Annotated in this window: 51 protein-coding genes and 1 pseudogene (2 of these 52 only partly in view); 25 read left to right on the plus strand and 27 right to left on the minus strand. The window is 60.6% G+C overall.

What is annotated here, in order from left to right; translation table 11 throughout:
* Nucleotides 1–484 carry the 3' portion of an NAD(P)-dependent oxidoreductase gene (locus tag ACEN9A_RS05255; RefSeq protein ID WP_258672549.1) on the plus strand. 131 nt of this gene lie to the left of the window's left edge, so 484 of the gene's 615 nt are visible here — the last part of the coding sequence; the start codon falls outside the window, past its left edge; its stop codon occupies nucleotides 482–484.
* A gap of 166 nt (nucleotides 485–650) precedes the next feature.
* On the opposite strand, the gene ACEN9A_RS05260 is transcribed toward ACEN9A_RS05255, so the two are convergent.
* Nucleotides 651–1,532, minus strand: coding sequence for a LysR substrate-binding domain-containing protein (locus ACEN9A_RS05260; protein WP_258672550.1), 882 nt, complete (start codon nucleotides 1,530–1,532; stop codon nucleotides 651–653).
* A 159-nt stretch (nucleotides 1,533–1,691) separates the two neighbouring features.
* Between ACEN9A_RS05260 and ACEN9A_RS05265 the strand changes: the two genes are divergently transcribed.
* The 6 genes from ACEN9A_RS05265 to ACEN9A_RS05290 all read left to right on the plus strand — a co-directional run bounded on the left by ACEN9A_RS05265 (nucleotide 1,692) and on the right by ACEN9A_RS05290 (nucleotide 9,202).
* A complete protein-coding gene (locus ACEN9A_RS05265; protein WP_413387254.1) occupies nucleotides 1,692–3,329 on the plus strand; it encodes a 5-guanidino-2-oxopentanoate decarboxylase in 1,638 nt (545 codons plus the stop codon).
* An 8-nt stretch (nucleotides 3,330–3,337) separates the two neighbouring features.
* On the plus strand, nucleotides 3,338–4,786 hold the full coding sequence (locus ACEN9A_RS05270) for an aldehyde dehydrogenase family protein (RefSeq protein ID WP_258672552.1): 1,449 nt from the start codon (nucleotides 3,338–3,340) through the stop codon (nucleotides 4,784–4,786).
* 218 nt (nucleotides 4,787–5,004) lie between these two features.
* On the plus strand, nucleotides 5,005–6,108 hold the full coding sequence (locus ACEN9A_RS05275; protein WP_258672554.1) for an extracellular solute-binding protein: 1,104 nt from the start codon (nucleotides 5,005–5,007) through the stop codon (nucleotides 6,106–6,108).
* Nucleotides 6,109–6,374: 266 nt separating this feature from the next.
* On the plus strand, nucleotides 6,375–7,283 hold the full coding sequence (locus tag ACEN9A_RS05280; RefSeq protein WP_258672556.1) for an ABC transporter permease: 909 nt from the start codon (nucleotides 6,375–6,377) through the stop codon (nucleotides 7,281–7,283).
* Nucleotides 7,280–8,128 carry an ABC transporter permease gene (locus ACEN9A_RS05285; protein ID WP_019581521.1) on the plus strand — a complete coding sequence of 283 codons (849 nt, stop codon included), beginning with the start codon at nucleotides 7,280–7,282 and terminating at the stop codon, nucleotides 8,126–8,128. The genes ACEN9A_RS05280 and ACEN9A_RS05285 overlap by 4 nt, the downstream gene beginning before the upstream one ends.
* 18 nt (nucleotides 8,129–8,146) lie before the next feature.
* Nucleotides 8,147–9,202, plus strand: a complete 1,056-nt coding sequence (locus tag ACEN9A_RS05290; RefSeq protein ID WP_019651396.1) for an ABC transporter ATP-binding protein — start codon at nucleotides 8,147–8,149, stop codon at nucleotides 9,200–9,202.
* 62 nt (nucleotides 9,203–9,264) lie between these two features.
* Here the strand turns inward: ACEN9A_RS05290 and ACEN9A_RS05295 are convergent, their stop codons facing one another.
* Entirely contained in the window at nucleotides 9,265–10,194 is a 930-nt protein-coding gene (locus tag ACEN9A_RS05295) for an AraC family transcriptional regulator (protein WP_019651397.1), read from the minus strand.
* A gap of 428 nt (nucleotides 10,195–10,622) precedes the next feature.
* Between ACEN9A_RS05295 and ACEN9A_RS05300 the strand changes: the two genes are divergently transcribed.
* Both ACEN9A_RS05300 and ACEN9A_RS05305 read left to right on the plus strand, forming a co-directional pair.
* Nucleotides 10,623–10,976, plus strand: coding sequence for a putative quinol monooxygenase (locus tag ACEN9A_RS05300; protein WP_230174931.1), 354 nt, complete (start codon nucleotides 10,623–10,625; stop codon nucleotides 10,974–10,976).
* Nucleotides 10,977–11,017: 41 nt separating this feature from the next.
* Nucleotides 11,018–11,248 (plus strand): hypothetical protein, encoded by a 231-nt coding sequence (locus tag ACEN9A_RS05305; protein ID WP_007938844.1) that lies wholly within the window; start codon nucleotides 11,018–11,020, stop codon nucleotides 11,246–11,248.
* Here ACEN9A_RS05305 and ACEN9A_RS05310 read toward each other — a convergent pair whose 3' ends face one another.
* On the minus strand, nucleotides 11,249–11,878 hold the full coding sequence (locus ACEN9A_RS05310) for a flavin reductase family protein (protein ID WP_018926552.1): 630 nt from the start codon (nucleotides 11,876–11,878) through the stop codon (nucleotides 11,249–11,251).
* 349 nt (nucleotides 11,879–12,227) lie between these two features.
* Entirely contained in the window at nucleotides 12,228–12,419 is a 192-nt protein-coding gene (locus tag ACEN9A_RS05315; protein WP_258672557.1) for a hypothetical protein, read from the minus strand.
* A 208-nt stretch (nucleotides 12,420–12,627) separates the two neighbouring features.
* Between ACEN9A_RS05315 and ACEN9A_RS05320 the strand changes: the two genes are divergently transcribed.
* The gene (locus tag ACEN9A_RS05320; protein WP_258672558.1) at nucleotides 12,628–13,383 is read left to right on the plus strand and encodes a COG4705 family protein; all 756 of its coding nucleotides are present in this window, start codon (nucleotides 12,628–12,630) and stop codon (nucleotides 13,381–13,383) included.
* A gap of 66 nt (nucleotides 13,384–13,449) precedes the next feature.
* On the opposite strand, the gene ACEN9A_RS05325 is transcribed toward ACEN9A_RS05320, so the two are convergent.
* The 4 genes from ACEN9A_RS05325 to ACEN9A_RS05340 form a co-directional block, all read right to left on the minus strand.
* Nucleotides 13,450–14,769, minus strand: coding sequence for an MFS transporter (locus ACEN9A_RS05325; protein ID WP_018926549.1), 1,320 nt, complete (start codon nucleotides 14,767–14,769; stop codon nucleotides 13,450–13,452).
* Nucleotides 14,770–15,025: 256 nt separating this feature from the next.
* A complete protein-coding gene (locus ACEN9A_RS05330) occupies nucleotides 15,026–16,357 on the minus strand; it encodes a sigma-54-dependent transcriptional regulator (RefSeq protein WP_019651400.1) in 1,332 nt (443 codons plus the stop codon).
* A complete protein-coding gene (locus ACEN9A_RS05335) occupies nucleotides 16,357–18,117 on the minus strand; it encodes a sensor histidine kinase (protein WP_019651401.1) in 1,761 nt (586 codons plus the stop codon). Before ACEN9A_RS05335 ends, ACEN9A_RS05330 begins: the two co-directional genes overlap by 1 nt.
* A 216-nt stretch (nucleotides 18,118–18,333) precedes the next feature.
* Entirely contained in the window at nucleotides 18,334–19,857 is a 1,524-nt protein-coding gene (locus tag ACEN9A_RS05340) for a fumarate hydratase (RefSeq protein WP_007938826.1), read from the minus strand.
* A 491-nt stretch (nucleotides 19,858–20,348) separates the two neighbouring features.
* On the opposite strand from ACEN9A_RS05340, the gene ACEN9A_RS05345 reads away from it, so the two are divergent.
* The 3 genes from ACEN9A_RS05345 (at nucleotide 20,349) to ACEN9A_RS05355 (ending at nucleotide 23,341) form a co-directional block, all read left to right on the plus strand.
* Entirely contained in the window at nucleotides 20,349–21,455 is a 1,107-nt protein-coding gene (locus ACEN9A_RS05345; RefSeq protein ID WP_258672559.1) for a GGDEF domain-containing protein, read from the plus strand.
* Nucleotides 21,448–22,383: an iron-sulfur-binding ferredoxin reductase gene (locus ACEN9A_RS05350; protein ID WP_258672560.1), complete on the plus strand. Its 936-nt coding sequence runs from the start codon at nucleotides 21,448–21,450 to the stop codon at nucleotides 22,381–22,383. The genes ACEN9A_RS05345 and ACEN9A_RS05350 overlap by 8 nt, the downstream gene beginning before the upstream one ends.
* A 208-nt stretch (nucleotides 22,384–22,591) precedes the next feature.
* A complete protein-coding gene (locus ACEN9A_RS05355; RefSeq protein WP_258672561.1) occupies nucleotides 22,592–23,341 on the plus strand; it encodes an enoyl-CoA hydratase-related protein in 750 nt (249 codons plus the stop codon).
* 74 nt (nucleotides 23,342–23,415) lie between these two features.
* Here the strand turns inward: ACEN9A_RS05355 and pyk are convergent, their stop codons facing one another.
* Entirely contained in the window at nucleotides 23,416–24,867 is a 1,452-nt protein-coding gene (gene pyk, locus ACEN9A_RS05360; protein WP_019651405.1) for a pyruvate kinase, read from the minus strand.
* A gap of 170 nt (nucleotides 24,868–25,037) precedes the next feature.
* Here pyk and ACEN9A_RS05365 point away from each other — a divergent pair, with 170 nt between their 5' ends.
* Nucleotides 25,038–25,421, plus strand: a complete 384-nt coding sequence (locus tag ACEN9A_RS05365) for a tetratricopeptide repeat protein (protein WP_019651406.1) — start codon at nucleotides 25,038–25,040, stop codon at nucleotides 25,419–25,421.
* Between the two features lie 240 nt (nucleotides 25,422–25,661).
* Nucleotides 25,662–26,021 carry a PilZ domain-containing protein gene (locus tag ACEN9A_RS05370; protein WP_019651407.1) on the plus strand — a complete coding sequence of 120 codons (360 nt, stop codon included), beginning with the start codon at nucleotides 25,662–25,664 and terminating at the stop codon, nucleotides 26,019–26,021.
* A 118-nt stretch (nucleotides 26,022–26,139) separates the two neighbouring features.
* Here ACEN9A_RS05370 and ACEN9A_RS05375 read toward each other — a convergent pair whose 3' ends face one another.
* From ACEN9A_RS05375 to ACEN9A_RS05410, 8 genes are all read right to left on the minus strand, one after another.
* Nucleotides 26,140–26,520, minus strand: a complete 381-nt coding sequence (locus tag ACEN9A_RS05375) for a DUF6124 family protein (protein WP_081628277.1) — start codon at nucleotides 26,518–26,520, stop codon at nucleotides 26,140–26,142.
* 280 nt (nucleotides 26,521–26,800) lie between these two features.
* On the minus strand, nucleotides 26,801–27,049 hold the full coding sequence (locus ACEN9A_RS05380) for a hypothetical protein (RefSeq protein WP_019651409.1): 249 nt from the start codon (nucleotides 27,047–27,049) through the stop codon (nucleotides 26,801–26,803).
* A gap of 132 nt (nucleotides 27,050–27,181) precedes the next feature.
* On the minus strand, nucleotides 27,182–28,513 hold the full coding sequence (locus tag ACEN9A_RS05385; protein WP_258672562.1) for a DUF58 domain-containing protein: 1,332 nt from the start codon (nucleotides 28,511–28,513) through the stop codon (nucleotides 27,182–27,184).
* Nucleotides 28,514–28,661: 148 nt separating this feature from the next.
* Complete coding sequence (locus ACEN9A_RS05390; protein ID WP_258672563.1) at nucleotides 28,662–29,663, minus strand: AAA family ATPase; 1,002 nt, start codon at nucleotides 29,661–29,663, stop codon at nucleotides 28,662–28,664.
* Complete coding sequence (locus tag ACEN9A_RS05395) at nucleotides 29,660–30,826, minus strand: DUF4350 domain-containing protein (protein ID WP_019651412.1); 1,167 nt, start codon at nucleotides 30,824–30,826, stop codon at nucleotides 29,660–29,662. The genes ACEN9A_RS05390 and ACEN9A_RS05395 overlap by 4 nt, the downstream gene beginning before the upstream one ends.
* Nucleotides 30,823–32,367, minus strand: coding sequence for a DUF4129 domain-containing protein (locus tag ACEN9A_RS05400; protein ID WP_019651413.1), 1,545 nt, complete (start codon nucleotides 32,365–32,367; stop codon nucleotides 30,823–30,825). Before ACEN9A_RS05400 ends, ACEN9A_RS05395 begins: the two co-directional genes overlap by 4 nt.
* Complete coding sequence (locus tag ACEN9A_RS05405) at nucleotides 32,354–33,331, minus strand: stage II sporulation protein M (RefSeq protein ID WP_258672566.1); 978 nt, start codon at nucleotides 33,329–33,331, stop codon at nucleotides 32,354–32,356. The genes ACEN9A_RS05400 and ACEN9A_RS05405 overlap by 14 nt, the downstream gene beginning before the upstream one ends.
* The gene (locus tag ACEN9A_RS05410; protein ID WP_019651415.1) at nucleotides 33,328–34,053 is read right to left on the minus strand and encodes an RDD family protein; all 726 of its coding nucleotides are present in this window, start codon (nucleotides 34,051–34,053) and stop codon (nucleotides 33,328–33,330) included. Before ACEN9A_RS05410 ends, ACEN9A_RS05405 begins: the two co-directional genes overlap by 4 nt.
* A gap of 169 nt (nucleotides 34,054–34,222) precedes the next feature.
* Between ACEN9A_RS05410 and sbcB the strand changes: the two genes are divergently transcribed.
* Nucleotides 34,223–35,653: an exodeoxyribonuclease I gene (gene sbcB, locus ACEN9A_RS05415; protein ID WP_019651416.1), complete on the plus strand. Its 1,431-nt coding sequence runs from the start codon at nucleotides 34,223–34,225 to the stop codon at nucleotides 35,651–35,653.
* A 98-nt stretch (nucleotides 35,654–35,751) separates the two neighbouring features.
* Here sbcB and mvaT read toward each other — a convergent pair whose 3' ends face one another.
* The gene (mvaT, locus tag ACEN9A_RS05420) at nucleotides 35,752–36,129 is read right to left on the minus strand and encodes a histone-like nucleoid-structuring protein MvaT (RefSeq protein WP_007933316.1); all 378 of its coding nucleotides are present in this window, start codon (nucleotides 36,127–36,129) and stop codon (nucleotides 35,752–35,754) included.
* Nucleotides 36,130–36,456: 327 nt separating this feature from the next.
* Between mvaT and purU the strand changes: the two genes are divergently transcribed.
* Together purU and ACEN9A_RS05430 are read left to right on the plus strand one after the other, a co-directional pair.
* Nucleotides 36,457–37,305: a formyltetrahydrofolate deformylase gene (gene purU, locus ACEN9A_RS05425; protein WP_007933315.1), complete on the plus strand. Its 849-nt coding sequence runs from the start codon at nucleotides 36,457–36,459 to the stop codon at nucleotides 37,303–37,305.
* 81 nt (nucleotides 37,306–37,386) lie between these two features.
* The gene (locus ACEN9A_RS05430) at nucleotides 37,387–37,563 is read left to right on the plus strand and encodes a hypothetical protein (RefSeq protein WP_173861182.1); all 177 of its coding nucleotides are present in this window, start codon (nucleotides 37,387–37,389) and stop codon (nucleotides 37,561–37,563) included.
* 9 nt (nucleotides 37,564–37,572) lie between these two features.
* Here ACEN9A_RS05430 and gpgF read toward each other — a convergent pair whose 3' ends face one another.
* The 5 genes and pseudogenes from gpgF to ACEN9A_RS05455 form a co-directional block, all read right to left on the minus strand.
* Complete coding sequence (gene gpgF, locus ACEN9A_RS05435; RefSeq protein WP_258672570.1) at nucleotides 37,573–38,568, minus strand: glucosaminyl phosphatidylglycerol flippase; 996 nt, start codon at nucleotides 38,566–38,568, stop codon at nucleotides 37,573–37,575.
* Complete coding sequence (gene gpgD, locus ACEN9A_RS05440) at nucleotides 38,565–39,341, minus strand: N-acetylglucosaminyl phosphatidylglycerol deacetylase (RefSeq protein ID WP_258672571.1); 777 nt, start codon at nucleotides 39,339–39,341, stop codon at nucleotides 38,565–38,567. Before gpgD ends, gpgF begins: the two co-directional genes overlap by 4 nt.
* Nucleotides 39,334–40,455 (minus strand): N-acetylglucosaminyl phosphatidylglycerol synthase, encoded by a 1,122-nt coding sequence (gpgS, locus tag ACEN9A_RS05445; RefSeq protein WP_258672572.1) that lies wholly within the window; start codon nucleotides 40,453–40,455, stop codon nucleotides 39,334–39,336. Before gpgS ends, gpgD begins: the two co-directional genes overlap by 8 nt.
* A gap of 258 nt (nucleotides 40,456–40,713) precedes the next feature.
* Nucleotides 40,714–41,478 (minus strand): methyl-accepting chemotaxis protein, encoded by a 765-nt coding sequence (locus ACEN9A_RS05450; RefSeq protein WP_425439644.1) that lies wholly within the window; start codon nucleotides 41,476–41,478, stop codon nucleotides 40,714–40,716.
* Between the two features lie 93 nt (nucleotides 41,479–41,571).
* A pseudogene (locus tag ACEN9A_RS05455) lies at nucleotides 41,572–42,603 on the minus strand (HAMP domain-containing protein); the annotation flags it as partial.
* A gap of 184 nt (nucleotides 42,604–42,787) precedes the next feature.
* Between ACEN9A_RS05455 and ACEN9A_RS05460 the strand changes: the two are divergent.
* Nucleotides 42,788–44,275 carry a helicase HerA-like domain-containing protein gene (locus ACEN9A_RS05460; protein WP_258672575.1) on the plus strand — a complete coding sequence of 496 codons (1,488 nt, stop codon included), beginning with the start codon at nucleotides 42,788–42,790 and terminating at the stop codon, nucleotides 44,273–44,275.
* 79 nt (nucleotides 44,276–44,354) lie between these two features.
* On the opposite strand, the gene ACEN9A_RS05465 is transcribed toward ACEN9A_RS05460, so the two are convergent.
* Entirely contained in the window at nucleotides 44,355–44,810 is a 456-nt protein-coding gene (locus ACEN9A_RS05465) for a DUF721 domain-containing protein (RefSeq protein WP_258672576.1), read from the minus strand.
* 307 nt (nucleotides 44,811–45,117) lie between these two features.
* Here ACEN9A_RS05465 and secA point away from each other — a divergent pair, with 307 nt between their 5' ends.
* The 4 genes from secA to ACEN9A_RS05485 all read left to right on the plus strand — a co-directional run bounded on the left by secA (nucleotide 45,118) and on the right by ACEN9A_RS05485 (nucleotide 50,864).
* Complete coding sequence (secA, locus tag ACEN9A_RS05470; RefSeq protein ID WP_019651425.1) at nucleotides 45,118–47,853, plus strand: preprotein translocase subunit SecA; 2,736 nt, start codon at nucleotides 45,118–45,120, stop codon at nucleotides 47,851–47,853.
* 122 nt (nucleotides 47,854–47,975) lie between these two features.
* A complete protein-coding gene (gene argJ / locus ACEN9A_RS05475) occupies nucleotides 47,976–49,193 on the plus strand; it encodes a bifunctional glutamate N-acetyltransferase/amino-acid acetyltransferase ArgJ (RefSeq protein ID WP_019651426.1) in 1,218 nt (405 codons plus the stop codon).
* A gap of 97 nt (nucleotides 49,194–49,290) precedes the next feature.
* Complete coding sequence (locus ACEN9A_RS05480) at nucleotides 49,291–49,923, plus strand: glutathione S-transferase family protein (protein WP_258672579.1); 633 nt, start codon at nucleotides 49,291–49,293, stop codon at nucleotides 49,921–49,923.
* Nucleotides 49,920–50,864: a Nudix family hydrolase gene (locus ACEN9A_RS05485; protein ID WP_258672580.1), complete on the plus strand. Its 945-nt coding sequence runs from the start codon at nucleotides 49,920–49,922 to the stop codon at nucleotides 50,862–50,864. Before ACEN9A_RS05480 ends, ACEN9A_RS05485 begins: the two co-directional genes overlap by 4 nt.
* A 114-nt stretch (nucleotides 50,865–50,978) precedes the next feature.
* Here ACEN9A_RS05485 and ACEN9A_RS05490 read toward each other — a convergent pair whose 3' ends face one another.
* The 3 genes from ACEN9A_RS05490 to ACEN9A_RS05500 are packed head-to-tail and all read right to left on the minus strand — an operon-like array spanning nucleotide 50,979 to nucleotide 54,562.
* Nucleotides 50,979–51,560, minus strand: coding sequence for a cob(I)yrinic acid a,c-diamide adenosyltransferase (locus tag ACEN9A_RS05490; protein WP_019581489.1), 582 nt, complete (start codon nucleotides 51,558–51,560; stop codon nucleotides 50,979–50,981).
* Between the two features lie 2 nt (nucleotides 51,561–51,562).
* Nucleotides 51,563–53,599: a sensor histidine kinase gene (locus ACEN9A_RS05495; RefSeq protein WP_026346057.1), complete on the minus strand. Its 2,037-nt coding sequence runs from the start codon at nucleotides 53,597–53,599 to the stop codon at nucleotides 51,563–51,565.
* Between the two features lie 45 nt (nucleotides 53,600–53,644).
* Nucleotides 53,645–54,562, minus strand: coding sequence for a putative 2-dehydropantoate 2-reductase (locus tag ACEN9A_RS05500; protein ID WP_258672583.1), 918 nt, complete (start codon nucleotides 54,560–54,562; stop codon nucleotides 53,645–53,647).
* Between the two features lie 140 nt (nucleotides 54,563–54,702).
* On the opposite strand from ACEN9A_RS05500, the gene ACEN9A_RS05505 reads away from it, so the two are divergent.
* Nucleotides 54,703–55,188: a YajQ family cyclic di-GMP-binding protein gene (locus ACEN9A_RS05505; RefSeq protein ID WP_018926510.1), complete on the plus strand. Its 486-nt coding sequence runs from the start codon at nucleotides 54,703–54,705 to the stop codon at nucleotides 55,186–55,188.
* A gap of 136 nt (nucleotides 55,189–55,324) precedes the next feature.
* Nucleotides 55,325–56,038 carry the 5' portion of a mechanosensitive ion channel family protein gene (locus ACEN9A_RS05510; protein WP_258672584.1) on the plus strand. The gene runs 129 nt beyond the window's last position, so the window shows 714 of its 843 coding nt (coding positions 1–714); the start codon lies at nucleotides 55,325–55,327; its stop codon lies off the right edge, out of view.

Consider the following 56,038-nt stretch of genomic DNA (forward strand, 5'->3'; position numbering starts at 1 on the left):
CGTCAGCAAAAACGTCGACGTGCTCGATGCTGCCGCTTTGCAAGCCGCCGTCGCTGGCCATGATGCTGTAATCAGTGCTGCACATTTCTCCACCATCCCCGCCAGCGCCGTCATCGAGCCGGTGAAGCAGGCCGGGGTCAAGCGTCTGCTGGTGGTGGGCGGTGCCGGTTCGTTGTTGTTGCCGGGCGGCAGCCGGGTGATCGACAGCGAAGGTTTTCCGCCGGAGTACAAGGCCGAGGCCAGCGCCGGTGCCGAGTTCTTGAATACCTTGCGTCAGGAAAAGGACCTGGACTGGACCTTCCTGTCGCCGTCGGCGGAGTTTGTCGAAGGTGAGCGTACGGGCACGTTTCGAGTCGGCAAGGATGACTTGCTGGTGAGTGCGCAGGGTCGCAGCTGGATTACCTTTGCCGATTACGCGATCGCGTTGCTGGATGAAGTGGAAACACCAAAGCATTCCCGCCAGCGGTTTACGGTCGGGTATTAACTTCGCAACACCACATCCCTTGTAGCAGCTGGCGCAGCCTGCGTTCGGCTGCGCAGCAGTCGCAAAACCATACACTGCGGTGTGTCAGAATAACCGTGGATACAGGGTTTACGACTGCTGCGCAGCCGAACGCAGGCTGCGCCAGCTGCTACAGGGCGATTGCGGTTCAGCGTGCCTGCGCCTGCTCCACCAACCACCCCATCAATTCGCGCAACTTCGGCGAAGGCGCAGGTTTCTCGGGGAACACCAGGTAATACGCCAACCCGGTTTTCACCTTCAAATCAAAGGGCATGACCAGCCGCCCGGCGCTCAGGTCATCGCCGATCAACGACCAATCGCCAATCGCCACGCCCGTCCCCTGGGACGCCATCGACATCGCCAGGTCCAGGGTTTCGAAGTGCTGGCCCTTGCCGACATTGCTCAGATGAATATCCGCCGCTTTCAACCAGGCTTTCCAGTCCCGCTCATCCCGGGTTGGATGCAGCAACAAGTGCTGTTGCAGGTCTGCCGGTGTCTGCAAGGCCTGTGGCCCTTCAAGCATCGGTCGGGAACACACAGGCGTCAGTTGCTCATCGAACAAATGATGGGAGGCCAGTGAGCTCTCCGGCGGCGCGCCATACATCACCGCCGCATCGAATTGCTCGCGATGAAAATCCACGCCGTGTTTCACCGTGGTGGTCAATTCCACCGGCACATCCGGGCGTTCCTTTTGCCACTGCAACAGGCGCGGCAACAGCCAGCGCATCACACAGGTCGGCGCCTTGAGTTGCAAGGTTTCGCGCTTCTCGCCGATCTGCTCCACCGCCTCGTCGATCAGGCCGAAAATCTGCTGCACCCGTGGCAACCACTCACGTCCTTCGGCGGTCAGGCTCAAGCCCCGCGCCTGGCGAATGAACAGTTCATAACCCAGATGATCTTCCAGCCCGGCGATCTGCCGGCTCACCGCGCCTTGGGTGATGTGCAGCTGTTCGGCGGCCCGGGTGAAGTTGCAGCACTGCGCGGTGATCAGAAAAGTGTGCAGCGCCGGCAGGGGAGGCAGTCGTTTCATTGGGATCCAAGGTATGACGTGAGGACATGGCTAGTATGACTTTTTATCCATTGTTGCGGCTATGTGTCGCCCGTTCCAATGAGGCCATTCCCGGGCCTGCCAATCCATCATAAACACTGCGCAGGCCCGGCGTCTCAAACGAACAAAAAGGGCAAACACATGGCGACGTGCGGCGAAGTATTGGTCAAGTTACTCGAAGATTACGGGGTCGAGCAGGTGTTCGGCATTCCCGGGGTGCATACCGTGGAGCTGTATCGCGGACTGGCCCGTTCGAGCATCAACCACGTCACTCCACGTCACGAACAGGGCGCCGGTTTCATGGCCGACGGTTATGCCCGCACCAGCGGCAAACCGGGTGTGTGCTTCATCATCACCGGCCCCGGCATGACCAACATCACCACCGCCATGGGCCAGGCTTACGCCGACTCGATCCCGATGCTGGTGATCTCCAGCGTGCAATCGCGCAGCCAATTGGGCGGCGGGCGCGGCAAGCTGCATGAGCTGCCGAACCAGAGCGCACTGGTCGGCGGCGTGGCGGCGTTCTCCCATACCTTGATGTCGGCGGCGGAACTGCCAGGCGTATTGGCGCGGGCCTTCGCGCTGTTCCAAGCCGGTCGCCCGCGTCCGGTGCACATCGAAATCCCGTTGGACGTGCTGGTCGAAGAGGCCGATGACTTGCTCGCCAGCGAGCCGGTGAACATCGATCGTGCCGGTGCCTCGCCCAGCGCGATCAGCCGCATGACCGACCTGCTGGCCGGTGCCAAACGCCCATTGATTCTCGCGGGTGGCGGCGCCATCGATGCGGCGGCCGAGCTGACTGAACTGGCCGAGCTGCTGGATGCGCCAGTGGCCTTGACCATCAATGCCAAAGGCATGCTCGAATCCAGCCATCCGCTGCTGATCGGTTCGACCCAAAGCCTGGTGGCCACCCGTGCGCTGGTGGCCGAGGCCGACGTGGTGCTGGCCATCGGCACCGAACTGGCCGAAACCGATTACGACATCACCTTCGCCGGCGGCTTCGAAATCCCGGGCGTGCTGCTGCGCGTGGACATCGACCCAGACCAGACCGTGCGTAATTACCCGCCGAAGGTGGCGTTGGTGGCCGACTCGCGCAATGCCGCCCAGGCCCTGCTGAGTGCGCTGTCCCACAAGTCGCTGGCCGAGCGCCGCAACGACTGGGGCCAGGTGCGCGCCGCTCGCTTGCGAGAAGAGCTCGCCGCGACCTGGGACGCCCCGACCTTGGCCCAGACCCGCTTCCTGGAAACCGTGCTGTACGAATTACCGAACGCGGTGTTCGTCGGCGATTCGACCCAACCGGTGTACACCGGCAACCTGACCTTCAACCCGGAGCGTCCGCGTCGCTGGTTCAACTCGTCCACCGGTTACGGCACCCTCGGTTACGCCTTGCCGGCGGCGATTGGCGCCTGGCTCGGTGGCAGCGTCGAAGGCGGCACGCGCCCTCCGGTGGTGTGCCTGATCGGCGACGGCGGCCTGCAATTCACCCTGCCGGAATTGGCCAGCGCGGTGGAAGCGCGTACGCCGGTGATCGTGTTGCTGTGGAATAACCAGGGCTACGAAGAGATCAAGAAATACATGGTCAACCGCGCCATCGAGCCGGTGGGCGTGGACATCTACACCCCCGATTTCATCGGTGTGGCCAAGGCCCTGGGCTGCGCGGCTGAAGCGGTCAGCAGTGTTGACGGATTGCGTGATGCGTTGCGCCTGGCCACCGATCGTCAGGGCCCGACCCTGATTGAAATCGACCAGACCCAGTGGATGAAGGCGGTGTCGCAATGAGTGCTCCCATGACCTTTCCGACGACCCTCGACGGCCTGTTCATCGATGGCCAATGGTCCGCTGGCAACGAACATCTGCGTGTGATCAACCCGGCGACCGAAGCCCTGCTGACCACCGTTAACGGCGGCGATGCACAGGCTGTCGATCAGGCCGTCACCGCTGCAGCCAACGCTTTCAAGCAATGGTCGAAAACCACCGGTGCCGAGCGCGGGGCGATCCTGCGCAGAATCGCCGCGGGCGTGCAGGCCGGGCGCGAACAGTTGATGAAGTTGCAGTCGAGCAACAACGGCAAACCGCTGTTCGAAGCGGCCATCGACGTCGACGACGTGATCGCCACCTTCGAGTATTACGCCGGGCTGGCCGAAGGGCTCGATGCCAGGCAAGACAGCAAAGTGGAACTGCCGAGCGACGATTTCAGCGCCCGTTTGCGCCGCGAACCGTGCGGTGTGGTGGGGCTGATCGTGCCGTGGAATTTCCCGATGGTCACCACCGCCTGGAAACTCGCCCCGGCCCTGGCCGCCGGTTGCTGCGTGGTGCTCAAACCGTCTGAAGTGACGCCGCTGCCGGAGCTGGAACTGGCGACGATCATTGCCGAAGCCGGTGTGCCAAACGGTGTGTTCAACTTGGTCTGCGGCACCGGCCTTGCCGTTGGCGCACCGCTGTCGGCTGACCCGCGCATCGCCAAGATTTCCTTCACCGGCAGCAACGCGGTGGGCGTGCAGGTGATGCAGCGGGCAGCGGAAACCGTGAAAGGCGTGAGCCTGGAGCTGGGCGGTAAATCCTCGCTGCTGGTGCTCGCCGATGCCGACATCGAACTGGCTGTGGAAGTGGCCTGTGGCGGCGGTTTCTTCAACGCCGGGCAGATGTGTTCCGCGACCAGTCGCGTGCTCGTCGCCGATGAGTTGGCGGATGAATTTGTTGCGCGATTGAAGGCCCGTGCCGAAGCCATCCGCGTGGCCGACCCGTTCGACCCGAACGTGGAGATGGGCGCACTGGTCAATCAGGCGCAATACCAGCGAGTGCTGGGCCACATCGATCGCGGTTTGAGCGCTGGCGCGAAGCTGATCTGCGGCGGCAATCGTCCGGCAGACCTGTCGCGCGGCTACTTTTTGCAGCCGACCGTTTTCATCGACGCGCCCCTCGACAGTGCGTTGTGGTGCGAAGAGATTTTCGGCCCGGTGATCTGCGTGCGCAGTTTCAGCTCTGAAGCCGAGGCGATTGCCTTGGCCAACGACAGCCTGTTCGGTCTGGTCGCCAGTGTGGTCACGCGCGACAGCGAGGCCGCCGATCGGGTCGCCAACGCTTTGCAGGCGGGGCTTGTGTGGATCAACGCACCGCAAGTGATCTTCCCGCAGACCGCCTGGGGTGGCTACAAACAGAGCAGCATCGGCCGCGAATTGGGGCCGTGGGGTTTGCAGGCGTTTCAGGAAATCAAACACGTGATTCGGGCCGTCTGACAGCACGAAAACAGTGAGCGCATGCCTCTTGATGAGGCATGCGCCAGCGTCATGGCTTCAATGAGTTTTTATCGATAGTCAGGTGTTTTGCACGACCTCAGGATGAACCCGCCGGTCAAGCTCAAGTCCTTTGAAACCGGGGACTTCAAGCCGAACTGGCCGCGCGGATGCAACGGTTGCGACCAACCTCATACTTAAAAAAACAAAGGGAGTCCTTCATGGGCGAGCACGATCTGAACAGACGTCAATTCATCAAAACCGTGGGCGTGGCCTCGGTTGCCGCGGCAGCCATGAGCATGCCGTTCATCAAGGCCAACGCCAGCGACACGCGCTTTGCAGGAAAGACCCTGCGCCTGCTGACCTGGTCCGATGACACTGGCCTGGCAGCACTGCGCAACATCGCGGCCACCTTCGAAGACAAGTACGGCTGCAAGGTCATTGCTGACCGCACCGGCAGCACCTCGGAAATGGTCGCCAAACTCAAGGCCGGCGGTGATCGTCCGCAGTACGACATCATCACCCTGGCCGGCGTCGGCGCCGAGGGTCTGGCCGCCGCCAACCTGCTGGAAAAACCCGACCTCAACCGCATCCCCAACCTGGTGGATGTACCGGAGAAATACCGCACCGGCGCCAACGGCCACGGTATCGGTTACCTGCTGTGGTGCAACAGCCTGGTCTACAGCACCCGTACCCAGAAAGAAGCTCCGGACAGCTACGCCGCGATGTGGGACGCCGACCTGGCGCCGAACATTTTCCTGCCGCCGCCGAACTGGACCGAGGCCATGGACCTGATCATCATCGCCGCCAAACTGGCCGGTGGTGACGAACACAACATCGAGCCAGGCTTCAAGAAACTCGCCGAGCTCAAGAGCCGCGTGGTGACCCTGGGTGAAAACCCGAACCAGATCGCCGAGCTGTTCCGCACCGGGTCCCTGGACATGGGCGGCTTGTACGCACCGGCGTTTTTCCCCAAACAGATCCGCGACCCGGCCTACGGTCTGGGCGCCACGTTCGGCATGAAGGAAGGTTTCTACACCGACCTGATGCTCTCGGTGATGCCGAAAAACCGTCCGGGCGATACCGACCTGGCCTACGCCTTCATCAACCACTCTCTGGACCCGCTGGTGCAGGGCAAGATGGCCGAAGACATCTACAACGGCCCGGTCAACGCCAAGGCGATCATCTCCGCCGAAGCCCGCAAGAGCCCGTACATCCTTACGCCGGAGCAGATTGCCGAGAAGGCGATCATGCACGACAACGCCTTCCTGGCCACCGTGCATGACCAATGGATTCGTCGTTACACGGAAATCTTTTCTTCCTGATCGAGTGGCGAACACAAGCCCTGAGAGCACCGCAAATCAAATGTGGGAGCGGGCTTTTGTGGCGAGGGGGCTTGCCCCCGTTGGGGCGCGAAGCGGCCCTGAATCCTGTCATCGCGGTGCATCAGGTGTACCGCATGAGATGGTTTACGACTGCTTCGCAGTCGAACGGGGGCAAGCCCCCTCGCCACAAAGCCCGCTCCCACAGGATTCACGGCGGTCTTGAGGGCTGTGTTTGCCAGCTGCTTTCCATTGACGAGACCCTTGCTATGGAACACCAACCTCTGACCCATCCGGTAAGCGTCGCACCCACGCGCGCTAATCGGGGTGTCTCACCGACAGTGCGTGCGTGGTTTTTCCTCTCGCCGTCGATGCTGTTTCTCGGCGTGCTGATTGCCGCCAGCCTCCTGGTGCTGCGCATGAGCGTGGGCACCAAAGGTGCGGAGTGGTCCGGCTTCAGCCTGGCCAGTTACGCGCAATTGCTGGAACCGTACTACCTCAAATCCTTGCTGCTGACCTTGCGCCTGGCGCTGATCAGTGCGGTGATCGCGGTGCTGCTGGCGATCCCGGTGGCCTACACCATGTCGCGGCTGACCTCACCGTTTGTGCGGCGGATTTTCCTTGCGGCGGTGCTGCTGCCGTTGCTGGTCAACCTGTTACTGCAAAGCTACGGCTGGCTGGTGATTCTCGGCCCGGGCGGGATGCTCAATCAGGCGCTGATGGGCCTGGGCCTGATCAAGCGGCCGATCATGCTGCTGTACAACCAGAACGGCGTATTGATGGGCCTGGTGCAAACCGCGTTCCCGTTGGCCGTGCTGCCGATTGCCAGCGCCATGCGCGGTGTCGCCCGCACTTACGAAGAAGCCGCTGCCACCCTGGGCGCCAGTCGCCTGCAGGTGTTTCGCCAAGTGGTGTTGCCGATGAGCTTTCCGGGGATCATCACCGGCGCGACGCTGGTGTTCGCCTACAACGCCAGCAGCTTCGTGGTGCCTTTGCTGCTCGGCGGTCGGCGCGTGCCGATGCTGGCGGTGATGGTCCATGACCAGATCGCCCCGCTGATGAACTGGCCCGCCGCGTCCGCCGCCGGCGTGGTGTTGATCATCACCACCCTGGCAATCATGACCTTGTCCGAATACATCACTGGCCGTCGTCGGCGCATGCTGGAGGCTTCCCAATGAGCACCTTGATCAAGAAGCGTCAGTCGTTGTTGCCGGGCGATACCGGCAAGTTCGCCGGCATCCTCTCGGGCTTCATTTTGCTGCTGGCGGTACTGCCGATCCTGACCATGATCGTCATGTCGTTCAGCGGCGCGTCGAACCTCGACTTTCCGCCCAGCAGCTACAGCCTGCAATGGTACAAGGCCGCCTGGCACACCTTCGTCTCGCCGGACGCCAGCGACGTGCTGAGCCTGGGCAAGGCCATGAGCACCAGTTTGCTGGTGGCCTGCCTGACCATGATCTTCGCCACGATCATCGCGGTGCCGGCGGCTTACGCGCTGACCCGTTGCGAGTTCCGTGGCAAGGCCGTGGCGCTGCAATTGATGTCGCTGCCGCTGGTGTTTCCGATGGTGGTGTTGGGCCTGGCCTTGCTGTTGGTGTTCGACAGCCTGCCGTTCCAGATCACCACTTCGCGGCTGGTGATTGCCCACGTGATTCTGGCGCTGCCATTCGTGGTGAAAAACTGCACCGCGGCGATGCTCTCCATCGGCAGCGAAGTCGAAGAGGCCGCGCAAATGCTCGGTGCTTCACCGCTGCGGGCGATTGTCGATGTGGTGGTGCCCTTGATGAAGTCGGGGATTCTGGCGGGCATGCTGCTGGCGTTCATCGTCTCGTTCAACGAATTCACCGTGACCTATTTCCTCTACACCATCGACGTCATGACCGTGCCGATCTGGATGTACAGCCGCACCGTGTCATCGCTCGACCCTACCGTTTTCTCGTTTGCCGTGCTGATCGTGCTGATCGACTTCGTGCTCATTTGGGCGCTGGAAAAGTTGGTTGGCGAAGGCGGCGTTTCGTTCTGATTTCTTGAGGTGATTCAAATGACTGGTCTGATTCTGGAAAACGTCGAGAAACATTACGGCTCGGCCTGCGCGGTAAAGGATGTAAACCTGCATTTGCCCGAGGGCAAACTGGTGTGTTTCCTCGGCCCGTCGGGCTGCGGCAAAACCACTTTGTTGCGGATGATCGCCGGGCTCGAAACCCTGACCGGCGGCGAGATTCGCCTGGACGGTGAAGACATCGGCCATACGCCTGCGCATCAGCGTAATTTCGGCATGGTGTTTCAATCGCTGGCGCTGTTTCCGCACATGACGGTGGGGGAGAACATTGCCTATCCGCTGAAACTGCGTGGGGTCAGCAAGGCTGACCAGCAGGCGCGGGTGGTGGAGTTGCTTGAGCTGATTCAACTGCAGGAAATGATCGATCGCCCGGTGGCAAAACTCTCCGGCGGTCAGCGTCAGCGAGTGGCGATTGCCCGGGCGATTGCCAACCACCCGAAAATTCTCCTGCTCGACGAACCGCTGTCGGCGCTGGACGCCAAGCTGCGCGAGTCGATGCAGGTGGAAATCCGTCAGCTGCAACAGCGTTTGAACATCACCACCATCATGGTCACCCACGATCAGCGTGAAGCCATGACCATGGCCGACATCGTGGTGGTGCTGGGTGAGCATCGGGTGCAGCAGGTGGGCACGCCGATTGAAATCTATCGGCATCCGGCCAATGAGTTCGTCGCGGACTTTATCGGTTCGGGCAATATTTTCCCGGCCACGGCGTTGGGCAACGGCAAGGTCAGCCTGCCGGGTGGCGATGCGCTGCAAGTGCCGATCTGCAGCAGCATTGTGGTGGGGGAGAAGGTGAAAATGCTGATTCGTCCCGAAGACCTGCAACTGTCGCAACCGCAGGCCACGGCGGGGAATCGCTTGCTCGGCAAGGTGACGTTTGTGCGAGATATTGGCGCTACGATTGAAACCACCGTCGAATGTTCCGGGGTGTCGTTTACCGCGTTGAGCACGCCGTGCCAGGACGTTGGGTTGAGCATTGGCAATCCGGTGTCGGTGACCTTGCCGGCTGAGGCGTGCCGAGTACTGAGCGCCTAAACAACGCCATCACCCCGTAGGAGCAGCCTTCGGCAGCTCCTACGGGGTGTGTGTGAATTTGATTACACGGTCAACCGCAACCGCGCCAAATCCCGCAGCGGCGGTGCCCCGAACAATCGGCTGTACTCGCGGCTGAACTGCGAAGGGCTTTCATACCCCACCCGATACCCCGCCGCCGACGCTTCCAGCCCTTCGGCCAGCATCAACCGTCGTGCTTCTTGCAGGCGCAGCTGTTTCTGATACTGCAGCGGACTCATTGCCGTCATCGCCTTGAAGCGGTGATGCAGTGTCGACACACTCAGGTTCACTTCCCGCGCCAGATCATCGATGCGCAGCGGTTGCTCATAATTGCCGTTGAGCCATTTGATCGCCTGGCTGATGCGATGGCTCTGACTGTTGGCGATGGCAATCTCATACAGCCGATGCCCCTGCTGGCTGCGCAACAGCCGATACAGAATCTCCCGGCGAATCAGCGGCGCCAGCATGGCGATGTCTTTCGGTGTGTCCAGTAAACGCACCAGGCGCAGCACGGCGTCGAGCATGGCCGCGTCGATCCGCTCGACATACAGGCCGCGACCGGTGGGCCGTGTGGGCACGCCGATGGGGCCGGCGTCAGCAATCAGCGCGGTGATTTCCGCCGGGTCGATGTCCAGCCGAACGGCGAGAATCGGTTCTTCGGGCGAGGCATTCACCACCCGTCCGCTCAAGGGCATCGAGACTGACACCACCAGGTAATTCAGAGGGTCGTAATTGAAGTGCTCGTCCGCCAGCCGAACTTCCTTGCGCCCCTGGGCCATGATGCACAGGGCCGGTTGGGCCAGCCCCGGGGCGAAATCATGGGATTTGCTGTGACGCGACATGAACAGCGAACCGACGGCGGTGGCGTAGGAGCCATCGTCCAGCGTGTTGCGGCGGATCAGGTCGGCCAGTTCCGCGCGCTGTTTCTCCATGTCGGCGGGAAGCGGAGCCTGAAAGTGATCGAGCGACGACATGCAGGGAATCCTCCGTGAAGTGTTGGTCATGGGCCGAGCTTAAATTTGTGCAAGGGACAGCGGTAGACACATCCTGCCAAAAGCTTGCCTGATTCTGCACGGGCTTCGTGTGCCGCCCCGTCATGACGTGACGCAGATGGACAACGGCTGACGCAAACCTCCCCCTGTAGGAGCTGCCGAAGGCTGCGATCTCTAGATCTTAAAAACAGAAGTCAAAAGATCGCAGCCTTCGGCAGCTCCTACACAAAACTCGTGTGACAGTGGCGTGACGGGTTTTACCGATTGTTACAGGCGTTTGCTGCAGTCGCGCAGGATTGTGCAATAAGCCGGCAGAAATCGACTAACGGTGACGGTGATGCGCCGCCTAATCTTGGATCCTGTCGCAGCCCGTCCCACGGCTGCCACTCGACTCCCTGGGAGGGTTGAACATGTCTACGCAGATCCCCGTCAGTCATATGGCCTTCGTTCGCGCCCGCGCCGGGCGTTCGGCAGAACTCGGTGCGCGCCTGAGCGCCCTGATCGAACCGTCGCGCAACGCGCCGGGTTGCCTGAGCTTCGCCCTGCAGCACTCGCAATGTGATCCCGAGCTGTGGCTGGTGTCCGGTTTCTGGGCCAGCCAACAGGCGATGACTGCTTACTTCGGTAGCCCGGCGATGCAGATTTTTGCCGAGCTGGTGCAGGATATGGTGGTCAACAGCCTGGATTTCCATACCTTCAAGGATGTCTCGGCGACCCAGGCCCTCGGCCAGTCCCAGGCAGCGGTACACAAACTGGCCGGTTGAGGGTTTAATGGCGCAACTCTCCATTAGCCAGGATCCGCGACATGGCACGTAAAGCCTTTGAACACTTCGAAGCCGTTTCAGCAGTAGTACCGGGCGAGGGCGGTTACCACGCCGCGATTGCCGTCAAAGCCCTCGGTGGTTCCGGTGCCCCGGTTTTTCACAAAGTGCTGGAAGGCCAGACTTTCAAGACCGCTCATGAAGCCGACGAGGCCGCGGCCAAAGAGCTGACCCGCCTCAAAGACGTCAAAGAAGACGCCGACCTGCTCTGGTAATCACTTGACCGCCCCCGGGCGGAACATCTTGAACAGTGCCTCTGGCCCCAGCTGAAAATAATCCGCTGGCCCGCCGCCGCGCAGAATCGGTTCTGCCGCGGCGGTGTCGTACACCCCATCCTTCAACAGCCATTTGGCGATATGCACGGCGACCACTTCGCCGAGAATCAGCCAGCTCGGCACCACTTCCTTGTTGGCGCGCTGCAACTGAATGATCTGCGTGACCTTGCACTCGAAGGACACCGGGCTTTCGGCGACCCGTGGCACCTGAATGATTTTCGACGCGGCGGTGGTCAGTCCGGACAGTTCGAACTCGTTGACCTCCGGCCCGACCATGGCACAGCTCTGGTTCATCTGCTCGGCCAGCGGACGCGTCGCCAGGTTCCAGGCGAACTCGCCGGTCTGCTCGATGTTGTTCAGGCTGTCTTTGCGCCCGACACTGGAGAACCCGATGATCGGCGGAATGTAGTTGAAGGCATTGAAGAAGCTGTAGGGCGCTAGATTCAGGCGACCGTTGGCGTCCTGGGAGGAAATCCAGCCGATGGGACGCGGGCCGACGATGGCGTTGAACGGGTCATGGGGCAGGCCGTGGCCGTTGGCGGGTTCGTAGAAATGGATATCGTCGGGCATGGAGTGAATTCCTGGGGCGTTCGGGATGGCAAATAGTGCAGGCCGTATCGGGTAAATTCCAGCTCGGGATGTTGTTACTGCAAATAGATCCCAGAAATGACTAAGCCCGGCAAAAGCCGCAATACCGTTCACTTAAGAGCGTCTTGAGTCAGAGAAACCTGTGGCGAGGGAGCTTGCTCCCGCTTGAGTGCGTAGCACTCACAAAAATCGGCAATGGTTGTCAGATTTTTGGGGCCGCTACGCAGCCCAGCGCGAGCAAGCTCGCTCGCCACAAAGGTAGGCATGACTGGGAGTGCGTTCAAGTGAACAGCATTGCGGCCAAAGCCGGGCTGTGTGGTGCGTTCAGCGATCAGTTGGTGCGGGCAGCGTCGGTGCGATCGACGCTGTCGGTAGCGACTTTGGCCGCGTCGGTGCGGCTCTCGTCAGCGGTGTTGCTTTGCGCAGTGAAGACGGCGGAACCGGTGCGGTCGTAACCATCGGCGGCGAAGGTATTGGCCGCCAGCACGGAGAGGGTCAGGGCGAGCATCAGTTTGGTTTTCATGGGTAACTCCAGTTTGCACATTGCAATGAATTGATCGACGGGGGGCAGGATGCGTGCTGGGCATTAACCAGCGATTAATCGCGCTCTTTTGCTTGAGTGACAGAATTTTCATCCTGCACTTACCTATTTTTCACTGCTCCACCGCCAGTCTGCGCACCGGTCAATAACCCGAAGAAACGACCGTCACGAACACTGGAGTTCTCCTTGAATGAATAAGCTTCCTCAGATCACCCTTGCGTTCTGGGTGATGAAAATCTGCGCGACGACCCTGGGGGAAACCGCGGGGGATTTGTTGTCGATGACCCTTAATGTTGGTTACGCCATCAGCTCGCTGATCCTGATCAGCGTCTTTGTGCTGACGCTGGTCACGCAGTTGATGTCCAAAACCTACAAGCCGGTGCTGTACTGGATCGTGATTCTGTCGACCAGCACCGCTGGCACCACCATGTCCGACTTCATGGACCGCACCCTTGAATTGGGCTACGCCACCGGTTCGATGATCCTGATTGCGATTCTGCTGGGGATTTTCGCGGCCTGGCGCTTGAGCGGCGATTCGCTGAACGTCACCAAGGTCCAGACCTTCCGTGGCGAGATGTTCTATTGGATGGCGATTCTGTTTTCCAACACCTTGGGCACCGCACTCGGCGATTACCTGGCCGACGACTCGGGCCTGGGTTTTACCGGTGGCGCACTGTTGATCGGTTCGACCATTGCGCTGGTGGTGCTGTTGAAATACTTCACGAAGATTTCGTCGGTGCTGCTGTTCTGGGTGGCGTTCGTGCTGACGCGGCCATTCGGCGCAACCTTGGGTGACTTCCTGACCAAACCCCATGCAAAGGGCGGCCTGGATTTCGGCACCATCGGTTCGTCGCTGGTGTTGGCGGGGATTCTGGTGGTGATGATTGCGGGGGCGTCTTACGTGCAGGGCAAGTACGCGAAGCAGACGGCGGCCGAGTTGACTTGAGACTGAGTCGTCCTCTTCACGGGCTTGCCTGCGAAGAGGACGGTACAGCCTCTATCAATATAACTGTCAGTCGGTCTCGATCCGCGAATGCTTGCGGGTGTCTTTCATGGTTACGTACACCAGCAACGACACCGCGATGCACGCCGTGACATACCAGTAGTAACCGGTTTCCATGCCGATGCTCTTGAACCACAGGGCGATGTATTCAGCGGTGCCGCCGAAGATCGACACGGTCAGTGCGTACGGCAGGCCAACGCCCAGGGCGCGGATTTCGGTGGGGAACAGTTCGGCTTTGACCACCGCGTTGATCGAGGTGTAGCCGCTGACGATGATCAGCGCCGCCATGATCAGGAAGAACGCGCCCCACCAGCTCTGGATGGTGTGCAGGGTGGTCAGGATCGGTACGGTGAACAGCGTCCCGAGAATACCGAAGGCAATCAGGATCGGCCGCCGACCGACTTTATCCGACAGCCCGCCAATGATCGGTTGCAAGCACATGAACAGGAACAGCGTGGCCGCAGAAATCGTGGTGGAGTCGGAAATGCTCATGCCGACGGTGTTCACCAGGTATTTCTGCATGTACGTGGTGTAGGTGTAGAACGCCAGCGTGCCGCCCATGGTCAGGCCGACCACGGTCATCAGTTCCTTGGGATGGCGCAGCAAGGTGCGCATCGCGCTTTCTCGGGCTTTCTCTTTCTTGGTGAACGACTCGGTTTCTTCCATGCCACGACGCAGGTACAACGCGACCACGGCACACAGCGCGCCGATGGCGAACGGAATGCGCCAGCCCCAGGCGTACAGCTCTTCGGTGGTAAGGAAATTTTGCAGCACGATCAGCACACCCAGGGCGATGAGCTGGCCGGAGATCAGCGTCACGTACTGGAAACTCGAGTAGAAGCCGCGACGTTCCTTGGTCGCCATCTCGCTGAGGTACGTCGCCGAGGTGCCGTACTCACCACCCACCGACAAACCTTGTAGCAGGCGGGCGAACACCAGCAGGATCGGCGCGCCGATACCGATGGTTTCATAGCCTGGGCTCAGGGCGATCAGCAGCGAGCCGAAGCACATCAGGTAGACCGACGCCATGAGCGCGGCTTTACGGCCGGCCTTGTCGGCGTAGAGGCCCATCAGCCAACCGCCGATCGGGCGCATCAAAAAGCCCACGGCGAAGATTGCGGCGGTGTTGAGCAGTTGGGCGGTGGTGTCGCCTTTGGGGAAGAAGACTTTGGCGAAGTACAGGGAAAAGGCGGCGTAGACGTACCAGTCGTACCACTCGACCATATTGCCGACAGAGCCGCTGAAGATCGATTTGATCCGGCTGGCGGTGCTTCTTTCTTTAGCCGGCACGGCAGCCGACCCAAGGGGCAGGGCGTTGGAGTTATCCATTGAAGGATCCTTCGTTTAATTGTTTTTGTGGAGCGCGTGTAAACGCAGCCTGCAGGGGCTATAGCAGGAGCTGTGCCAAGGGGAGGAGGGCCGGTTTAGAGGGGATGGCGGGTTTTGTTGAGCGGAAATCCGCTTATCTATTGGAGGGTGGTGAGCGGGAAACCGCCGAAAAGATCGCAGCCTTCGGCAGCTCCTACATGGGATTGGCGTACACCCGTAGGAGCTGGCGAAGCCTGCGATCTTTTGATCTTAATGGTCATTCGCCGAGAAACATCTCCCGGCTCAACCCATGCCGCTGCATCTTTTCATTGAAGGTACGGCGCGGCAGTTGCAGTTCTTCAAGCACCGCTTTCACATCGCCTTTGTGCCGGGTCAGTGCCGCGCGCAAGCAATGCGCTTCGAAGGCTTCCTGCTGCGCCGCCAGTGACTGGCCGGGATCGATCCCCACCGGCTCCGGTTCGCCGAGACCCAGCACTTGGCGTTCGGCGACGTTCGCCAGTTCGCGCACATTGCCCGGCCAGTCGTGGCTCAGCAGATGGCTCAATTGCGGCCCGCTCAACGGTGGAAAGGTACGGCCAAGACGTTCGGCGGCACTCTGCGCGAAGAACTCGAACAACAGCGGAATGTCTTCACGCCGATCGCGCAATGGCGGCAGACGCAGCTCGGCGACGTTCAAGCGATACGCCAGGTCCTCGCGAAAACGCCCGGCCCGGGCTTCATCCAGCAAGTCGGGTTTGGTCGCGGCGATGATCCGCAAATCCACGCGGATGCTCTGATTGGAGCCCAAGCGCTCAAGCTTTTGTTCTTGCAACACCCGCAGCAGTTTCACTTGCTGCGCCAGCGGCATGCTTTCGATTTCATCGAGAAACAGCGTGCCGCCGTCGGCGTATTCGAGCTTGCCGATGCGCTTGCCCTGGGCGCCGGTGAACGCGCCGCTCTCATGGCCGAACATTTCGGCCTCGAACAACTGCTCGGGAATCGCTGCGCAGTTCAAGGCGACGAAGGGTTTGTCGGCGCGGGGACCGAAGTCATGCAGGCAGCGGGCAACCAGTTCCTTGCCGCTGCCGGTTTCGCCACGGATCAACACATTGACTGGCAGCGTCGCCAGATCCAGCACTTGCCGGCGCAGCGTCTGCAAACCACGGGACACTCCCAGCAGGGTGGCATCGAGTTTGGCGCGATTGTCGGCCTGTTCGTGCAGGGCACGGTTTTCCAGCACCAGCCGGCGCTTGTCCAGCGCCCGACGCAGGCTGCTCAGCAGGGTTTCCGGGCTGAAGGGTTTTTCGAGGAAATCGTAGGCGCCATCGCGCATCGCTTCGACGGCCATTGGCACATCACCGTGACCGGTCAGCAGGATCACCGGCAAATCGGCGTCGCGGCGCTGCACTTCGGCCAGCAGCTCCAGCCCGCTCATGCCAGGCATGCGCACATCGCTGAGGATCACCCCGGGGAAGTGTTTCGGCAGTTGCGCCAGGCACTCATCGGCGCGGCTGAACAGCTGCACCTCGAACCCCGACAGGCTCAGCCACTGTTCGACGGCGCTGCGGATGCTGCTTTCGTCATCGACCACCATCACCGAATTGAGCATCAGGCAGCTACCTCCAGATCAATGGGCAACGTCAGGGTGAACACCGCGCCTTTTTCGCCATTATCGGCGCTCAGGCGTCCGCCCGCTTCGTGGACGATGGCAAAGGACACGGCCAGCCCCAGGCCCAGGCCATCACCCACTGGTTTAGTGGTGAAAAACGGATCGAACACCTGGCTCAAATGTTCTTCGGCAATGCCACCGCCATTGTCGATGACACTCAGGCGCCACAGCTGTTCATCGGCTTCGAGGCGAATCTCCAGACGCTTGCAGGTTTTGCCCTGCATGGCGTCCAGGGCGTTGCGCAGCAGGTTGATCAGCACCTGCTCCAGACGAATCGCATCGCCACGCACCCACGCCGGGCGGGTCAGATGCAGCACCAGGCTGACCTGCTCATCGCGCAGGCGCGCGTCGAGCAATTGCAGGGCCTGATCCACTACCGCCGCCAGATCCAGCCGCTCGCGCAAACCGCTGGGGCTTTTGCGCGCGAAGGTTTTCAGGTGGCCGGTGAGGGCGGCCATGCGCGTGAGCATGTCGTCCACCGGTTTGAGCGCCTTGTAGGCGTCGTCGACCCGGCCGTGATCGAGTAGCAACCTCAGCGTAGCAAGTTGCATGCGCTGGGCGGTCAGCGGCTGATTGATTTCATGGGCCAGCGCTGCGGACATCTGCCCCAGCGCCGCGAGTTTGGCCGATTGCACCAGTCCGTCCTGAGCGGTGCGCAGGTCACGGGTGCGTTCTTCTACCAGTTGTTCGAGTTCTTCACGGCTGCGCTGACGCAATTTCGCCAGCCGCCAACGTTGATTAAGGAACAACAACAGAAATACCAGCGTCAACCAGGCGCCGGCAGCGGCGAGCCCGGCGTTGCGGCGGTCTTCGAAGGCGATTTGCGGGCGACGCAACAGGTGCAGCGTCCAGCCTTCGGCGGCCAGCGGCAGCGATTCCCAGAGGTAATCCGCCGTTCCGTCGGGGCCGTCGACTCGGGTCAGCGCACTGTTGTCGTCGAAGCGTCGCACCGCTTGATACTCAAGCGGGGTTAGCGGTTGTTTGTCGTATTGCCGGGTGGCTTTGAGCTCGGCGCGGTCGCTGTCGCTCAGCGGTTTCAATTGGCGATAGCGCCAGCCCGGCTGGTTGGCGATGAAGATGATCCCGCGCGCATCGCTGACCAGCAACGTGTCGCTGCCCTGACGCCATTCGCGCTCCAGCTCCGGGAATTCCAGTTTCACCACCATGGCGCCGAGGAACTCGCCGCTGTCGCGGGTCACCGCACTGGAGAGAAAGTAACCGGGAATGCCACTGGTCACCCCCACCGCATAAAAGCGCCCGGCGCCCTGGGTGCGGGTCTGGCTGAAGTAGGGGCGAAAACCGTAGTTGTGGCCGACGTAACTGCTGGGCAAACGCCAATTGCTGGCGGCCACGGCCAGGCCGGTGCGGTCGAGCAGCTCCAGGGTCGAGGACTGCGCGGCACCGTTGATTTTTTCCAGTTTGCGGTTCAGTGCGTCCTGTTGCTCAGGCGTTACCGGGCCATCGAGCGCGGCGCGCAACTCCGGGTCCAGCGCCAGCACGGCGGGCAGGGCACGGTAGCGGTCGATCAGGGTATGCAGGGAATTGGCGTACAGCGCCAGTTGCTGGTTGGCGCGGGTGGCGTCTTCTTCCAGCGCCTGGCGTTCGGCGTGGCGGATGGCCAGGGAGGCGGCGAGGACGGCACCGGCGACGATCAGCAGGGAGTACAACGACAGACGCAGGGTACGGGAGGTCGGCAGCATGCTGGCGCAAACAGAGAGTAGGTCGGGCGGGCACCATACCATGCAGGTGGTCGGCTCGGCGTCCTGTTCGCGCACTCACCGATCGTTCGGGCGACTGACAGTCTTGAGAGTTGCCAAAGTACCAGGTTTTTCTATCGCGAACGGTTTGGACACTGGATAAAAAAACGGCCGGGTCATCCATAACGATGAGCCGGCCGTATGGGCAGACTGAAGCGCTTACTGCACTTCTACCGCCAGGCTTTCGCTGATCTTCTGCTGCCAGATCGCAGGGCCGGTGATGTGTACCGACTCACCCTTGCTGTCCACCGCAACGGTGACCGGCATGTCTTTCACGTCGAACTCGTAGATCGCTTCCATCCCTAGTTCGGCGAACGCCACCACGCGGGATTTCTTGATCGCTTGCGCCACCAAGTAAGCCGCGCCGCCGACTGCCATCAGGTAAACGGCTTTGTGGTCCTTGATCGCTTCGATCGCGGTCGGGCCGCGCTCGGATTTGCCGATCATGCCCAACAGGCCGGTTTGCTCGAGGATCTGACGGGTGAACTTGTCCATCCGCGTGGCGGTAGTCGGGCCAGCCGGGCCAACCACTTCTTCGCGCACCGGATCAACCGGGCCGACGTAGTAGATGAAGCGACCTTTCAGGTCCACCGGCAGGGTTTCACCCTTGTTCAGCATCTCGACCATGCGCTTGTGCGCAGCGTCGCGACCGGTGAGCATCTTGCCGTTGAGCAGGACGGTTTCGCCCGGCTTCCAGCTCTGCACTTCTTCCGGCGTCAGGGTGTCGAGGTTGACGCGGCGGGCCGACGGGCCGGCTTCCCAGACGATTTCCGGGTAGGCGTCCAACGGTGGCGCTTCCAGCGAGGCCGGGCCGGAACCGTCGAGCACGAAGTGCGCGTGACGGGTGGCGGCGCAGTTCGGGATCATGCACACCGGCAACGAAGCGGCGTGGGTCGGGTAATCCATGATCTTCACGTCGAGCACGGTGGTCAGACCGCCCAGGCCCTGGGCACCGATGCCCAGTTGGTTGACCTTCTCGAACAGCTCCAGGCGCATCTCTTCGATACGGTTCTGCGGGCCACGTGCCTTGAGCTCGTGAATGTCGATGGATTCCATCAACACTTCCTTGGCCATCACGGCAGCTTTCTCGGCGGTGCCGCCGATGCCGATGCCGAGCATGCCCGGTGGGCACCAGCCGGCGCCCATGGTCGGAACGGTTTTCAAAACCCAGTCGACGATCGAGTCGGACGGGTTGAGCATGGCCATTTTCGACTTGTTCTCGGAGCCGCCGCCCTTGGCCGCCACGTCCACTTCCACGGTGTTACCCGGAACGATGGAGTAGTGGATAACGGCTGGGGTGTTGTCCTTGGTGTTTTTACGAGCACCCGCCGGGTCGGCGAGGATCGAGGCACGCAGGACGTTTTCCGGCAGGTTGTAAGCCCGGCGCACGCCTTCGTTGATCATGTCGTCCAGGCCCATGGTGGCGCCATCCCAACGTACGTCCATGCCCACGCGCACGAACACGGTCACGATGCCGGTGTCCTGGCAGATCGGGCGGTGGCCGGTGGCGCACATGCGCGAGTTGATCAGGATTTGCGCGATGGAATCGCGGGCTGCCGGCGATTCTTCACGCAGGTAGGCCTCGTGCATCGCCTGGATGAAATCCACGGGGTGGTAGTAGGAAATGAATTGCAGGGCGTCGGCAACGCTCTGAATCAGGTCGTCTTGCTTGATCACGGTCATCGAGTCGCGCTCCTCTAAAAGACGGGAACATTCAATAAGGTGCCTGCGGCTTGGGTGCATCGGTCGGTCGCAGACACCTTTCAAGGCACGCCGGGCATGCTGGCGCGACGCTAAAAAGGCGCGGCAGTATACCGCGCATCAAAGGCGGGTACATCCGTTGACAGTCAAACGTTGGTCGCATACCGCCCACACATGGATAGAAGGGCTTCTGTGGCGAGGGAGCTTGTCGGATCGCCGCACCGTCCCGTTCAGCGGCGAAGCAGTCGTAAACCCTGCAATCGCGATCTATCGAAAGAATGCAGGGGGCCGCTGCGCAGCCCAGCGGGAGCAAGCTCCCTCGCCACAGGTTATCCGGAGCCAAAGTCATGGGTTTGACGCCAGATTTTCGCCCCAAAAATTGAATGGTCATTTATCAGACTCGCCACTAAAGTGGCATCCGGCCTGTAGAGTAGGACACTCGATCAGCCTCCTTTCGCACGGTGAATCAACGATTGACCCATAACGCCATCCAGCGGCTTTTGCTCAAACGCTTTGCCCTCGCGGCCGGCACCTATGCCCTGGCCTTGCTGCTGGTGTGGCTGGCGTTTTTCACCGGCCATTACGACGACTCCCTTGCCGGCATGGTGATCGGCAGCGTGTTGACGGTGTTCAGCCAGGCCGTGTTGTTCGCGGTGTTTTACAGCGGCACGAACCTGCGCTGTCCCGACCCCAGCCTGACCGAAGTGCAAATACTGCTGGGGCTGGGTTGGCAATCCTGGCTGATCGCCCATCTGGACGAGGCGCGCGGTGCGTTTCTGGTGTTTTACCTGCTGATCCTGTTGTTCGGGCTGTTTCATCTGTCGCGTATTGCTTTTGTGCGTTGCGCGTTGCTGGTGTTTTTCAGTTTCAGCGCCATCACGTTATGGGAGCTCTACCACTTCCATCTGCCCGACCCGACGCAGGCCCTGTTGCAGGTGTGCGTGCTGTTTGTGGTACTCGGCTGGCTGGTGCTTTACGCCCGCTACGTCCAGTTGTCGCGCCAGCGTATGCGTCAACGGCGGTTCGCCTTGCAGGCGCATCAGGACACCCTGCGCGGAATGATGCGCCAGCTCGAAGGCCTGGTGGCGACCGACGAACTCACCGGGCTGTTCAACCGCCGGCATTTCCTGCGCCTGGCCTGCCGCGAGCTGAGCGCCATGGAAGTCGGTGTGGTGCATGGCCTGGCGCTGATCGACCTCGACCACTTCAAACGTATCAACGATGTTCATGGTCACGCCGCCGGCGATCAGGTGCTGCAAGCGTTCGCCGGAGTGGCCACGGCCTGCCTGCGCGATGGCGATATTCTGGCCCGTTATGGCGGTGAAGAATTCGTGGTGCTGTTGCCCGATTGCGATGCCGAGCGCCTGACGGCGTGTTGCGAGCGTTTGCGCATTGCCTTCATGGATGTCGAATTGGTCGGCCTGGAGGTCGCCCACCTCAGCCTGTCGGCGGGCATGACCTTATTGGAACTGGGCGACGATCTGGATCACGCCTTGCACCGCGCCGATCAGGCGCTGTACCGCGCCAAGCGTGACGGCCGTAACCGTTGCGCGGCCGCCTGGGAGAATGTCGATGCCTGAGTTACGGGTCGGCGAACGCCAATGGGCAGTGGAGGCGGGCAGTAACCTGCTCGATGCCCTCAATCAAAACGGCGTGCCGGTGCCCTATAGCTGCCGGGCCGGCAGTTGCCACGCGTGCCTGGTCAAATGTGTCGAGGGCCTGCCCAGCGACAGCCGTCCCGATGCCTTGAGCAATGAACAGCGCCAGCAGGGTTGGCGGTTGGCCTGTCAGTGCCAGGTGGTTGACGATCTGCAAGTCGAAACTTTTGACCCGCTGCGCGATGGTCTTGCCGCGCAAGTGGTCGCCAGCGATTGGCTGAGCTCCAGCGTGTTGCGCTTGCGCCTGAGCAGCGAGCGCCCGTTGCGCTATCAGGCGGGGCAGCATCTGGTGTTGTGGGCGGGGCAGGTGGCGCGGCCATATTCCCTGGCCAGCCTGCCGGAAGAAGACCGCTTTCTGGAATTCCACCTCGATTGCCGTCAACCGGGGGAATTCAGTGACGCGGCGCGTCGCTTGAAAATCGGCGATCCGATTCGCCTCGGCGAGTTGCGCGGCGGGGCGCTGCATTACGATCCGGACTGGCACACCCGACCGCTGTGGTTGCTGGCGGCCGGCACCGGTCTGGGGCCGTTGTTCGGCATCTTGCGTGAAGCATTGCGTCAGCATCACCAGGGCGCCATCCGCGTCATTCACCTGGCCCATGATGCCAGTGAGCATTATCTGGCCAAACCCCTGCAAGCCATGGCCGAGGGCCGTGAAAACCTTAATGTCGAGCTGTGGACGGCGGCCGAGTTGCCCGCGGCTTTGGCGCAACTGCGCCTTGTTTCCCGGCAAACCCTGGCCTTAGTCTGCGGAGCACCCGACAGCGTCGACGCCTTTGCCCGGCGCCTGTACCTGGCGGGTTTGCCGCGCAATCAACTGCTGGCGGATGTCTTTGTCCCCCATGGTTGAGCGCTGATTTTTGTGGCGAGGGAGCTTGCTGTGGCGAGGGGGCTTGTCGGAACGCCGCATCGCCCCGTTGGGCTGCGAAGCGGCCCCTAAAAACAGACGCCACCTCGGTGTATCAGACAAACCGAGTGTGCCGGTTTTACGACTGCTTCGCAGCCGAACGGGAGCAAGCTCCCTCGCCACAGTGGATCCTCTCAGATCAGGACTCGCCATGCCCGACGCCATCCAGTTTGAACGTGAGCGCGGTTTACTGACCCTGCGCCTCAACTGCCCGGAAAAGAAAAACGCCCTGACCCGCGCCATGTACAGCCAACTGGCGGAGGGCTTGCGGCTTGCCGACAGCAATCCCGACATCAACGCCGTGCTGATCATCGGCAGCGCCGAGTGCTTCACGGCTGGCAACGACATCGCCGACTTCATCCAGCAACCGCCGGGCAATCTCGATAGCCCGGTGTTTCACTTCATGCTCGGCCTTCTTGAGTGCCGCAAGCCAGTGATCGCTGCGGTCGCAGGCGCGGCGGTGGGGATCGGCACGACGATGCTGCTACATTGCGATCTGGTTTATGTCAGTGCGGATGCGAGGTTGCGCATGCCATTCGTCAATCTGGGGTTATGCCCGGAGTTCGGCTCCAGCCTGATCCTGCCGCGCTTGCTTGGGCAGGCCAAAGCGGCGGAGTTGTTGCTGTTGGGTGAAGGGTTCAGCGGTGAACAGGCTGCGGCGTGGGGCATTGCGACTGAGGCCTTGGGCAGTGGCGAAGCGGCGTTGGCCAAGGCGCGGGAGATGGCGTTGCGTTTCGAATCGTTGCCGCCGGAGGCGGTGCGCATCAGCAAACAACTGATGAAAGCACCGGGTCGGGAACAGTTGCGCCAGGCCATAGAAGAAGAGGGCGCGTTATTTACCCAACGGCTGCGTTCACCGGAGGCTATTGCGGCGTTGTCAGCGTTTATCAGCAAACACTAACCGATCGTTCCCACAGACGAAAAAAAGCCCCGCCATTCACATGGCGGGGCTTTTGTTTTTCAGCGAGCGGTCACTCAGACCATCGGGTCGCCAACGTGCAGGATTTTCATCCCGTTGGTGCCGCCGGTGGTGTGGTAGCTGTCGCCTTTGGTCAGGATGACCCAGTCGCCTTTCTGCACGACGCCGCGCTTGAGCAACTCGTCGATCGCGGCCTGGCTGACTTGCTCGGCCGGCAAGGATGCCGGGTCGAACGGTACGGTGTAGACGCCACGGAACATCGCCGCGCGGGCCTGGGCTTCGCGGTGCGGGGTGAACGCGTAGATCGGCACCGAGGAACGGATGCGCGACATGATCAACGGCGTGTAGCCACTTTCGGTCAGGGCGATGATCGCCTTCACACCCGGGAAGTGGTTGGCGGTGTACATCGTGGCCAGGGCGATGCTCTCGTCGCAACGTTCGAACGTCTTGCCGATGCGGTGGCTGGAGGTCTTGCTGGTCGGGTGCTTTTCAGCGCCGATGCAGATGCGTGCCATGGCTTGCACCGCTTCCAGCGGGTACAGGCCGGCGGCACTTTCCGCCGAGAGCATCACGGCGTCGGTGTAGTCGAGCACGGCGTTGGCTACGTCGGATACTTCGGCGCGGGTCGGCATCGGGTTCTGGATCATCGACTCCATCATCTGGGTCGCGACGATCACGGCCTTGTTGTGGCGACGTGCGTGCAGAATGATTTTCTTCTGAATGCCCACCAGCTCAGCGTCGCCGATTTCCACACCCAGGTCACCACGGGCAACCATCACCGCGTCGGAGGCCTTGATCAGGCCGTCGAGGGTTTCGTCGTCGGCCACGGCTTCGGCGCGTTCGATCTTCGCCACCAGCCAGGCAGTGCCGCCGGCTTCGTCGCGCAGTTGACGGGCGTATTCCATGTCGGCGGCGTCACGCGGGAAGGACACGGCGAGGTAGTCGACTTCCATTTCGGCGGCGAGCTTGATGTCGGCCTTGTCTTTCTCGGTCAGGGCCGGCGCCGTCAGGCCACCGCCGCGACGGTTGATGCCTTTATGGTCGGACAGCGGGCCGCCGATGGTCACGGTGCAATTCAGTTCGGTGGCGGTGGCGGTATCGACGCGCATCACCACGCGGCCGTCGTCGAGCAGCAGCTCGTCGCCCACGCCGCAGTCTTTCACCAGGTCCGGGTAGTCGATGCCGACCACTTGCTGGTTGCCTTCGGTCAACGGATGGCTGGTGGAGAAGGTGAACTGATCACCGATCTTCAGCTCGATCCGCTTGTTGGCGAATTTGGCGATACGAATTTTCGGGCCTTGCAGGTCACCCAGCAGGGCGACGAAGCGGCCGTGCTTGGCTGCGAGGTCACGCACCAGCTTCGCGCGAGCCTTGTGCTCGTCGGGGGTGCCGTGGGAGAAGTTCAGACGGGCGACGTCCAGGCCAGCCAGAATCAACTGTTCAAGAACTTCCGGCGAGTTACTGGCCGGGCCAAGGGTAGCGACGATTTTGGTACGACGGACGGACATGCAAAGACTCCTGAGTTCAAGCGCTAGCAGAGGCTACTATGGTCCCGGGGTGTAGTCATTGTTCGTTTGCACTACTTTTTGCTTTCTTTATTGAACGCGACAATCGGCGCAAACGGTTCTGAAGATTTCCGACAACGGGTCGATACAGAACGCAAGACAGGAGATCCCCCATGCGATTCGTGCCCATTGCCGCCCTTGCCCTCAGTGTCCTCAGCGTCACGGGCTGCACCCGTTGGTCGATGGACCATCATTTGAATAATGCCTACAGCGCCTACGAACGCGGCAACTGCGAGCAGGTGATGCTCGAACTGTCCAAGGTCGATCGCGAAAGCCGTTCCCGTCGTTACGTGCAGCCGGAAGTGACGATGATGCGCGGCCAGTGCCTGGAACGGCAGAAGCTGTTTATCGATGCGGCCCAGACTTACCAGTTCATCATCGCGGCCTACCCGCAAAGCGAGTATGCCTACCGCGCCCGTGCCCGGCTGGAAACCCTGGAGAGCCTGGGGCATTACCCGACCCGTAGCGCTACGCAGGTACGCCCGACCCGGTTCTGATTGAGGTTGTCCTACAAAGGCTGGCTGACCGGCGGTGGTGAGCTATAGTCGAATAGATCGATTTAGAGCCTTGCCTCTAATCGAGGTTACACCTGTGATCGGCAGCAGTAAGCGGCAGCGGAAGGGTGGACTGTCGCACCAGGATCGGGGAGAGCGCGCCCATGCCTCTATCAATAGAAGCAGGCCCGTTCCGAAGCATTAGTGCGGCCCTGCTTAAGGGCCTTGCATGGCGAATGACCCATGTTCACCGACCGCCGGATCGAGCGGCATCAACTGCCGTATTTTCTGAGAGTGTTCAACAGCGTCACCGACAAACCCATCGGCTTTCTGGGCAACTTGTCCAGCGACGGGCTGATGCTCATCAGCCAGTTGCCGATGATGGTGGGCGTCGATTTTGACCTTCGAATAAAAATCCCCGCCAGCGACGGCTGCCAGCAGGTCATTGACCTGGTGGCCTGTTGCCTGTGGTGCCATGAAGACGCCACGCCCCACCATTACGACGCCGGGTTCAGTCTGCAACGGGCACCGCCGGAGTATGGGCAACTGATGGAGGCATTGACGCAGTATTTCAGCTTTCAACCGTTGCCAGCCTCTGCCTGAAAAGCAAAAGATCGCAGGCTTCGCCAGCTCCTGCAGGGCCCATGTCCATCCGCAAATCATGTCGGTGAACGAGGTCGATGTAGGAGCTGGCGAAGGCTGCGATCTTTTGATCTTGGTGTTACGTCGTTTTAATCGCCTTCTCGTTATCCAGCGATCGCTCCACCAGCATCAACCCCAACTCACTCATCCGATAAATCGCCATGGCCAGATGTCGCGGCTTGTCGTCCAGGCTTTCAGCCAGGTCGAGCAGCAGAATGCTGACCGTCGAAAAGGTTTCGTAGGTCTCGATGTTCAAGGCTTCGGGATTGGCATCGGGGACAACGGTGAACATTTTCATGGATCGTTCCTCGGTGGGGCGCTCGTTGGCAAAACACGGCTCAGTGTTTTCCTGTTTTAGATAGTGATCTAGAGCCCTGTTGGCAGCTTCTTGGAGTTTTCTTGAGTCGAGGGTTCCGTAGGGGGAACGCGGGATGGTATTGCGTGGATTGGGTCGAGGCATTAACACGGTTAACTCCTTGTTGGAGCTACCGCCGATTCGGAGGTAGACGAATGGACGGCAGCGAGGGAAGGAGAACCTTATGTCGGGACGGACAGCACCCACAATCAGCCCGGGTCGCTGACACTTGTAGGCAGATGCGCTTCATTCTGTAGCCGTTAGCGCTGCTATTCGAGAAGTCGGGAGGAGGACAACAAGCAGATTACTGACCATGAGCGTCAGTTGTTACCCGATGAGAGGCATCGGGTAACAACCGAGGAGAATTGCGACTCTTGATGGTTAGCTAGTCATTAGGGTCATTCTTTTTTGGAACCTGTGATTCTTTAAAATCGGTGGAGATAGAAATAAGTGCTAAAGAGATGAATTCTTGGTTTCGATCTATCGTTTGCATTGCACATCGGATGTTATCCGCTACTTCGGTACCCCCTCGTTGCGCCACCCAATTCGATAGTTCTTCTATAGCGGCGCCCAAAGCCAGTTGGTTCTCATTGATCTGCGTTAGCACTGAAGCAAATAGGTTTGTCTCGTCCATGATTGATTCCTTGTGATAGAGCTTTCAGGGGATTGGTTTTCGTAAGTACCCGGATTGAAGGCCTGTCGTACGTGCTCGCACGTCATATTCATGTAGACATCGTGATATGACGATTTTATATACGATTCGACGTTACATCGTCCCAGCTTTTTTCCACCCCAAATACGCCGTCACCAACTCGCCCCCCAACTCCCCAGGCCGAGCATCCACCACCGGCACTCCATGAGCACTCAACCGCTCATGGAGTTGCGCCCGGTCATTCAAATAATCCACCGTCCCGCAATAGGCCAGCGCCTCTGGCAAGGTCTGCACCGGGGCGTGCCGTAGATTGTCGAGCAAGTCTTCACGCAGGCTCGCCACCAACACCCGATGCAGTTTGCTCAGGCGCTTGACGGCGGTCAGCAGTTCTTCATCGTCTTCATCCCGCAAGTTGGTCACCAGCACCACCAGTGCCCGGCGTTTCTGTCGGGCCAGTAGTTGCGTGACGGCAGCCTGGTAGTCGGCCGGGCGTTGGGTGCTGTCGAGGTCGTAGACGGTGTTGAGCAACACGTTGAGCTGGCCTGTGCCCTTGACCGGGGCAAGGTAGTGCGGATGGTTGCTGGCGAAGGTGCTCAAGCCCACCGCGTCGCCCTGGCGCAACGCGATGTAGCTGAGCAACAGGCAGGCATTGAGGGCGTGATCGAAATGGGCGAGCTCGCCGTCCTGGCTGCGCATGCGGCGGCCGCAGTCGAGCATGAAGATGATTTGCTGGTCGCGCTCGTCCTGGTACTCGCGGGCGATGGGGGTGCGTTGGCGGGCGGTGGCTTTCCAGTCGATCTGGCGCAGGCTGTCGCCTTCGCGGAATTCGCGCAGTTGATGGAACTCCAGGCCCAGGCCGCGACGTTGGCGCTGGCGTACGCCGAGTTGGCTGAGCCAATTGTCCACCGCCAGCAACTGGCCGCCGTAGAGGCGGGCGAAATCGGGGTAGACGCGGGTGGTGTCGGGTATGTTGAGCAGGCGTTTGTCGGACCACAAACCCATGGGGCTCGGCAGGTTGATTTCGCAGTGTTCGAAGCTGAAATGGCCGCGCATGAGTGGGCGCAGGCGGTAGCTGATCTGGCTCTGTTGGCCGGGTTGCAGTTCGACCGACAGGGGCAGGTTTTCGAAGCTCAGGCCGTCGGGTACGTGGTCGAAGATCTGAATGTTCAGTGGCTGGGTAAAATTATGCTCGGCCTCCAGTCGCACTTCGCTCCATCGACCGAGCGCCAGGCTGCCGGGCATTTGTCGCTGGAGGCGCGGTGAGGGCAAACGCTTGAGGCGAATGGCGTCGAGTATCGCCAGGGCCAGCAGGGCCAGCAGTAATCCCCAGTTGATCGATAAAAGGCTTGATGGAACGGCGATGTCCAGCGCCCGTAAGGCGCCCAGCACGATGCTGATGGCCAGCAAGGCCGCAAGCCAGGCCAGTAGAAGCCGGGATGGTTTCATCGGCACACAGTTCCTGTGGCGAGGGAGCTTGCTCCCGCTCCAGTGCGCAGCGCTGGCAAGTTCTTCGCCCTATCAGAAATGTTGGGGCCGCTTCGCAGCCCAGCGGGAGCAAGCTCCCTCGCCACAGGGGTGGTCCGCATGGCCATGTTCACAGGCGTGGCGCCGGCACTTGGTCGAGCAGTTGCTTGAGCACCTGATCGACGTCCAGCCCTTCGATGTCTAGCTCCGGGGCAATCCGCACACGGTGACGCAGTACCGCCAGGGCGCAACCTTTGATGTCGTCGGGAATCACGAACTCGCCCCCGCGCAACAAGGCGCGGGCGCGGGCGCAACGTGCCAGGGCGATGGAGGCGCGAGGCCCGGCGCCGAGGGTCAAGCCCGGCCAGGTGCGGGTGGTGCGGGCCAGGCGCACGGCGTAATCGAGCACCTGATCGTCCAGCGGCAGATCGCTGGCAATGCGCTGCAAGGCCAGCACGTCCTTGGCTTGCAACACGGTGCGCAGCGGTTGTACATCGAGCATGTCGGCGCGGGTCGAGCGGCTGACCTGACGCACCATGTCCAATTCCTGATCGGCCTCGGGGTAGTCCATGCGTACCTTGAGCATGAAGCGGTCGAGTTCGGCTTCGGGTAACGGGTAAGTGCCTTCCTGTTCGATCGGGTTTTGCGTGGCCAGCACCATGAACGGTTGGGCGATGGGCAGGGCGCGGCCTTCGAGGGTGACCTGGCGTTCCTGCATGGCTTCGAGCAACGCGGCCTGGGTTTTTGCCGGTGCGCGGTTGATTTCATCGGCCAGCAGCAGGTTGGTGAACAACGGGCCTTTGCGCAGTTTGAATTGCTCGGTCTGCAAGTCGTACACCGCGTGCCCGGTGACGTCGCTGGGCATCAGGTCCGGGGTGAACTGGATGCGGGCGTATTCGCCACCGAAGCAACGGGCGAGGGCGCGCACCAGCAACGTCTTGCCCAACCCCGGCACGCCTTCGAGCAGCACATGGCCGCCGGCGATCAGGGCAGTGAGCACATCGTCGATCACGGTGTTCTGGCCGATCACCGCTTTTTGCAGTTCCGTCCTTACCGCCTGGGCCAACTGGCTGGCGCGCTGGCGCTGCTGGGCGGCGTGGGTCTGGGGGCCGGGCTCGATCTGTTCACTCATGATAAGGCGTTCCTCAAGGTTTGCAGGTGGGCGACCTGACGGCTGAATTCAGCGCTGGACAGCCGCTGTTTCGGTCGCGGGCTCATGGCCTGGCTGATGGCGCGTGTGGGTTGGCCGGTCAGGCGTGCGAGCACCAGCCATTGTTCGGCGACGCCGAGTTGTTCAAAACCGGGATGACGGTGGCGGACACGACGCAGGATGTCTTGCTGCAAGGCGTGCAACAGGCTGTGCTGACCGCTGCGGCGCAGCATGAAATCGGCACTGGCTCGCAGGTGTTCCTGAAGATGCCGACGCGCCCTTGGGGCCGGCTCCAGCAACGGGCCGCTGCGCACGCCAACGTGCCAGAAACCCAAAGCGATCAAGGCGATCAGGGCCACCAGGGCTTGGGGAAAGTAACGCCACAGCAATGTCAGCAGACTGTCGTGCTCGGTATTGAATAGCAAGGTCACATCGGTGTCGGCCGTCAGGTACCACAGCAACCAGGCGTTGTCGTACTGGTCGATAGCCGGGGTTTTCCAGAGGTCGGCGTCGGTGACCACGGTGATCGAACCCAACCCGTGGCTCAGCTGCATCATGTGCGTGGCCTTGCCACTGTTGGCCCAGGCCTGGGCAAGGTTTTTCGGGTCATCGAGGTGGAACGCGGTATCGAAGCTGAAGTAGGCCGGCGCCTCTTCGTTTTCCAGATAGAGCTTGGTCAGTTTGGGGTAGGGGTCATCGCGCAGATCAGGTGGCGAGTCCTTGAGGTCTTTGCTCAGGAACTGATGCAACTGCACCCGGTCGAGCAGCAGGTCATTGCTTTGGCCGGTCTTTTCATCCCACAGGGCTTCGGCGACGAATACCAGGCGCCCACCGGCCCGGGTCCAGTTCAACACCTGATCCACCTGGCGCGGCGACATGTTGGACCGGTCGCCGAGCAACAACAGGCTGTGCTGACGTGGTTCGAGGGTCGGCAGGATGTCGAGGCTGTTGGCGTGGCTGACGGTCAGGCCCTGTTTGCGCAGAAAATGCTCGGCGGCCAGATAGGGATTGGCCTGGGCTTCAGGGGACGGGCCGTGTTCGATTTGTACCTGATAGGGCGTGGCCTTGAAATACAGGTAAACACCCAACGCGCCCAGAAGCACGACGATGAACACGCCGACCGCCAGCCATGCCCTGCGGTTCAACGGACCGCTCCGGGGCCGAACAACGCACGCCAGCCGTCACACAGTTCCTGTTGCAAATGCGCCGGTGGCAGGCGATGCCCGTAGGCCATGTTCTGCCAGTGTGCGGTCAGGTTTTTACTGAAGGCCAGCAACGCCGGTTGTTTCAACTGTTCAACGCGCTGAAGCACTTCGCCTTCGGTGTCGGCGGGTTTGAGCGTCATGTTGAAGTCGTTCAGCAAGTGGCTGAGCAAGGCGCGATAGAGCAAACCAAGGGCTTCACGCGGGTTGGTTTGCCAGAGGCTTTCGGCGCTGGCCGCGATATCGGCGGGCAGGGTTTCGCGGTTGAGGTCCAGACCGAACGCCTGCTGCGGCAATGGTCGCGTCACTTTATGGTTCAACGCCGGCCGGCGGCTGACGAACGCCTGCAACCAGTCGCGGTAACGCCAGATCAACAGGCCGAGGGCGCCGATCACCGCGCCCCACAGCAACACTTCGATCAGGTTGGCCAATGCGCCGAAACGTTGGCTGTCGAGCAAACTGAACAGCGCTTTCAGCCAGGCGGGTGTTTGACCACCGTGCGCAGTGTCGTCGTTGGGCTTGTCTTCGCCGAACCGATAGCGGGTCACCGTTTCCTTGTTCTTGAACGGTGGCTGATCGAGGATGGCCTTGATGCTGTTTCGGGATGCCTGACTGGTCAGCGGTTGCTCCAGCAGACGCGGGCTGTCCGGTGACATGTCCGGTTCGGCGGCCCAGACGCTTTGCCCCGTCGGCACCAGCACAAACGCCGCCAGCAGTAGCGTGATGACTGTGCTGCTCAGGCGTTGGCGCAAGCGGCGGAACACCAGTTCGATGTCCCAGGCTTCCAGCCGTGTGCGCCGGTTCAGGTAAAGGCTGAAACCACAGGCGACATAAATCGGTTCCCAGACCACCAGCACCAGGGCGTAAAAAGCATTGGTCAGGTGTTCCAGCCAGCGCCAGTCTTGTGTGGCGGCGGCAATCAAGGTCTGCCAGCCCCAGTCGATTTCGACCTGCAGTGGCAGGAGCATGTAGAACAGCACCATCAGGCCGATCCACAACGCGGTTTCCAGGTGCACGCCGATGATCGTCAGCCATTGCGCGGCACCGGCATTACGCTGCAACAGCACGCGTAAACGCTGTTGTCGTGCTTCGCCCTCCAGGCCTTCGAGTTGCACCACCGGCATCAGAAAGCTGCGGCTCAGGCTCAGGCGGCGCCAGGTCAGGCTGGCCAGCAGTTGCGGCGGGAGCAGGCGCGGCCATTGGCGCAGGGCCTGTTTCAGTGTGGGTGTTTCGCCGAACATGGCTTTGGACAGGATGTACAGCGGTAGCCGGTCGAACGCCGGTTTGAGCCACCAGAACAGGAACAGGGCGAGGGAGGGCGACTCCCACAGCATGAGGCTGAGCAAGGTAAAAATCGGTAGGGTCACGATCGCCCAACTGGTCATCAACAGGCGTCGATGGCGCTGACTCAGCAGCACCCCCAGGTCCATGGCTTCCCAGTTTGTGCGTGGGCGAATCACTGCACTGGCGTCACTCAGGCGCATGGCGGGTCCGTCCGGCAAACAGCAGATAAGTCGCGACCAACACCCAGAGCGCTGCGCCGACCAGGTATTTGGTCAGCGGCGTGACTCCGGTCCGCGACGACCAGTAGGCTTCTATAAACGCTGCAATCAACAAAAGCAGCATGACTCCGCAAATCAGCAACACACTCTTGCTCGCCGCCACTCGCAGGGCTTCGGCACGGGGCAAACGTCCCGGCGCGATCAACGCCCAGCCCAGTTGCAGGCCGGCGGCACCGGCCAGGGCAATGGCGCTCAGTTCGAAGGCGCCGTGACCGATCACGAATGACCAGAAGGTTTGCCCGTAGCCGATGTGCGTCAGGTGCCCGGCCACCGCACCGATCATCAAGCCGTTGAAGAACAGGAAAAACGCGCTGCCCAGGCCAAACAGCAAACCGCTGGCGAAGGTCTGAAACGCGATGCCGATGTTGTGCATGATGTAGTAACCGAACATCTCCCAGTCTTCACTGGCCGCCCGTTCTGCCAAGCGCCCCAGATGACCGGCGACGGGGTCGTACATGCTTTGCATCTCACTGACCTGCTCGGCCGGGATCAGGTTGTAGACCAGTTCCGGGAACAGATACACCAGCAGCCCGATTCCAATCAGGCTGCCAAAAAATATCAGGCAGGCGGCAAGCACGAAGCGCCATTGTTCGCGCACCAGTCGCGGGAAGTCGGCAAGGATGAAGCTCAGTACGTTGGCCCTCAGCCAACTGCGATGTCGATAAAGCTGTTGATGCCCGCGCAGCACCTGTTGCTGTAGCGAGTCGACCAAAAAGCTGCTGTAACCACGCTCCTGAGCCAGGGCCAGGTGTTGGCAGAGCCGTCGATAATCGCTGGGGAAGCTGGTGACTCGCGAGGTTTCCTTGCCGCGTTCCAGCCGTTCGAGCATGAGTGCAAACTGCTCCCATTCGGTCTTGTGGCGGCTTTCGAATAGGCTTTGCTTCATGTCGGGCCCAACAGGCCGCGGGCGATGCCGTTGAGTTCGGCCACGGCCTGCGGCGCTGAAACGTGCAGCGGTTGCGCGAGTATCGAGGCGAGTTCGCTTGCCCGCGCCTCGGAGAGTTCACCCTGGCGCTCGGCAAACCCGAGGATGGCGCGTTGCTCGGTCAGCGTCAGCGCGAAAGCGGCACGGCGCGGCGGGGCATCGGGTAACTGCGGTCGGGTGAGCGGTTGTTCGCGGTAGATCACCAGCGTGCCGGCGGCCAGATCGCCGAGGCGTTTGAAGGTGGGATGTTGCAGGCAACTGATGGCCCCGAGGAAGTAGCCGAACGGCAACATGTCGACAAATCGCAACAGGTTACGCAGCAAGGACGCGGACCAGCCGATGGGGGTGCCATCGTCGTGCACCACGCGCAACCCCATCCATTGCTTGCCCGGCGAGCGCCCCTGATTGAGCACCTCGAACAGCACCATGTACCACCAGCTCACCACGAACAGCAAAATCGAGCCAAGCCCGGCGCCGAGTTTGCCGAGGAACGCCAGCACCATGAACAGCAGGCCCAGGATCAACCCGCGCAGGCCCAGGTCGATGGTGAACGCCAGCGCACGGACCATCAACCCGGCCGGGCGCAGTGGCAAGTCGATGCCTTCGGGCGTTTCGACCTGATACCGCGTGTCCAGTGGCGGGGCCAGCGTTGCTTTCCGTGGCAGTGCTGTGGTCTCGAGCATGGGAAACCTTGATGGGCCTGGTACGTCCGATGCTAGCAGCCTCTCGGGGGAAAACGACATAACTATGTATTGCACGGTGCGTGACCAGAGGTGATTGAATGACAACATTTCTGGTCGAGGCAGCCTGTGTGCGCCTAGACTTCGCCGGTCTTCAGTTCAGGAACAACCCGTGACCTCGATCTTCTGGTACGACTACGAAACCACTGGCATCAACCCCCGTTGCGACCGTCCGTTGCAAGTGGCGGGGATTCGCACCGACTTCGATCTCAATGAAATAGACGAGCCGGTCAATCTCTACTGCCAGCCCAGTGACGACATCCTGCCGCATCCGGCAGCCTGCGCGATCACGGGTATCACGCCTGGCCTTCTGGCCGAGCAAGGTTTGAGCGAAGCCGATTTCATGACACGGGTGCATGCCCAGCTCGCTATGCCCGGCACTTGTGGCGCGGGGTACAACACGCTGCGTTTCGACGACGAGATGACCCGTTATAGCCTGTATCGAAACTTTTTCGACCCCTATGCGCGGGAGTGGCAGGGCGGCAACAGCCGCTGGGACCTGATCGACATTGTGCGCGCGGCTTATGCGTTGCGTCCCGATGGCTTCGTCTGGCCCAAGGATGACGAAGGGCGGGTGACGCTCAAGCTCGAACGCCTGACCGCCGCCAACGGCATCGATCACGGGAATGCCCACGAGGCACTGTCGGATGTTCGCGCGACCATCGCCCTGGCGCGCCTGATTCGTGAAAAACAGCCGAAGTTGTATGACTGGCTGTTTCAGTTGCGCAGCAAACAAAAGGTGATGGACCAGATTCGGCTGTTGCAGCCGATGGTGCACATTTCCGGGCGCTTTTCGGCGGCCCGCCATTATGTCGGCGTGGTACTGCCACTGGCCTGGCATCCACGCAATCGCAACGCGTTGATTGTCTGTGACCTGCACCTGGACCCTCAGGGGCTGCTCGATCTGGATACCGAAACCTTACGTCAGCGGCTTTATACCCGCCGTGACGATCTGGCCGAAGGCGAACTGCCGGTGCCGCTCAAGCTCATCCACATCAACAAGTGCCCGGTCGTGGCGCCGTTATCGGTACTTCGTCCCGAAGATCAGCAACGCTTGGGGCTGGACATGGCGCTCTATCAGGAACGGGCGCTGCGGCTAAGTGCCGCACAACAACTTTGGCAAGATAAAGTCTCGGGAGTTTATGCCCGCGAGGATTTCGCCGCGAGCCTGGACCCCGAGCAACAGTTATACGACGGTTTTATCGGCGATCGGGACCGGCGTCTATGTGAGCAAGTCAGAGCGGCCGATCCTGCGCAATTAGCACAAGAGCAGTGGCCTTTCGATGATGAACGCTTGCCCGAATTATTGTTTCGTTATCGCGCACGCAACTTTCCCGATACGTTGAGCCTGGAAGAGCAAGAGCGCTGGCGAATATTCTGTCAGCAACGTTTGTCCGCACCGGAGTGGGGCGCTCCCAATACGCTGGAAAGTTTTCTGACAGCTGCCGCCCAATTGACGATTAGTCCTACATCGTTTCAGCAAGAGGTTCTGGATGAATGGCAGATTCATGTCCAGGCATTACGCAAACGTTTGAATATTTGAAAACGAAAATGACTTGCGCTTGAATTCCGGGCATAAAAAAACGCCAGCATTTGCTGGCGTTCTTTTGGTCGCGGATCAGTCTGCGACGCGCTTGCGGCTTAGCCCAGCAGGGTAGCCCAGCCTTCAACCACATCACCGCCCCACTTGGCTTTCCACTCTTTCAGAGTTTTGTGGTTGCCACCTTTGGTTTCGATGACTTCGCCGTTGTGCGGGTTTTTGTATTGTTTAACTTTGCGAGCACGCTTGGTGCCGGTAGTTTTTACTGCGCCGCCACGTGGAGCCTTGGTTTTGGACTCTGGATCCAATAGGGCAATGATGTCACGCAGGGATTTGGAGTATTCGCCCATCAGGGTGCGCAATTTGCCTTCGAATTCCAGCTCGGTTTGCAGTTTGTCGTCTTGGGACAGGTTCTTCAAACGGGCTTGCAGCTCTTTGATAGCTTCTTCGGTGGCGCGATATTCGTTGATCAAGGACATGAGGACTACCTTATGTTGGCGCTGGATGACAGGGTGACAGTGCGACAATAATAGTCAGGGTGTTTCATCAAGTAAACATTTAACCGAAGTTTTACTTAATTTAGTTGCGATGAATAGGACACTCATTGGAGAGACAGTTAAATAGCGTCACAAATATTCACAGTTGACCTCTTGAAGACTGGCCACTAGAGCACCATGCACTGGCGTATGGCACCGCCGGAACCTGTGCCGATGACCGCAATCCGCGGCCGCGCGTCATCAATACTGCAGTTTTGCTGCGCAATCGCTAGAATGGCGGCCTTTGCGAAGTTCTGGAGTTTCCCCCTCATGCGCACTTTTCGGCTGGTGATTGCTTGCCCGGACCGCGTCGGCATCGTTGCTAAAGTCAGTAACTTTCTGGCGTCACATAACGGCTGGATCACTGAAGCGAGCCATCACTCGGACAATCTCAGTGGCTGGTTCTTCATGCGTCACGAAATTCGTGCCGATTCGCTGCCTTTCGGTATCGAAGCCTTTCGCGAAGCGTTTGCACCGATTGCCCAAGAGTTCTCGATGGACTGGCGCATCACCGACACCGAGCAGAAGAAGCGCGTGGTGTTGATGGCCAGCCGTGAGTCCCATTGCCTGGCCGATTTGTTACACCGCTGGCACAGCGACGAACTGGACTGTGAAATCGCCTGCGTGATTTCCAACCATGACGATTTGCGCAGCATGGTCGAGTGGCACGGTATTCCTTACTACCATGTACCGGTCAACCCGCAGAACAAGGAACCGGCTTTCGCCGAAGTCTCGCGCCTGGTCAAACAGCACGACGCCGAAGTGGTGGTACTCGCCCGTTACATGCAGATTCTGCCGCCCGACTTGTGCAGCGAATATGCCCACAAAGTCATCAACATTCACCACAGCTTCCTGCCGTCGTTCGTCGGTGCCAAGCCGTATCATCAGGCTTCGATGCGCGGTGTGAAGTTGATCGGCGCCACTTGCCACTATGTAACCGAAGAGCTGGACGCCGGTCCGATCATCGAGCAGGACGTGGTGCGTGTCAGTCACAGCGACAGTATTGAAGACATGGTGCGCTTCGGTCGTGACGTCGAGAAAATGGTGCTGGCTCGTGGTCTGCGTTATCACCTGGAAGACCGGGTGTTGGTGCACGGCAACAAAACCGTCGTGTTCTGACAGCCATACGGTTGAAATCCGAAGGGCCTGGGCGTTCAATCGCTTCAGGCCCTTCGCCGTTTCTACACTGAGGACATGACCATGGCCGATCCGCTGGATAAAGCTGTTTCCAAGGCGCCCGCCACATTGGGCGAGGGCTGTTTGAGCCGCTACGATCCGGACGACCTGAGCCCCGAAGACGGCACGGAGTTTCCCGGCGCCGCCGAGTTGTGGGAGCAGTTGCAGGACGATTCTGAAGATACAGCCGGGGGCGCCTGAAAAGATCTTTCAAGCTTGCTTGAACTTCATCAACTTCTTCAGCAATGGCCGCCCGAGCATCAGCAGAAACACCGGGCCACCGACCACCAGATAGAAGTAATAGGTCACGGTCCGCCAGATCAGAATCGCCGCCGCCGCGGTGGATTTCCCCACCATGGGCGCCAGCAGCGCTGCCGACGTCAGTTCCGCCGCCCCGGCACCGCCCGGCAACAGACTGAATTGCCCCGCACTCAATGACAGCATCTGGATCAGAAAGCACCAGGCCCATTGCAAGTCCACGCCCAGCCCGCGTAACGCCAGATACAGCACGCTATACCGCAAGACCCAATGCAGGCAGGTCAGGGCAAACACCGTGATCAATGTTTGAAAGGGTAACTTCAGTGTGTCGGTGAACGCCGCCAGGAAGTGCAGGAGCTTTCGCGCCCAGCGAAGCCGAGTCGCTTCTTTGACATTGAGACGGGCGAGCAACCGACCGCTCAGGCGAATCAGCGAACGGTGGTAGCGAGCCACCACCGCGCAACTGAACAACCCGCCGAACATCGAGATGGCGCTGACGGTCAGCAGCCATTCCATGCGCTGACTGAGGTGCTGGAACAGGGCATAAATCAGAATCCCGCACAGCGCGCAGAGAAAAAACAGCAAGTCGCTCAACTGGTCCATGGCGAACACGGCGCTGCCCCTGGCCGGCCGTACACCGTGGCGCGCCAGCAGGGCCATGATGGTCAGCGGTCCGCCGCTGCCGCCGGGGGTGGCGCAGTAGGCGAACTCGGCGGACATCACCACCCCGAGGCTTTTGAGGCGGCTCACCTTGTCACGCTGATCGCCCAGCAACAGGCGCAAGCGCAGGGTGTTGAGCAGCCAGCACAACAGGATCATGCCGAACATGATCAGCAGCCATTCCAGCGGGAAGCGTTGCAGCCGCGACCATGTCTCGCCGCCGCCCAGCAACGACGGGATGAGCACTGCAGCGAGCAGGGCGACGACCAGCAGAATCCCGCGGCTCATGCGGCGCGACCAATGAGGTCGCGTTGCTGTGCCAGCCAGTTGGCCTTGGTCATCGGCACACGGCCCTCGTCGAGCAAACGCTTGAGGAGTTGCAGCCAATAATGACGCGAGAATTCATGGCGCATGTCCACCGGGTGCAGGCTGAGGCGAATCACCGGCGCCTGGCGCCAGCGTTGTTCGCGCTGCTCGCTGACCAGCCTGGACAAACCCCGGCGCCAGGCACTGCGCGCGCTCCAGACCAGGCCTGGGGCATCGATCGCAGTGAAATCCGGCAGACGAATCAGGTGCTGCGAATCGCTGGTGTAGCGCAGCGGTAACTGGCGCAAGGCCTGACGGGTGCCTTCGCTCATCAGCCAGGCGGGGGCGACGAAGCCTTCGAGCGGCCAGTTGTAACGATGGAATACCTCGATTCCGGCGCGCAGGCGGGCGAGGGCGGCTTCAAGAGGCAGGTCGTAGAACTCGCCTTCGTGGGTATAGATCCGGCGCATGAACCAGTCTCGGGGAGTGGTGGGAATCGGCCCTTCATCGCAATGGAAGTAACCGTGCAGTGCCAGTTCGTCGCCGCGAGCGACACGACTGCTCAGCACACGTCGAAATGCCGGATAGGCGTCCAGGTCGTTATGTTTATGGAAGTTCGGCACCACCAGCCAGGTCATCGGCACTGTACCCAATGCGTCGACGGCTTCGACGAAGGCCTGGTAATCGGGCCAGGTCTGCGGTGCAACGTCGTGTAACACCAACAACAGGCTGGGTGTGTTCATGGGCTCAGCCATTGGCGATCAGCGGCCATTGCGTGCCGAGTACGGCGTGATAGTGCCCCAGCAGACTGTGGACCACGGTGTCCCAGGCGTAATGTTGCTCGACATGTCGGCGGGCCTGTTTGCCCAACGCGGTGCTGCCTTGGCTGAACAGTTCGCGAACGGTGTTGGCCATCGCCACTGGATTGTTCGGCGCGCAGAGCAGGCCGCACTGATCGGTGACAATCTCTTGAAAAGCCCCGGCCGCCACGGCCACCACGGGAATGCCACTGGCCATGGCTTCGAGAACCACCAGGCCAAAGGTTTCCTGATCGCCGGCATGCACCAGCGCGTCGGCGCTGGCCATCAGGCGTGCGACTTTGGCTGCCGGGCAGAATTCATCGAGGACGGTGACATTGCGCGGCACCAGGGTCGGCATCGACGAGCCCACCAACAACAGGTGGTAACGACGGCCCAGGCGTTTCATGCAGTTGAGCAGCACCGGCAGGTTTTTTTCCTTGGAGCCACGGCCGGCGAAGATCAGCAGGTGAGTGTTTTCATCGATGCCCAATTCAGCCCGCAGGCCTGGATCCCGAACGCTGGGGTTGAACGTTTGCAGGTCGACGCCCAGGGGCTGTACGAAAACGTTCTTCACCCCCAACCCGATCAGTTTGGAGGCCATGACCTGGCTTGGCGCCAGAACCCGGTCGAAGTTGCCATAGAGCTTGCTGACATACGCTTCGACATTGGGCGTAACCCAGTTGCCCATGCGATTGCTGACCAGCAACGGCAGGTCGGAGTGATAAAAACCGATTACCGGCACATCGAGCTGTCGCTTGGCGTCCAAAGCCGCCCAGGCAGTCAGGTAAGGGTCGCCGACTTCGATCAAGTCAGGCTGTAAATCCTGTAGAACATTGCGCCACGGCGCGAGACGGAGGGGGAAACGATAACCCTTGCCGAAAGGCAGGGCCGGGGCCGGAACCGTGTAAACGCCATCCTGTTCACTCAAATGAGCCCCGGGGATCAACAGGCTGTGACAAATGCCCGATTTGCTGCCCAGGCGACGGTGCTTGGCATCCAGATACGTGCGCACGCCACCGCTGGCAGGGGCGTAGAACATGGTTATGTCAGCGATATGCACGATGAACATCCCTCCGGGCCGTTGTTCTCCCTTTGGTTGACCTATATGAAGGATAGATGTTCGGTTGGGGTTTTGCGGTGAAGCCAAGGGCTTTAGACCGTTGTGTGGCGAGGGAGCTTGTCGGAACGCCGCACCGTCCCGCTCGGCTGCGAAGCAGTCGTAAATCAGCCGGTGTGTTCAATCTGGCACACCTTTGATCCCGATTTTGGGGTCGCTTCGCGACCCAGCGGGAGCAAGCTCCCTCGCCACAGTGTCTGTGATCAGACGTTAGATACGGAAACTGCCCACCAATTGCTTCAAGCGCGAGGCCTGTTGCTCAAGGTCCGAGCACGCCCGCAAGGTCGATTGCAGGTTTTCCACGCCCTCCTGGTTCAGCGTGTTGATCTCGGTGATGTCCACGTTGATCGACTCCACCACCGCCGTCTGTTCCTCGGTCGCCGTGGCCACCGACTGGTTCATGCCGTCGATTTCGCCGATGCGCAACGTCACGCTGTTCAGGCGCTCGCCGGCCAGGTTGGCGATTTCCACGCTGTCCTGGCTGTGGCGTTGGCTGTCGCTCATGGTGCTGACGGATTCGCGGGCGCCGACTTGCAGCTCCTCGATCATAGTCTGCACCTGTTGCGCCGACTCCTGCGTGCGGTGCGCCAGGTTGCGCACCTCGTCGGCCACCACGGCAAAACCGCGCCCGGCTTCACCGGCCCGCGCCGCTTCGATGGCGGCGTTGAGCGCCAGCAGGTTGGTTTGCTGGGAAATGCTGGTGATCACTTCGAGAATCTGCCCGATGTTCACGGTTTTGCTGTTCAGCGATTCGATGTTGGTGCTCGAAGCGCTGAGCATGCTCGACAGCTGATTCATCGCGGCAATGCTGCGATCCACCACTTGCTGGCCGTCTTCGGCCAGGCTGCGGGCATCGCTGGCCTGATTCGACGCTTGCGCTGCGTTACGGGCGATTTCCTGAGCCGCGGCGCCGAGCTGGTTGATGGCCGCGGCGACGCTGCTGGTACGCGAGGCTTGCTGGTCGGAATTGAACATCGACGAGTTCGAGGCCGCCACCACCCGCAAGGCCACTTCGTTGACCTGGCCGGTGGCCGAGGACACTTCGCGGATCGACGTATGAATCCGTTCCACGAAACGGTTGAACGCCGTGCCAAGGATGCCGAATTCGTCCTGATTCTGGATGGTCAGGCGTTTGGTCAGGTCGCCTTCACCGTCGGCGATGTCTTCCATGGCGCGGGTCATCACATGCAGCGGCTGGATCAGCAGGCGGATCAGCATGCCCAGCAAGCCAATGATGATGGCCACTGCAATCAGGGTCGCGATGATCGCCGAGGTGCGGAATTCGCTGAGCATGGAGAAGGCTTTGTCCTTGTCCACAGAGAGGCCGATGTACCAGTTGACCGAGGACAGTCCCTTGATCGGGGTGAAGGTCACGATGCGGGTTTTGCCGTCGACTTTGATCTCGCTCGGCTGATTACCGATGACGGGCGTGTCTTGCGGGTAGACGTCCTTGAGGTTTTTCATCGCCAGCGCTTTGTCCGGGTGAACCAGGATCTTGCCATCGGCGCTGACCAGGAACGCATAGCCCATGCCGTTGAAGTCCAGCGCGTTGAGGCTGTCGGTGATCACTTGCAGACTCAGGTCGCCACCGACCACGCCGATGTTCTGACCGTCCTTGAGGACGCTGTCGACGATGGAAATCACCAACTGGCCAGACGCCAGGTCGATATAAGGTTCGGTCAAGGCAGAACCACTGGTGCTTTGCGCGCTCTTGTACCAAGGGCGGGCGCGAGGGTCATAGCCGTCGGGCATCTTGCTGTCCGGACGGATAATGAAGGTGCCGTCCTTGTTGCCCAGGTAGGCACCCATGAAGGTCGATGTGACGGCCTTCTGTTCCAGCAGTTTGGCGACGTTATCCGTCTCGGCGTTCAGGGCAACAGTTTGTGAGAGGTTTTCGATCAACAGGCTACGACCCGCCAGCCAGGTCTGAATATTCTTGGCGGTGACGTTACCCATTTCTTGCAGGTAGTTGTCCAGGTCGCGGCGTATCGCATTGCGCTGCAAATAGTCGTTATACAGCGTGAAGGAGGCGAATGCGGCGATAACGATCAGGGCGGCGGCAAGCAGTATTTTATGGCTGAAGCGCAGGTTTTTATTCATGGCTTGTGGGTCCGCTAAGGTCTTATTGTCCAGGGCGTGCTTTTATAAAGGCGCGCAAAATGGGCAGGGTTGAAAGTAAGCTGATATTTCCGTCTCTCCTTAGGGAATTACCGACGCTATTTTCAGTCTGGTCTCTCGGTTGTTATCGGCCATGAAGGATCAAAGATTAACCAGGGGTGACAAAATGCCTGACTCATCGCAACTCGTTATCGGCGCTGACCTCGCGGGCCAGCCAATCGCCCAGGCCATGCGCCTGGCGAACCGTCACGGTTTGGTAGCGGGCGCTACCGGGACCGGTAAAACCGTCACGTTGCAGCGCCTGGCCGAAGCGTTCAGCGATGCAGGCGTGGCGGTGTTCGCGGCGGACATCAAGGGCGACCTGTGCGGCCTGGGCGCCGCCGGTAACCCTCAAGGCAAGGTCGCGGAGCGGATCGCCGGCATGCCTTGGCTGAACCATAAGCCTCAGGCGTATCCGGTAACCCTGTGGGACATTCACGGTCAGTCCGGTCATCCATTGCGCACCACCTTGAGCGAAATGGGGCCGTTGCTGCTCGGCAGCCTGCTGGAGCTGACCGACAGTCAGCAGTCGGCTCTTTATGCCGCGTTCAAGGTGGCCGACCGCGAAGGGCTGTTGCTGCTGGATTTGAAAGATTTGAAGGCGCTGCTCAATCACCTGCGCGATAAACCCGAATTACTGGGCGATGACGCGGCGCTGATGACCACCGGTTCCAGCCAGGCACTGTTGCGCCGTTTGGCGACGCTGGAACAGCAGGGCGCCGAAGCGTTGTTCGGTGAACCGGCACTGCAACTGGAAGATATTTTGCAGCCGGCGATGGACGGTCGCGGGCGCATCCATTTGCTCGACGCCAGCCGTCTGGTGCACGAAGCGCCGAAGGTCTACGCGACGTTCCTGCTGTGGTTGCTGGCTGAATTGTTCGAGCAACTGCCGGAACGCGGCGATGCCGATAAACCGCTGCTGGCGCTGTTTTTCGACGAGGCGCACTTGTTGTTCGCCGGTACGCCCAAGGCCTTGCAGGATCGTCTGGAACAAGTGGTGCGGCTGATCCGTTCGAAAGGCGTGGGCGTGTATTTCGTCACCCAATCGCCGGGGGACTTGCCGGATGATGTACTGGCTCAGTTGGGCCTGCGTGTTCAGCATGGCTTGCGCGCGTTCACCGCCAAAGAGCAGAAATCCCTGCGTGCAGTGGCCGAGGGCTTCCGGCCGAACCCGGCATTTGATGCCTTGTCGGTGTTGACTGAGCTGGGCATCGGCGAGGCGTTGGTCGGCACCTTGCAGGACAAGGGTACGCCGGAGATGGTCCAGCGTGTACTGGTCGCACCGCCGCAATCGCGGATCGGGCCACTGACCGAGACTGAGCGCACGGTGCTGATTGCCGGTTCGCCGTTTAAAGGGCGATATGACAAACCGGTTGATCGCGAATCGGCCTATGAAGTGCTGATGGGGCGCAAGGGGTTGGCGCCGGAGCCTGAAACCGCGCCGGGCAAACCTGCCCCCGAAGAGCCGAGTTTCACCGAACAGGCCGGGGAATTCCTCGGTACGGCCGCAGGACAGGCGCTTAAATCGGCGATGCGACAGGCGGCCAATCAATTGGGCCGACAGCTGGTACGCGGGTTGATGGGCTCATTGCTCGGCGGTAGCAAACGCCGCTGAAAATCAAAAGATCGCAGCCTTCGGCGGCGCCTACAGGCGCGTAGGAGCTGCCGAAGGCTGCGATCCTTTGATCTTGCTTTTAAACCTTGGGCTTGGCGTGCGCCGCCAACCGCTCCAGCGCCGCCCTTAGATTCGGGTCGGTAATCCCGTCAGCCGTCGCCTGAATGGTCGCCGCGGCATCCGTCGACAAATCCATGGTATGCCCAGCCGCTCCTTGCTGAACGGTCGGTGGCTGCACCTTGAACAGGATCCGCGTCAGGCTGGCGAACTCGTCGAACAGCTGTAACTGGCGTTGCAGACGCTTTTGTTGATAACGCAGGCGGGTGGCCCAGTGACCGTCGGTGACAATCAGCAATAAACTGCCTTCGCGCCACGACGCCACATGGCAATGCTCGCGGGCGGCCGGTTGCAGCTGGCTTTCCACCAGACGTTGCAAATGACCCAGGCGTTGAGCGTGGCCAAAGATGGCTTTCAGCGGTTTGGCTTCGCGAAGCAGAACGGCGGGTGCTCTGGCCGTGAGAGGGCGAAATGCCATGATCGAACACCTGAAGTAACAGAACGGCCATGGTAACAGAAAGCACCCGCTGGTCCCGACCCATTGCTTTACGAGCGCTTTACCCATTAAATCAACGAGTAACTTGTACCCTCAATGGGTTGAAGTTCAGTAAAAAGCCCTTATTTTAAGTGAGCCCCGTCACAGCGCAGTGCATGCATCGTGGAATAACGCCACTTTCCTCACCATCGTTTCCGGGTAGAATGCTCGTTCGCATGCGGCCATGAGGGCTGCACGGGCGACTCACGGGGCCGCCCTCCATCCCTTTAGTGTGGAAGATCCTGCCGATATGTTTGCGCCTTTGTTAAAGAAACTTTTTGGAAGCAAGAACGAGCGTGAAGTCAAACGCATGCTCAAGACGGTGCAGCTCGTCAATGCCTTCGAAGAGCAAATGGTGGCCCTTTCGGACGATCAATTGCGTGCCAAGACCAACGAGTTCAAGGCCCGCCTCGCCAAAGGGGAAACCCTCGACAAGCTGCTGCCAGAAGCCTTTGCGGTCGCCCGCGAAGCCGGTAAGCGCGTCATGGGTATGCGCCACTTCGATGTCCAGCTGATCGGCGGCATGACCTTGCATGAAGGCATGATCGCGGAAATGCGTACCGGTGAAGGCAAGACCCTGGTGGCAACACTGGGCGTTTACCTCAACGCGCTGTCCGGCAAGGGCGTGCACGTTGTGACGGTGAACGACTATCTGGCCCGTCGTGACGCCAACTGGATGCGTCCGCTCTACGAATTCCTCGGCATGACGGTCGGCGTGGTCACGCCATTCCAGCCGCCGGAAGAGAAGCGCGCCGCTTACGCCGCCGATATCACCTACGGCACCAACAACGAATTCGGTTTCGACTACCTGCGCGACAACATGGCGTTCAGCATGGAAGAAAAATTCCAGCGCGAACTCAATTTTGCCGTGATCGACGAAGTCGACTCCATCCTCATCGACGAAGCCCGTACCCCGCTGATCATCTCCGGTCAGGCCGAGGACAGCTCCAAGCTGTACATCGAGATCAACAAACTGATCCCGCAGCTTGAATTGCACATCGAGGAAGTCGAAGGCGAAGTCACCAAGGCCGGCCATTACACCATCGACGAGAAGACCCGTCAGGTCGAACTCAACGAAGCCGGTCACCAGTTCATCGAAGAAATGCTCACCCGCGTCGGCCTGCTGGCTGAAGGCGAGAGCCTGTATTCGGCGCATAACCTGGGCCTGTTGACTCACGTCTATGCCGGCCTGCGTGCGCACAAACTGTTCCATCGCAATGTCGAGTACATCGTGCAGGACGGTCAGGTGGTGCTGGTCGACGAACACACCGGCCGTACCATGCCGGGTCGCCGTTTGTCCGAAGGTCTGCACCAGGCCATCGAAGCCAAGGAAAACCTGAACATCCAGGCCGAGAGCCAGACCCTGGCGTCGACCACGTTCCAGAACTACTTCCGTCTGTACAACAAGCTGTCCGGCATGACCGGTACCGCGGACACCGAAGCGTTCGAATTCCATCAGATCTATGGCCTGCAGGTCATGGTCATCCCGCCGAACAAGCCGTTGGCGCGTAAAGACTACAACGACCTGGTGTTCCTGACCGCCGAAGAGAAATACGCGGCGATCATCGGCGACATCAAGGAGTGCATGGCTCAGGGCCGTCCGGTGCTGGTGGGTACCGCCACCATCGAAACGTCCGAGCACATGTCCGGCCTGCTCCAGAAAGAAGGCATTGAACACAAGGTTCTGAACGCCAAGTTCCACGAAAAAGAAGCCGAAATCATCGCTCAGGCCGGTCGTCCGGGTGCACTGACCATCGCCACCAACATGGCCGGTCGTGGTACCGACATCCTGTTGGGCGGTAACTGGGAAGTGGAAGTGGCTTCGCTGGAAGACCCGACCCCTGAGCAGATTGCCCAGATCAAGGCCGACTGGCAGAAACGTCACCAGCAAGTGCTGGAGTCGGGCGGCTTGCAGGTGATCGCTTCCGAGCGTCACGAATCGCGCCGTATCGACAACCAGTTGCGCGGTCGTGCCGGTCGTCAGGGCGACGCCGGTTCCAGCCGTTTCTACCTGTCGCTGGAAGACAGCCTGATGCGCATCTTTGCCTCTGACCGGGTGAAGAACTTCATGAAGGCGCTGGGCATGCAGTCCGGTGAAGCGATTGAACACCGCATGGTGACCAACGCCATCGAGAAGGCTCAGCGCAAGGTTGAAGGCCGCAACTTCGATATCCGTAAGCAACTGCTTGAGTTCGACGACGTCAACAACGAACAACGTAAAGTGATCTATCACATGCGTAACAGTTTGTTGGCCGCTGACAACATTGGCGAAACCATTGCCGATTTCCGTCAGGACGTGCTCAACGCAACCGTCAGCGCACACATTCCGCCACAATCGCTGCCTGAGCAGTGGGACGTGTCCGGTCTGGAAGCGGCGTTGCAGAGCGACTTCGGTGTGGCGCTGCCGATCCAGCAATGGCTCGACGAAGACGACCACCTGTACGAAGAAACCCTGCGCGAGAAGCTGCTCAACGAACTGATCGCCGCGTACAACGAGAAAGAAGACCAGGCCGGTGCCGAAGCACTGCGCTCCTTCGAGAAGCAAATCGTACTGCGCGTGCTCGACGACCTGTGGAAAGACCACCTGTCGACCATGGATCACCTGCGTCACGGCATCCACTTGCGTGGTTATGCGCAGAAGAACCCGAAGCAAGAGTACAAGCGCGAGTCCTTCACCTTGTTCTCCGAACTGCTGGATTCGATCAAGCGCGACTCGATTCGTGTGCTGTCGCACGTTCAGGTACGCCGCGAAGATCCGGAAGCCGAAGAGCAACGTCTGCGTCAGGAAGCCGAGGCGCTGGCTGCGCGCATGCAGTTCCAGCACGACGAAGCGCCTGGCCTGGAGCAACCGGAAGTGTTGGGTGAAGAGATCGATGTTGCTCTCGCCACCGCACCGGTACGCAACGAGCAGAAGCTGGGCCGCAACGAGCTGTGCTACTGCGGCTCGGGCAAGAAGTTCAAGCATTGCCACGGGCAGATCCAGTAAAACCCGTTTCAAACGCTGAAATACCCGCGCCGCGACCGGCTTCTGCCGTCGCGGCGTTTTGCCATTCAAACCACCGTCTATCGCAATGACGGTGCAGACAACATTTTTTAAGGAGCGCATTCATGGCTGTTGGTCTTGGTCCTTTGCCAACGTTGCACCCGGTTGCCGGTTTTGAACTCGGTATCGCCTCGGCCGGTATCAAGCGCCCGGGGCGCAAGGATGTCGTGGTCATGCGCTGTGCCGAAGGTTCCACCGTGGCGGGCGTGTTCACCCTGAACGCCTTTTGCGCCGCTCCCGTGATCCTGGCCAAGCAACGCGTGCAAGGCCCGGTACGTTACTTGCTGACCAACACCGGCAATGCCAACGCCGGCACCGGCGAACCAGGCCTGGCCGCCGCCGAGCGCACCTGCGCCAAGCTGGCCGAGCTGACCGGTGTCGATGCCAGCCTGGTGCTGCCGTATTCCACCGGCGTGATCGGCGAACCGCTGCCGGTCGAGAAAATCGAAGGCGCGTTGCAAGCCGCCCTCGATGACTTGTCGGAAAACAACTGGGAAGCTGCCGCCACCGGCATCATGACCACCGACACCCTGCCCAAGGGCGCCAGCCGTCAGTTCCAGCATGACGGCGTGACCATCACTGTCACCGGCATCAGCAAAGGCGCGGGCATGATTCGCCCGAACATGGCGACCATGCTCGGTTACATCGCCACCGACGCCAAAGTCTCCCGCGAGGTGCTGCAAAACCTGCTGCTGGACGGCGCCAACAAGTCGTTCAACCGCATCACCATCGACGGCGACACCTCGACTAACGACTGCTGCATGCTGATCGCCACCGGCAAGGCCGCACTGCCGGAAATCACCCGTGCCGAAGGCGAGCTGTTCGCCAAGTTGAAACAAGCGGTATTCGAAGTGTGCATGGACGTGGCCCAGGCCATCGTGCGTGACGGCGAAGGCGCGACCAAGTTCGTCACCGTTGAAGTCAACGGCGGCGGCAATCACCAGGAGTGCCTGGACGTCGGTTACACCGTGGCCCACTCGCCGCTGATCAAGACTGCGCTGTTCGCTTCCGATCCGAACTGGGGCCGCATTCTGGCCGCTGTAGGCCGTGCCGGTGTACCGAGCCTGGACGTGAGCAAGATCGACGTATTCCTTGGCGAGGTGTGCATCGCCAGCCGTGGCGCGCGCGCTGCCACCTACACCGAAGCCCAGGGCGCGGCGGTGATGCAGCAGGAAGAAATCACCATCCGCATCGAGCTGGGTCGCGGCGATTGCAGCGAAACCATCTGGACCACCGACCTGTCCCACGAATACGTGAAGATCAACGCCGAGTACCGCACGTAAGAAAGATCGCTTTCGCGGGCAAGTCGGATCGCCCGCGAAGACGAACCACCAGACGCTAAAGATTCTGGCTTGTACTCTTACCAAAAGGCGCCCGAACATGAGCCTCCACCTGATCATCGGCGACAAACTGTATTCTTCCTGGTCCCTGCGCGCCGCGCTGGCCCTCGACCTGACCGGCGCGTCCTACACCGAAGAACTGATCAAGCTGAACCAGCCGGATACCCGCGCACGCGTGCTCAAGCATTCGCCGACCGGGAAAGTCCCGCTGCTGAAAAGCGAACATGGCACCATCGCCGATTCGCTGGCGATTGCCGAGTACCTGGCCGAGCAATTCCCCGATGCCGGCCTCTGGCCCAAAGACACCGCCGCCCGAGCCCAGGCGCGTTCGGCTTGCGCGCAGATGCACAGCGGTTTCTTCGCCATGCGCGGCAACATGCCGTTCGACCTGAGCCACAATGCGCCGTTGTTGCCGACTCCGCCTGACGTTCAGGCCGAGATCGAGCGCATGCTGGCGTTGTGGGCTGAATGTCGCGTGGCCGCGACTGAAGCCGGCCCGTTCCTGTTCGGTGGCGCGACCCTGGCCGATGCGTTTTTCGCACCGATCGCCGTCCGCCTGCGCACCTATCAAGTGAAGCTGCCCGAGGTCGATGCAGCCTATGTCGAAACCATTTACCAATGGCCAGCTTTCAAGGCCTGGCAGAAGGCAGGTCTGGAGGAGGTCGGGCAGTGAAACGAGTACACGTGGCCGCGGCGGTTATCCGCGATAGCAACGGCAAGATCCTCATCGCTCGGCGTGCCGACACCCAGCATCAGGGCGGCTTGTGGGAGTTCCCCGGTGGCAAGGTCGAGGATAACGAATCCGTCGAAATCGCCCTGGCCCGCGAGCTTCACGAAGAGTTGGGCATCGTGGTCAATACCGCGCGACCGTTGATCAAGGTTCGCCACGACTACCCGGACAAGCAGGTGTTGCTGGATGTCTGGGAAGTCTCGGCATTTACCGGCGAACCCCATGGTGCCGAAGGCCAGCCTTTGGCCTGGGTGACTGCGCGGGAACTGCTGGACTACGAGTTTCCGGCCGCCAACCAGCCGATCGTCGCGGCTGCACGCTTGCCCGGCGAATACCTGATCACCCCGGACGGTCTGGAAACCCCGGCCTTGCTGCGCGGTATCCAGAAAGCCATCGCGGGCGGCATCAAGCTGATTCAGTTGCGTGCGCCCAATGGCTATGACCCGCAATACCGCGATCTGGCGGTGGACGCGGCGGGACTGTGTGCTGGCAAGGCGCAGTTGATGATCAAGGGGCCGTTTGAATGGCTGGGGGACTTCCCCTCCGCCGGTTGGCACATCACTGCCGCGCAGTTGCGCAAGTACGCGGCGTCCGGCCGACCGCTACCAGCGTCGCGCTGGTTGGCGGCGTCCTGCCACAACGCTGAAGAACTGGCGCTGGCCGAGCAGATGGGCGTGGACTTTGTGACCTTGTCGCCGGTGCAGCCGACCCAGACGCACCCAGATGCTCAGCCGCTGGGTTGGGAGCAGGCGTCGACTTTGATCGAAGGCTTCAGCAAACCGGTGTTCTTGTTGGGTGGTGTTGGCCCGGTAGAGCGGCAGAAAGCCTGGGAAGCGGGCGCGCAGGGTGTGGCGGGGATTCGGGCGTTCTGGCCTCAGGCTTAGTACCCGATCGTTCCCACGCTCTGCGTGGGAATGCCTCAACGGACGCTCCGCGTTCGGCTCTTGATGGGACGCAGAGCGTCCCGGGCTGCATTCCCACGCAGAGCGTGGGAACGATCAGTTAGAGGGTTTGGCCGCCGGCTGCCAAAGAATCTCGGCAATCCCCTGGCGCTTGGCAATCAGCCGTGCCGCCACAAACAACAAATCCGACAACCGATTGATATACGCCAGGCCCACCCCGGCCAACGGTTCGATCGCATTCAACTGCTGACAACGGCGTTCGGCACTACGCGCCAGGCTGCGGCACACGTGGGCCTGGGCAATCAGCGCCGAACCGCCGGGCAGAATGAAATTCTCCAGCGGCCCCAGTTCTTCATTCCACACATCAATGGCCGCTTCCAGTCGTTCGATTTCTGCCGTGTTCAGTGCCTGATACACCGGCATGGCCAGTTCGCCACCGAGGTCGAACAACCGATGCTGGCAGGGCGCCAATACCTCGATCACTTCGCCAAGCCCGGGAAACTCGCCACTTTGCGCCGCCAACCCGGCCAACAGCACGCCCACCTGGCTGTTTAGCGTATCTACCTCGCCAATGGCCTCGATTCGCGGATGGTCCTTGGGCACCCGGCGGCCGTCGCCAAGCCCGGTTTCGCCTTTGTCGCCGGTGCGGGTGTAAATCTTCGACAAACGAAAGCCCATGGTTACCTCGACAGCTGATTGAGTTCTTGAGAGTTCACCGCAGTGCCCGACAAAGGCAGGCGCAAGGTGAAACAGGTGCCTTGGCCCAGCGTCGATTGCACTTCCATCTGGCCTTTATGGTTGTTGGTGATGATGAAATACGAGACCGAGAGCCCAAGGCCGGTGCCCTGACCGATTTCCTTGGTGGTGAAGAACGGTTCGAACGTGCGTTTGCGCACGCTTTCGCTCATGCCGATGCCGTTGTCCTCGACCTGGATTTCCGCCCACGGCGGATTCAGTTTTGTGCGCAGAATGATCCGCCCCGGTTCGCGGTCGTCTGTACGCTGGTGAATGGCTTGCGCAGCGTTTTTCAGCAGGTTGAGCAGCACCTGTTCCAGTTCGTTGGCGGTGCCGGGTACCGGGCCCAGCGCCGGATCGAACTGGCGAATGATCGCCTGGCCCTTGAAGTCGAAGCCGATGGCCAGGTCGAAGTCGTTGCCGGCGATTTCCACCGCTTGATCGATCAGTGCCGGCAGGTCGCATGGCGCCATTTGCCGAGTGCTGCGGCGGCTGAAGCTGAGCATGTGGGTCACGATCTTCGCCGCCCGCGCGCCAGCCTGCTGAATGCCGTCGAGCAGCTGCGGTACTTCACGCGCTTTCAGGTACTTATTCACCGTTTCCAGTTCGATGCCCATTTGCTCGGCCTGTTCGAGGTTCTTCGGCAGGTCGGGGGACAGACGTCGACGAATGTTCTGCACGTTGTGCAGGATCGCGCCCAGCGGGTTGTTGATCTCATGGGCCATACCGGCGGCGAGGCCGCCGACCGAGAGCATTTTTTCCGACTGCACCATCATCTCTTCCAGGGACAGACGCTGGGTGATGTCGTCGATCCGGATGACCACGCCACGTCCGGCACCGCCCATCAACGGGTAGAACGTCAGGGCGTAATGCCGGGGTTCGTCGTCCTTGGGCCAGGTAACGCGTTCGATCTTGGCCACCGTATGCTGCTCGACGGTTTGCTTGAGCTGCGGCAGGAATGGCTTGAGGGGTTTGAAGGCGAGAAAGATCGGCTGGTTCAAGGCTTCGTCCAGGCGCGTGCCGGACAGTGCGCTGGCCTCCTGATTCCACTGGGTCACGTAAAGCTGCTCGTCGAGGGCGATCAGCGCCGATGGCATGGAGTCGATGATGCTGTTGAGGTAGTTCTGGAAACCGGTGAGTTTTTTCTCGATCTTGCTCCGCACCTGAACTTCCAGTTCCAGCTTGCGGTTGGTGTGACGGGTCTCTTCGGCCAGCCCCTGGGCCTGGTCGTAAGCCGCCTGGGAATCGTCGCGGGCACGCTTGAGCTGCTGCTCCCGGGCCTCGATGCGCGAGAGCATGGTGTTGAACGCTTCGGCGAGGCTGCCGATTTCGTCGTGGTTGCCGCGAGAGGCGCGCAGGGCGTAGTTCTCTTCCCGGGTGACTTGCCGGGACAGCTCTTCGAGCTGATGGATGGGGCGGGTAATCAGGCGTTTGATCTGCCGGGCGATCACCAGCCACAACAGCACGCTGAAGATCAGAATCCCCAGGCTGGCGGTCAGGGTCCCGGTGTAGAACGCCATCGGCAATTCGCTGCTGGCCACCAGCAGCAAATGCCCGGGAGCGGTGCCGGGGCGGGGCAGGGTGATCACTTGATTGCTGCGAAACTCCGTGGCTTGCCAGGCTTCGAGGTGTCGGTAGTGTTCTGGCAGGTTCAGCGTGTCGCCGTGTTGCAGCTGCGCCAGACGCGTACCCGTGCCGTCGTAAAGGGCTGCCGCACGCAGTGGTGAATAACTGTTGAGTTCGTTGAGCAGGCGTTCGGCGTTTTGCGGCGACTTCAGGGCGTCGGACACCAGGCTCGGGTTGGACACCAGTCGGCCGATGGTCTGCAGGGCCTGGGGGGCCATGCTTTCCTGGGAGATGTAATACGCGGCACTGATAAAGGTCAGGTTGGCGACCAGCAACACGGTGGTCAACAGCACCAGCAGGGCGGCCAGCAGTTTTTGGCCGACCGGAAGGTTTTCAAGGCGCTGGCGCAATGGCATCAGGTTCATCGCTGAAAAGGAACAAGTGGCCAGCGTAGCCGCTGCTCAGTCGCTGGGCAATCCAAGGCTGTGCAGATGAGCGATCAAGCGCTGCTGCAATTGATTGAGGTGGGGCAGGTTCAACTGATGCCGCGACGCAACTTTGCAGGCATAGCCCAAGAGGTAGCTGATTTCGGTGCGGCGCTGATTGGCGACATCCTGGTACATCGAGGAGAAATTGGTCGCGGTCGCCTTGATCACCCGTTCGACTTCCTCCCGGAGGTTTTCGGCTGCCGCCGGCTGGCCGCAGCGCTCCAGCAGTTCGGTGAGTTCGGCGCACAGGGTTGCCACTTCGCACTGATGTTGCTGCAAACCGCCGTTGCGGCATTCGTGCAATACGGTCAACGGGTTGATCGCACAATTGAGCGCCAGCTTGCGCCACAGCCTGGTGAGAATGTCGGTGCTCCACTCATGGGGAATGCCGGCGTCGCTCAAGTCCTCCAGCCAGAACGGTGCCACCGGATGGCCGGCATCTCCCAGCCAGGTGTAACCATGACCGGCAAACACCACGCGCCAGTCGCCATCGCGAAACGCGCCTTCGGTACTGGAAGCGAAGATGCAGCGGGCATGTGGGACTTGCGCGGCGACGGCGTCCTGGCTGCCAAGGCCGTTTTGCAACAGGATCAGTTCGGCGTCCGGTGTCAGGCGGTGGGCGAGCTGGGCCACGGCTGTTACGGCGTCATAGGCTTTACAGGCCACCAGCAGACGGCTGATCGGCCCGTCGCTGTCGGCTGTTTCGCCGGGCACCGGGTACAGCTGCGCTTCGCCGTGCTCGACCAGCGTCAGCCCGCCCGCCGCCTGATAGGCCTGCAGGCGTGCCGCGTCCCGTACGATCAGCCTGACCGGCACTGAGGCCCGTGCCAGACGGGTGGCCCACAACGTGCCGAGGCTGCCGGCACCCAGAACGTGCCAAGGGGTCGACATCAGCTTTTTGCTCGGTTTGATGCTGGCATGTGAGGCTCGCAGTATCGGTTGGAAAAGACCCGTTATAATGAGCCCGATTTTAACCGCAAGCCAAGCGCGCTCCATCGTTATCGAGCGCGCCTTTTTATTGGAGAAATTACATGCCGTCGTTCGACGTGGTATCCGAACTGGACAAACACGAAGTCACCAACGCGGTCGAGAACGCCGTCAAGGAACTCGATCGTCGTTATGACCTGAAAGGCAAGGGCAGCTTCGAGTTCAAGGAAAAAGACCTGACCGTCAACCTGACCGCTGAAGCCGATTTCCAGCTCGAAGCGATGATCGAGATCCTCAAGCTGGCCCTGGTCAAGCGCAAGATCGACGTGCAATGCCTTGAAGTCAAGGATGCCTACGCGTCGGGCAAGCTGATGAAGCAGGAAGCGGTCCTCAAGGAAGGCATCGACAAAGAGCTGGCGAAGAAAATTGTCGCCCACGTCAAAGATGCCAAGCTCAAGGTCCAGGCTGCCATTCAGGGTGAGCAGGTGCGCATCACCGGTAAAAAGCGTGACGATCTGCAGGAAGCCATCGCCGCCCTGCGTGCCAAGACTTTCGACATGCCGCTGCAGTTCAATAACTTTCGCGACTGATCTTTCAAGCGGGAACCTCTCGGCGATTTCGACGTCCGAGGCCCAAGCAACGGCAGAAACGACCGAGCCTTATGGGTTCGGTCTTTCTGCCGCTCATTTTTTGCGTGCCGGGTAGCCGGAAATCAGGAGAAAGTTGATGGATTTGAATACTGAAGTGGACAACCTGGTCAAGGCGTCTCAAGCCTGGATTCCGATGATCATGGAATATGGCAGCCGCGTGTTGCTGGCGGTGATCACCCTGGCCATTGGCTGGTGGCTGATCAACAAAGTCACGCAAAAACTGGGCGGCCTGTTGGCGTTGCGCAACGCCGACCTGGCGCTGCAAGGCTTCATCAGCAGCCTGGCGAACATCATCCTCAAGGTGCTGTTGATCGTCAGCGTGGCGTCGATGATCGGTGTGGAAACCACCTCCTTCGTCGCGGCGATCGGTGCGGCCGGCCTGGCCATCGGTCTGGCCCTGCAGGGCAGCCTGGCGAACTTTGCCGGCGGCGTGCTGATCCTGTTGTTCCGTCCGTTCCGTATCGGTGACTGGATCGAAGCCCAAGGTGTTGCCGGTACTGTCGACAGCATCCAGATCTTCCACACCGTACTGCGCACTGGCGATAACAAAACCATCATCGTGCCTAACGGTAATCTGTCGAACGGCATCATCACCAACACCAACCGTCAACCGACCCGCAAAGTAGTATTTGATGTGGGTGTGGCTTACGAGGCGGACTTGCAGAAGGCCCGTGAAGTGTTGCTGGAGCTGGCCAAGGATCCGCGAGTATTGGCTGAGCCGGCACCGGAAGCGGTGATTTCCACATTGGGCGACAGTTCGATTACTGTTTCCCTGCGCGTGTGGGTGAAA

This window comes from Pseudomonas sp. Pseusp18 (assembly GCF_059506005.1).

Excerpts from the sequence above, each read along its gene's own strand:
- ACEN9A_RS05260 (WP_258672550.1), bottom strand. The coding sequence starts at position 1,532 with ATGAAACGACTGCCTCCCCTGCCGGCGCTGCACACTTTTCTGATCACC.
- ACEN9A_RS05265 (WP_413387254.1), top strand. The coding sequence starts at position 1,692 with ATGGCGACGTGCGGCGAAGTATTGGTCAAGTTACTCGAAGATTACGGG.
- ACEN9A_RS05270 (WP_258672552.1), top strand. The coding sequence starts at position 3,338 with ATGACCTTTCCGACGACCCTCGACGGCCTGTTCATCGATGGCCAATGG.
- ACEN9A_RS05275 (WP_258672554.1), top strand. The coding sequence starts at position 5,005 with ATGGGCGAGCACGATCTGAACAGACGTCAATTCATCAAAACCGTGGGC.
- ACEN9A_RS05280 (WP_258672556.1), top strand. The coding sequence starts at position 6,375 with ATGGAACACCAACCTCTGACCCATCCGGTAAGCGTCGCACCCACGCGC.
- ACEN9A_RS05285 (WP_019581521.1), top strand. The coding sequence starts at position 7,280 with ATGAGCACCTTGATCAAGAAGCGTCAGTCGTTGTTGCCGGGCGATACC.
- ACEN9A_RS05290 (WP_019651396.1), top strand. The coding sequence starts at position 8,147 with ATGACTGGTCTGATTCTGGAAAACGTCGAGAAACATTACGGCTCGGCC.
- ACEN9A_RS05295 (WP_019651397.1), bottom strand. The coding sequence starts at position 10,194 with ATGTCGTCGCTCGATCACTTTCAGGCTCCGCTTCCCGCCGACATGGAG.
- ACEN9A_RS05300 (WP_230174931.1), top strand. The coding sequence starts at position 10,623 with ATGTCTACGCAGATCCCCGTCAGTCATATGGCCTTCGTTCGCGCCCGC.
- ACEN9A_RS05305 (WP_007938844.1), top strand. The coding sequence starts at position 11,018 with ATGGCACGTAAAGCCTTTGAACACTTCGAAGCCGTTTCAGCAGTAGTA.
- ACEN9A_RS05310 (WP_018926552.1), bottom strand. The coding sequence starts at position 11,878 with ATGCCCGACGATATCCATTTCTACGAACCCGCCAACGGCCACGGCCTG.
- ACEN9A_RS05315 (WP_258672557.1), bottom strand. The coding sequence starts at position 12,419 with ATGAAAACCAAACTGATGCTCGCCCTGACCCTCTCCGTGCTGGCGGCC.
- ACEN9A_RS05320 (WP_258672558.1), top strand. The coding sequence starts at position 12,628 with ATGAATAAGCTTCCTCAGATCACCCTTGCGTTCTGGGTGATGAAAATC.
- ACEN9A_RS05325 (WP_018926549.1), bottom strand. The coding sequence starts at position 14,769 with ATGGATAACTCCAACGCCCTGCCCCTTGGGTCGGCTGCCGTGCCGGCT.
- ACEN9A_RS05330 (WP_019651400.1), bottom strand. The coding sequence starts at position 16,357 with ATGCTCAATTCGGTGATGGTGGTCGATGACGAAAGCAGCATCCGCAGC.
- ACEN9A_RS05335 (WP_019651401.1), bottom strand. The coding sequence starts at position 18,117 with ATGCTGCCGACCTCCCGTACCCTGCGTCTGTCGTTGTACTCCCTGCTG.
- ACEN9A_RS05340 (WP_007938826.1), bottom strand. The coding sequence starts at position 19,857 with ATGACCGTGATCAAGCAAGACGACCTGATTCAGAGCGTTGCCGACGCC.
- ACEN9A_RS05350 (WP_258672560.1), top strand. The coding sequence starts at position 21,448 with ATGCCTGAGTTACGGGTCGGCGAACGCCAATGGGCAGTGGAGGCGGGC.
- ACEN9A_RS05355 (WP_258672561.1), top strand. The coding sequence starts at position 22,592 with ATGCCCGACGCCATCCAGTTTGAACGTGAGCGCGGTTTACTGACCCTG.
- pyk (WP_019651405.1), bottom strand. The coding sequence starts at position 24,867 with ATGTCCGTCCGTCGTACCAAAATCGTCGCTACCCTTGGCCCGGCCAGT.
- ACEN9A_RS05365 (WP_019651406.1), top strand. The coding sequence starts at position 25,038 with ATGCGATTCGTGCCCATTGCCGCCCTTGCCCTCAGTGTCCTCAGCGTC.
- ACEN9A_RS05370 (WP_019651407.1), top strand. The coding sequence starts at position 25,662 with ATGTTCACCGACCGCCGGATCGAGCGGCATCAACTGCCGTATTTTCTG.
- ACEN9A_RS05375 (WP_081628277.1), bottom strand. The coding sequence starts at position 26,520 with ATGCCTCGACCCAATCCACGCAATACCATCCCGCGTTCCCCCTACGGA.
- ACEN9A_RS05380 (WP_019651409.1), bottom strand. The coding sequence starts at position 27,049 with ATGGACGAGACAAACCTATTTGCTTCAGTGCTAACGCAGATCAATGAG.
- ACEN9A_RS05385 (WP_258672562.1), bottom strand. The coding sequence starts at position 28,513 with ATGAAACCATCCCGGCTTCTACTGGCCTGGCTTGCGGCCTTGCTGGCC.
- ACEN9A_RS05390 (WP_258672563.1), bottom strand. The coding sequence starts at position 29,663 with ATGAGTGAACAGATCGAGCCCGGCCCCCAGACCCACGCCGCCCAGCAG.
- ACEN9A_RS05400 (WP_019651413.1), bottom strand. The coding sequence starts at position 32,367 with ATGCGCCTGAGTGACGCCAGTGCAGTGATTCGCCCACGCACAAACTGG.
- ACEN9A_RS05405 (WP_258672566.1), bottom strand. The coding sequence starts at position 33,331 with ATGAAGCAAAGCCTATTCGAAAGCCGCCACAAGACCGAATGGGAGCAG.
- ACEN9A_RS05410 (WP_019651415.1), bottom strand. The coding sequence starts at position 34,053 with ATGCTCGAGACCACAGCACTGCCACGGAAAGCAACGCTGGCCCCGCCA.
- mvaT (WP_007933316.1), bottom strand. The coding sequence starts at position 36,129 with ATGTCCTTGATCAACGAATATCGCGCCACCGAAGAAGCTATCAAAGAG.
- purU (WP_007933315.1), top strand. The coding sequence starts at position 36,457 with ATGCGCACTTTTCGGCTGGTGATTGCTTGCCCGGACCGCGTCGGCATC.
- ACEN9A_RS05430 (WP_173861182.1), top strand. The coding sequence starts at position 37,387 with ATGGCCGATCCGCTGGATAAAGCTGTTTCCAAGGCGCCCGCCACATTG.
- gpgF (WP_258672570.1), bottom strand. The coding sequence starts at position 38,568 with ATGAGCCGCGGGATTCTGCTGGTCGTCGCCCTGCTCGCTGCAGTGCTC.
- gpgD (WP_258672571.1), bottom strand. The coding sequence starts at position 39,341 with ATGGCTGAGCCCATGAACACACCCAGCCTGTTGTTGGTGTTACACGAC.
- gpgS (WP_258672572.1), bottom strand. The coding sequence starts at position 40,455 with ATGTTCATCGTGCATATCGCTGACATAACCATGTTCTACGCCCCTGCC.
- ACEN9A_RS05450 (WP_425439644.1), bottom strand. The coding sequence starts at position 41,478 with ATGTTCAATTCCGACCAGCAAGCCTCGCGTACCAGCAGCGTCGCCGCG.
- ACEN9A_RS05460 (WP_258672575.1), top strand. The coding sequence starts at position 42,788 with ATGCCTGACTCATCGCAACTCGTTATCGGCGCTGACCTCGCGGGCCAG.
- ACEN9A_RS05465 (WP_258672576.1), bottom strand. The coding sequence starts at position 44,810 with ATGGCATTTCGCCCTCTCACGGCCAGAGCACCCGCCGTTCTGCTTCGC.
- secA (WP_019651425.1), top strand. The coding sequence starts at position 45,118 with ATGTTTGCGCCTTTGTTAAAGAAACTTTTTGGAAGCAAGAACGAGCGT.
- argJ (WP_019651426.1), top strand. The coding sequence starts at position 47,976 with ATGGCTGTTGGTCTTGGTCCTTTGCCAACGTTGCACCCGGTTGCCGGT.
- ACEN9A_RS05480 (WP_258672579.1), top strand. The coding sequence starts at position 49,291 with ATGAGCCTCCACCTGATCATCGGCGACAAACTGTATTCTTCCTGGTCC.
- ACEN9A_RS05490 (WP_019581489.1), bottom strand. The coding sequence starts at position 51,560 with ATGGGCTTTCGTTTGTCGAAGATTTACACCCGCACCGGCGACAAAGGC.
- ACEN9A_RS05495 (WP_026346057.1), bottom strand. The coding sequence starts at position 53,599 with ATGCCATTGCGCCAGCGCCTTGAAAACCTTCCGGTCGGCCAAAAACTG.
- ACEN9A_RS05500 (WP_258672583.1), bottom strand. The coding sequence starts at position 54,562 with ATGTCGACCCCTTGGCACGTTCTGGGTGCCGGCAGCCTCGGCACGTTG.
- ACEN9A_RS05505 (WP_018926510.1), top strand. The coding sequence starts at position 54,703 with ATGCCGTCGTTCGACGTGGTATCCGAACTGGACAAACACGAAGTCACC.